This is a genomic window from Erythrobacter sp. SN021 (genome assembly GCF_021864455.1).
In genome coordinates, this window is record NZ_JAKKUW010000006.1 from 1 (window position 1) to 57,671 (window position 57,671).

Annotated in this window: 52 protein-coding genes and 1 pseudogene (1 of these 53 running past the window's edge); 35 read left to right on the forward strand and 18 right to left on the reverse strand. The window is 62.9% G+C overall.

Annotated elements, in window-relative coordinates; translation table 11 throughout:
• Both L5849_RS12840 and L5849_RS12845 read left to right on the forward strand, forming a co-directional pair.
• A pseudogene (locus tag L5849_RS12840) lies at positions 1–149 on the forward strand (electron transfer flavoprotein subunit alpha/FixB family protein); the annotation flags it as partial.
• 42 nt (positions 150–191) lie between these two features.
• The gene (locus L5849_RS12845; protein WP_236925910.1) at positions 192–902 is read left to right on the forward strand and encodes an enoyl-CoA hydratase-related protein; all 711 of its coding nucleotides are present in this window, start codon (positions 192–194) and stop codon (positions 900–902) included.
• Positions 903–973: 71 nt separating this feature from the next.
• Here the strand turns inward: L5849_RS12845 and L5849_RS12850 are convergent, their stop codons facing one another.
• From L5849_RS12850 to L5849_RS12860, 3 genes are all read right to left on the reverse strand, one after another.
• Positions 974–2,656 carry a BCCT family transporter gene (locus tag L5849_RS12850; protein ID WP_236925911.1) on the reverse strand — a complete coding sequence of 561 codons (1,683 nt, stop codon included), beginning with the start codon at positions 2,654–2,656 and terminating at the stop codon, positions 974–976.
• Between the two features lie 193 nt (positions 2,657–2,849).
• Positions 2,850–3,113: a hypothetical protein gene (locus L5849_RS12855; RefSeq protein WP_115416021.1), complete on the reverse strand. Its 264-nt coding sequence runs from the start codon at positions 3,111–3,113 to the stop codon at positions 2,850–2,852.
• A 51-nt stretch (positions 3,114–3,164) separates the two neighbouring features.
• Positions 3,165–3,785, reverse strand: coding sequence for a TetR/AcrR family transcriptional regulator (locus L5849_RS12860; protein ID WP_370459229.1), 621 nt, complete (start codon positions 3,783–3,785; stop codon positions 3,165–3,167).
• A gap of 131 nt (positions 3,786–3,916) precedes the next feature.
• Between L5849_RS12860 and L5849_RS12865 the strand changes: the two genes are divergently transcribed.
• The gene (locus L5849_RS12865) at positions 3,917–6,247 is read left to right on the forward strand and encodes a TonB-dependent receptor (protein WP_236925912.1); all 2,331 of its coding nucleotides are present in this window, start codon (positions 3,917–3,919) and stop codon (positions 6,245–6,247) included.
• 55 nt (positions 6,248–6,302) lie between these two features.
• Here the strand turns inward: L5849_RS12865 and L5849_RS12870 are convergent, their stop codons facing one another.
• Positions 6,303–7,604: a sulfotransferase gene (locus L5849_RS12870; protein WP_236925913.1), complete on the reverse strand. Its 1,302-nt coding sequence runs from the start codon at positions 7,602–7,604 to the stop codon at positions 6,303–6,305.
• A 131-nt stretch (positions 7,605–7,735) separates the two neighbouring features.
• Between L5849_RS12870 and serS the strand changes: the two genes are divergently transcribed.
• The 3 genes from serS to L5849_RS12885 are packed head-to-tail and all read left to right on the forward strand — an operon-like array spanning position 7,736 to position 10,960.
• Positions 7,736–9,016, forward strand: coding sequence for a serine--tRNA ligase (gene serS / locus L5849_RS12875; protein ID WP_236925914.1), 1,281 nt, complete (start codon positions 7,736–7,738; stop codon positions 9,014–9,016).
• On the forward strand, positions 9,016–9,780 hold the full coding sequence (surE, locus tag L5849_RS12880; RefSeq protein WP_236925915.1) for a 5'/3'-nucleotidase SurE: 765 nt from the start codon (positions 9,016–9,018) through the stop codon (positions 9,778–9,780). The genes serS and surE overlap by 1 nt, the downstream gene beginning before the upstream one ends.
• 52 nt (positions 9,781–9,832) lie before the next feature.
• A complete protein-coding gene (locus tag L5849_RS12885; RefSeq protein ID WP_115416017.1) occupies positions 9,833–10,960 on the forward strand; it encodes a TrkA family potassium uptake protein in 1,128 nt (375 codons plus the stop codon).
• Here L5849_RS12885 and L5849_RS12890 read toward each other — a convergent pair.
• Complete coding sequence (locus tag L5849_RS12890) at positions 10,957–11,355, reverse strand: DUF1761 domain-containing protein (RefSeq protein ID WP_115416016.1); 399 nt, start codon at positions 11,353–11,355, stop codon at positions 10,957–10,959. The genes L5849_RS12885 and L5849_RS12890 overlap by 4 nt on opposite strands.
• Positions 11,356–11,432: 77 nt before the next feature.
• Between L5849_RS12890 and rimO the strand changes: the two genes are divergently transcribed.
• The 8 genes from rimO to L5849_RS12930 all read left to right on the forward strand — a co-directional run bounded on the left by rimO (position 11,433) and on the right by L5849_RS12930 (position 22,096).
• Positions 11,433–12,806: a 30S ribosomal protein S12 methylthiotransferase RimO gene (gene rimO, locus L5849_RS12895; protein WP_236925916.1), complete on the forward strand. Its 1,374-nt coding sequence runs from the start codon at positions 11,433–11,435 to the stop codon at positions 12,804–12,806.
• 242 nt (positions 12,807–13,048) lie between these two features.
• A complete protein-coding gene (locus L5849_RS12900) occupies positions 13,049–15,415 on the forward strand; it encodes an EAL domain-containing protein (RefSeq protein ID WP_236925917.1) in 2,367 nt (788 codons plus the stop codon).
• Positions 15,416–15,640: 225 nt separating this feature from the next.
• Positions 15,641–16,438: a transglutaminase family protein gene (locus L5849_RS12905; RefSeq protein ID WP_236925918.1), complete on the forward strand. Its 798-nt coding sequence runs from the start codon at positions 15,641–15,643 to the stop codon at positions 16,436–16,438.
• Between the two features lie 85 nt (positions 16,439–16,523).
• On the forward strand, positions 16,524–17,966 hold the full coding sequence (gene zwf / locus L5849_RS12910; protein ID WP_236925919.1) for a glucose-6-phosphate dehydrogenase: 1,443 nt from the start codon (positions 16,524–16,526) through the stop codon (positions 17,964–17,966).
• Positions 17,956–19,773, forward strand: a complete 1,818-nt coding sequence (gene edd / locus L5849_RS12915) for a phosphogluconate dehydratase (RefSeq protein ID WP_236925920.1) — start codon at positions 17,956–17,958, stop codon at positions 19,771–19,773. Before zwf ends, edd begins: the two co-directional genes overlap by 11 nt.
• Positions 19,774–19,775: 2 nt before the next feature.
• Entirely contained in the window at positions 19,776–20,747 is a 972-nt protein-coding gene (gene glk / locus L5849_RS12920; protein WP_236925921.1) for a glucokinase, read from the forward strand.
• The gene (gene eda, locus L5849_RS12925) at positions 20,744–21,355 is read left to right on the forward strand and encodes a bifunctional 4-hydroxy-2-oxoglutarate aldolase/2-dehydro-3-deoxy-phosphogluconate aldolase (RefSeq protein WP_236925923.1); all 612 of its coding nucleotides are present in this window, start codon (positions 20,744–20,746) and stop codon (positions 21,353–21,355) included. Before glk ends, eda begins: the two co-directional genes overlap by 4 nt.
• An 84-nt stretch (positions 21,356–21,439) precedes the next feature.
• On the forward strand, positions 21,440–22,096 hold the full coding sequence (locus L5849_RS12930; RefSeq protein WP_236925924.1) for a L,D-transpeptidase family protein: 657 nt from the start codon (positions 21,440–21,442) through the stop codon (positions 22,094–22,096).
• A 6-nt stretch (positions 22,097–22,102) separates the two neighbouring features.
• Here the strand turns inward: L5849_RS12930 and tilS are convergent, their stop codons facing one another.
• The 5 genes from tilS to L5849_RS12955 form a co-directional block, all read right to left on the reverse strand.
• On the reverse strand, positions 22,103–23,053 hold the full coding sequence (tilS, locus tag L5849_RS12935) for a tRNA lysidine(34) synthetase TilS (protein WP_368735741.1): 951 nt from the start codon (positions 23,051–23,053) through the stop codon (positions 22,103–22,105).
• On the reverse strand, positions 23,043–23,948 hold the full coding sequence (locus tag L5849_RS12940; RefSeq protein ID WP_236925926.1) for a hypothetical protein: 906 nt from the start codon (positions 23,946–23,948) through the stop codon (positions 23,043–23,045). Before L5849_RS12940 ends, tilS begins: the two co-directional genes overlap by 11 nt.
• 107 nt (positions 23,949–24,055) lie before the next feature.
• The gene (locus L5849_RS12945; protein ID WP_236925927.1) at positions 24,056–24,886 is read right to left on the reverse strand and encodes a RodZ domain-containing protein; all 831 of its coding nucleotides are present in this window, start codon (positions 24,884–24,886) and stop codon (positions 24,056–24,058) included.
• A gap of 141 nt (positions 24,887–25,027) precedes the next feature.
• Positions 25,028–27,298, reverse strand: a complete 2,271-nt coding sequence (gene ptsP, locus L5849_RS12950; protein WP_236925928.1) for a phosphoenolpyruvate--protein phosphotransferase — start codon at positions 27,296–27,298, stop codon at positions 25,028–25,030.
• A gap of 71 nt (positions 27,299–27,369) precedes the next feature.
• Positions 27,370–27,525, reverse strand: a complete 156-nt coding sequence (locus L5849_RS12955; protein ID WP_115416003.1) for a YdcH family protein — start codon at positions 27,523–27,525, stop codon at positions 27,370–27,372.
• 165 nt (positions 27,526–27,690) lie between these two features.
• On the opposite strand from L5849_RS12955, the gene L5849_RS12960 reads away from it, so the two are divergent.
• Positions 27,691–27,900: a YdcH family protein gene (locus tag L5849_RS12960; RefSeq protein WP_115416002.1), complete on the forward strand. Its 210-nt coding sequence runs from the start codon at positions 27,691–27,693 to the stop codon at positions 27,898–27,900.
• Positions 27,901–27,992: 92 nt separating this feature from the next.
• Positions 27,993–28,451 (forward strand): DUF1465 family protein, encoded by a 459-nt coding sequence (locus L5849_RS12965; RefSeq protein WP_115416001.1) that lies wholly within the window; start codon positions 27,993–27,995, stop codon positions 28,449–28,451.
• Here the strand turns inward: L5849_RS12965 and L5849_RS12970 are convergent, their stop codons facing one another.
• Entirely contained in the window at positions 28,452–29,915 is a 1,464-nt protein-coding gene (locus tag L5849_RS12970) for a glycerol kinase (RefSeq protein ID WP_236925929.1), read from the reverse strand. It abuts the gene before it with no gap.
• A 119-nt stretch (positions 29,916–30,034) separates the two neighbouring features.
• On the opposite strand from L5849_RS12970, the gene L5849_RS12975 reads away from it, so the two are divergent.
• The 6 genes from L5849_RS12975 (at position 30,035) to L5849_RS13000 (ending at position 37,242) form a co-directional block, all read left to right on the forward strand.
• On the forward strand, positions 30,035–30,907 hold the full coding sequence (locus tag L5849_RS12975) for an MBL fold metallo-hydrolase (protein WP_115417798.1): 873 nt from the start codon (positions 30,035–30,037) through the stop codon (positions 30,905–30,907).
• On the forward strand, positions 30,892–31,578 hold the full coding sequence (locus L5849_RS12980) for a DUF4230 domain-containing protein (protein WP_236925930.1): 687 nt from the start codon (positions 30,892–30,894) through the stop codon (positions 31,576–31,578). Before L5849_RS12975 ends, L5849_RS12980 begins: the two co-directional genes overlap by 16 nt.
• A 79-nt stretch (positions 31,579–31,657) precedes the next feature.
• Entirely contained in the window at positions 31,658–32,434 is a 777-nt protein-coding gene (locus L5849_RS12985; RefSeq protein ID WP_236925931.1) for a hypothetical protein, read from the forward strand.
• 88 nt (positions 32,435–32,522) lie between these two features.
• Positions 32,523–33,509: a quinolinate synthase NadA gene (nadA, locus tag L5849_RS12990; protein ID WP_115415997.1), complete on the forward strand. Its 987-nt coding sequence runs from the start codon at positions 32,523–32,525 to the stop codon at positions 33,507–33,509.
• 224 nt (positions 33,510–33,733) lie between these two features.
• Positions 33,734–35,866, forward strand: coding sequence for a prolyl oligopeptidase family protein (locus L5849_RS12995; protein ID WP_236925933.1), 2,133 nt, complete (start codon positions 33,734–33,736; stop codon positions 35,864–35,866).
• A 59-nt stretch (positions 35,867–35,925) separates the two neighbouring features.
• On the forward strand, positions 35,926–37,242 hold the full coding sequence (locus tag L5849_RS13000; protein ID WP_115415994.1) for a DUF2254 domain-containing protein: 1,317 nt from the start codon (positions 35,926–35,928) through the stop codon (positions 37,240–37,242).
• Positions 37,243–37,246: 4 nt separating this feature from the next.
• Here the strand turns inward: L5849_RS13000 and L5849_RS13005 are convergent, their stop codons facing one another.
• Positions 37,247–38,155, reverse strand: a complete 909-nt coding sequence (locus tag L5849_RS13005; RefSeq protein WP_115415993.1) for a DMT family transporter — start codon at positions 38,153–38,155, stop codon at positions 37,247–37,249.
• 55 nt (positions 38,156–38,210) lie between these two features.
• Between L5849_RS13005 and L5849_RS13010 the strand changes: the two genes are divergently transcribed.
• Positions 38,211–39,323 carry an alkene reductase gene (locus tag L5849_RS13010; RefSeq protein ID WP_236925934.1) on the forward strand — a complete coding sequence of 371 codons (1,113 nt, stop codon included), beginning with the start codon at positions 38,211–38,213 and terminating at the stop codon, positions 39,321–39,323.
• A gap of 31 nt (positions 39,324–39,354) precedes the next feature.
• Positions 39,355–40,230, forward strand: coding sequence for a CoA ester lyase (locus tag L5849_RS13015; protein WP_236925936.1), 876 nt, complete (start codon positions 39,355–39,357; stop codon positions 40,228–40,230).
• Here the strand turns inward: L5849_RS13015 and L5849_RS13020 are convergent.
• Both L5849_RS13020 and lipB read right to left on the reverse strand, forming a co-directional pair.
• Complete coding sequence (locus L5849_RS13020; protein ID WP_236925937.1) at positions 40,227–40,490, reverse strand: hypothetical protein; 264 nt, start codon at positions 40,488–40,490, stop codon at positions 40,227–40,229. The genes L5849_RS13015 and L5849_RS13020 overlap by 4 nt on opposite strands.
• Complete coding sequence (gene lipB / locus L5849_RS13025) at positions 40,487–41,158, reverse strand: lipoyl(octanoyl) transferase LipB (RefSeq protein ID WP_236925938.1); 672 nt, start codon at positions 41,156–41,158, stop codon at positions 40,487–40,489. The genes L5849_RS13020 and lipB overlap by 4 nt, the downstream gene beginning before the upstream one ends.
• 59 nt (positions 41,159–41,217) lie before the next feature.
• Here lipB and L5849_RS13030 point away from each other — a divergent pair, with 59 nt between their 5' ends.
• On the forward strand, positions 41,218–42,042 hold the full coding sequence (locus tag L5849_RS13030) for a glycerophosphoryl diester phosphodiesterase membrane domain-containing protein (protein ID WP_115415988.1): 825 nt from the start codon (positions 41,218–41,220) through the stop codon (positions 42,040–42,042).
• Here L5849_RS13030 and L5849_RS13035 read toward each other — a convergent pair.
• Positions 42,039–42,647, reverse strand: a complete 609-nt coding sequence (locus tag L5849_RS13035; RefSeq protein WP_370459233.1) for a class I SAM-dependent methyltransferase — start codon at positions 42,645–42,647, stop codon at positions 42,039–42,041. The two genes, L5849_RS13030 and L5849_RS13035, sit on opposite strands and share 4 nt — an antisense overlap.
• Positions 42,648–42,768: 121 nt before the next feature.
• On the opposite strand from L5849_RS13035, the gene L5849_RS13040 reads away from it, so the two are divergent.
• Positions 42,769–44,118 carry an MFS transporter gene (locus L5849_RS13040; RefSeq protein ID WP_115415986.1) on the forward strand — a complete coding sequence of 450 codons (1,350 nt, stop codon included), beginning with the start codon at positions 42,769–42,771 and terminating at the stop codon, positions 44,116–44,118.
• Positions 44,119–44,122: 4 nt separating this feature from the next.
• Here L5849_RS13040 and arsC read toward each other — a convergent pair whose 3' ends face one another.
• Positions 44,123–44,467, reverse strand: coding sequence for an arsenate reductase (glutaredoxin) (gene arsC, locus L5849_RS13045; RefSeq protein WP_236925939.1), 345 nt, complete (start codon positions 44,465–44,467; stop codon positions 44,123–44,125).
• A gap of 162 nt (positions 44,468–44,629) precedes the next feature.
• On the opposite strand from arsC, the gene L5849_RS13050 reads away from it, so the two are divergent.
• Positions 44,630–46,747: a TonB-dependent siderophore receptor gene (locus tag L5849_RS13050; protein ID WP_236925940.1), complete on the forward strand. Its 2,118-nt coding sequence runs from the start codon at positions 44,630–44,632 to the stop codon at positions 46,745–46,747.
• Between the two features lie 203 nt (positions 46,748–46,950).
• Here L5849_RS13050 and L5849_RS13055 read toward each other — a convergent pair whose 3' ends face one another.
• Both L5849_RS13055 and L5849_RS13060 read right to left on the reverse strand, forming a co-directional pair.
• Positions 46,951–47,502, reverse strand: a complete 552-nt coding sequence (locus L5849_RS13055; protein ID WP_236925941.1) for a (2Fe-2S)-binding protein — start codon at positions 47,500–47,502, stop codon at positions 46,951–46,953.
• 25 nt (positions 47,503–47,527) lie between these two features.
• Positions 47,528–48,295 carry a class II aldolase/adducin family protein gene (locus L5849_RS13060; RefSeq protein WP_115415982.1) on the reverse strand — a complete coding sequence of 256 codons (768 nt, stop codon included), beginning with the start codon at positions 48,293–48,295 and terminating at the stop codon, positions 47,528–47,530.
• 131 nt (positions 48,296–48,426) lie between these two features.
• Between L5849_RS13060 and L5849_RS13065 the strand changes: the two genes are divergently transcribed.
• The 8 genes from L5849_RS13065 to L5849_RS16010 all read left to right on the forward strand — a co-directional run.
• On the forward strand, positions 48,427–49,770 hold the full coding sequence (locus L5849_RS13065) for an MATE family efflux transporter (protein WP_306664140.1): 1,344 nt from the start codon (positions 48,427–48,429) through the stop codon (positions 49,768–49,770).
• A gap of 63 nt (positions 49,771–49,833) precedes the next feature.
• Positions 49,834–52,242 (forward strand): chemotaxis protein CheA, encoded by a 2,409-nt coding sequence (locus L5849_RS13070; protein ID WP_236925943.1) that lies wholly within the window; start codon positions 49,834–49,836, stop codon positions 52,240–52,242.
• Positions 52,239–52,673, forward strand: a complete 435-nt coding sequence (locus L5849_RS13075; RefSeq protein WP_236925944.1) for a chemotaxis protein CheW — start codon at positions 52,239–52,241, stop codon at positions 52,671–52,673. The genes L5849_RS13070 and L5849_RS13075 overlap by 4 nt, the downstream gene beginning before the upstream one ends.
• A 56-nt stretch (positions 52,674–52,729) precedes the next feature.
• Positions 52,730–53,095, forward strand: a complete 366-nt coding sequence (locus L5849_RS13080) for a response regulator (protein WP_115415978.1) — start codon at positions 52,730–52,732, stop codon at positions 53,093–53,095.
• An 11-nt stretch (positions 53,096–53,106) separates the two neighbouring features.
• A complete protein-coding gene (gene cheB, locus L5849_RS13085) occupies positions 53,107–54,204 on the forward strand; it encodes a chemotaxis-specific protein-glutamate methyltransferase CheB (RefSeq protein ID WP_236925945.1) in 1,098 nt (365 codons plus the stop codon).
• On the forward strand, positions 54,195–55,058 hold the full coding sequence (locus tag L5849_RS13090; protein ID WP_236925946.1) for a protein-glutamate O-methyltransferase CheR: 864 nt from the start codon (positions 54,195–54,197) through the stop codon (positions 55,056–55,058). The genes cheB and L5849_RS13090 overlap by 10 nt, the downstream gene beginning before the upstream one ends.
• Before the next feature lie 105 nt (positions 55,059–55,163).
• On the forward strand, positions 55,164–56,702 hold the full coding sequence (locus L5849_RS13095) for a bifunctional diguanylate cyclase/phosphodiesterase (RefSeq protein WP_234041562.1): 1,539 nt from the start codon (positions 55,164–55,166) through the stop codon (positions 56,700–56,702).
• On the forward strand, positions 56,699–57,671 hold the 5' portion of the coding sequence (locus tag L5849_RS16010) for a methyl-accepting chemotaxis protein (RefSeq protein ID WP_305040844.1). 830 nt of this gene lie beyond the right edge of the window; the window shows 973 of its 1,803 coding nt (coding positions 1–973); the start codon lies at positions 56,699–56,701; the stop codon falls past the right edge of the window. Before L5849_RS13095 ends, L5849_RS16010 begins: the two co-directional genes overlap by 4 nt.

The following is a 57,671-nucleotide window of genomic DNA, read 5'->3' on the forward strand; positions in this document are numbered from 1 at the left end:
GCGCGATCCAGCACCTGGCGGGCATGAAGGATTCCAAGACCATCATCGCCATCAACAAGGACGAAGACGCCCCCATCTTCCAGGTCGCCGATATCGGCCTCGTCGGAGACCTCTTCAAAATCGTGCCAGAGCTCACCGAAAAGCTCTGATTGCATTGTGACGCATGTCGATGCCGATCGAGGAGAAGCGCCTTGCACGCCCCCCTGCTGAAATCCGAGCCCGCCGACGGGGTGATGCTACTCACCCTCAACCGGCCAGACGCCCGCAACGCGCTTAACTCGCCCCTCGCCGAGAACCTTCTCGAAGCACTCGCCGAACTTCGCGCCGATTCACACTGGCGAGCCTGTGTTCTCACCGGATCGGGCAGTTCCTTTTGCGCAGGGCTCGATCTGAAGGAATTCAGCGATCCGAGCCGGTCGAGAGCGCACATCGCCGATTCCATTTGCGCGGTAAGCGAGTCTGGCAAACCTGTCATCGCGGCCGTGAATGGCCCGGCCATCACCGGCGGCCTGGAACTGGCGCTACGCTGCGATTTCATCCTTGCTGGCGAAAGCGCGGTCTTTGCGGATACGCACGCCATGCTCGGGGCCTTTTCAGGGACCGGGCTGGCGAGCCTGCTGAGCGAGGCGGTGGGCACGCGATGGGCCAGTCAAGCAATGCTCACCGGCGAGAAGATCGACGCGCCGACTGCATTGAGGATTGGTCTGGTCAACGAGATCGTCGACGATCGGGCGCTGCCGGAGAGAGCCTGCCAGGTCGCCACAAGGGTCGCCGCGGCACCGCGGTCCGTTTCCGATGTCGCGCGAAGAACGCTCAAAGTGGCGGCCAGCCACACCCTGGCAGGCAAACTCCACGCCGAACATCAGATAATCCAGGCCTACAAGAGTGCCAAGGAAGGCTGAACCGCACTCCCGAATGCACAGGCGCAGAAGCGAAGGCAAAAGTCACTGCGCGATGGCAAGCACGAAAGGCGTTACTTTCCAGCCATCAGATCGGCACATCCCTGGGCAGTAGTGGGTACGCCGTGCCGTTTGCGCCTCAGATCGAAGACGACCGCCTTGAGGATCGAAACCGCCATTATGGCGACTACGAAGCTGAACGGCAGGGCTCCGATAATCATGGTGATCCGGATTGCATCGATCCCGCCGAGGATCAGCATGCTCCCGACGACGAATGCCAGTGCCGCGCCCCAGAAGAAAATATGGTGACGCTGTTCGCCTTCGCTGTCTCCGGCACCGTTGATGGTGTTGACAATCAGGATCGCGCTGTCCGTCGATGTGATCAGATAGGTCATCAGCAGGACGACAACGAGGCCCGAGACCAGCGTGGCGACCGCCGGATCGAGCAGAACAGCCAGCGTGGCATAAAGCTGGTCGGAAATGCCGGTGTCGACGATCGCGCCCTGGGCAGTTCCGCTCAGTTCGAGATCGATGGCTGTGCCGCCGACGATCGTCATCCACACAAAACACATGAGCGAGGGCACGAGAATCACGCCCAGGACATATTCGCGGATCGTTCGTCCGCGCGAAATCCGGGCGATGAACATGCCCACGAAAGGCGCAAAGGCGATCCACCATGCCCAATAGAACACGGACCAGTCGAGTTGCCATTGCACCAGCGCGTCGCCCATCGCGCCTCCGCCTTCGAACAGAGTAAGCGAATTCGGGATCAGCGTGCGCAGATAATCCCATAGACCCGTGCCCAAAAGACGCAGGCCGAACAGACCGGACCCGACAATCATGAACAGGGCGAGAAGTGCGAAAGACAGGGCCATATTGAGATTGGACAACCATTTGATCCCGCGGCCGACGCCGGAAAGCGCACTCAGCGTGGAGGCGCCGACTAGGACGACAAGAGCCAGGATCACAGCCATTGCCGAGGAGGACCCGTCACGATCGAGCAGCCAGTCTCCCATACCCAGCCGGGCGAGGCCCGCGATGAATTGTTCGACGCCAAGGCCCATGGTCACCGCGACCCCGAGGATCGTCGCCACGACCGCCACGATATCGACCAGATGGCCCCACCGCCCCGAAAGGTGCAGCCCGAACAACGGTGCAAGCGCCGATCGGATGGTAAGCGGCAAATCGCGCCGGTACGCCACATACCCAATCGCCAGCCCTACCAGCGCATATGTCCCCCAGGCAGCGAAGCCCCAGTGCAGGAACGTGTAGATATAGGCCGGTCGCACGGCTTCGACCGACCGCGCTTCGATCGCACCGCGAATGATTTCGGGATTGTTCGAGAAATGCGCCAGTGGCTCGCCGGTCGAATAGGTCAACATCCCGATACCGATGCCTGCGCCGAACAGCATGGCGAACCAGGAAAACCGGCCGAACTCGGGCTTCTCTCCGGGATTGCCGATCCGCAACTCGCCCGATTGCGGGATGATCGCCAGGGTGAGGCAGGCGAACATTAGGAAGGCGACTAGATAAACGTACCACCACGAAAACGAGGAAATGATGGTGGAATTGGCGGCGGTCAGGGTCTCGCTCGCGCTGACCGGGAAGAAAATCGCCCACATGATGAGCAGCGACACAATCACCTTCGATGGAATCGTCACTTCGCGACTGAAACCGTCGTAAAATCCACGTGATGCTGTCTTGATGGGCAGGTCGACCAATGGAGGCTCGATTGTGGTATCGGTCTCTCCGGTCATGCTGTCTCCTGCCCTGACGCCCTTGGAGAGGCGCGAAGTTTCTGATGTTTGAAGTTTCTGATGTTTCTGGGAAAGGTCGTTAGGCACGACCATAGAAAGCCTGCCGAAAGATGCAAATGCGCGCCATGTGTAAACCAAAAGGGCCGCCCTTGGATGCGGCCCCTGGGATTGTACTGGCGGTTGAGTTTGGTCGTCAGGCGGCCCGAGCCCTGCCGTTGCCATTTTCCGCGCGAGATGTTGGCTCGCCGGATGAACGGTTCTTTTCCTGCTGTCTCTTGTCGAGCACCGTTTTCGCGACATAGCCGCCCACACCGAGAGCGATCATAGCGGGAAGGCTCATGCGCCGCAGAACGGTAGTTGCGACGACGCCCAAGGCGGCTCCGCTCGCGCCTCCGATGCCACTTGTCTGCCTGGCGATTCGATCGCCCACGAATGCTCCGATGACCTTGCCTATCATGTCGATGCTCCTTCACAAGACCAACGGTAGCGTGAGCACGCGGTTCCGCGATCACTCGGCCGATCCGCCAATCCCGTTGGCTAGCATGGCATTGGCCCGGCGCGCGATTTCCTGGAAATCGGGATCGCCTTCGCGCGCCCAGATCACATAGCGCAGACCGAGAAAGACGTTCATTCCCATCAGTGCCCAGGCTTCGGGAGTGCCGAGACCCGGTAGGAATTCCTCGCTCTCCGCGCCTTTTTTCAAGCGCTCTTCGATCCGCGCGCCGATGGTCTCGTAATGCGCGCGATAGCTTTCGGGATCGACGAATTCCGCCTCGTCGATGATCCGGTATATTTCCTTATGCTCGGAAGCGAATTCGAGGAATGCGCGCAGGGCGACACGTTCCACTTCCAGCGCGCCCATCGACGGATCGAGCGCTTCGCGCGCCGCCTTGCCGACACCGGCGCTCATATCGGAGACGAGAGCGCGAAAGATCGCATCCTTGCTGTCGAAATAGGTATAGAACGTGCCCAGCGCGACACCGGCGCTACGCGTGATGCCGCTGATGGACGCCTCGTGAAAACCCCGCTCGGCAAACTCGGTTGCCGCTGCATCCAGTAGCTTGCGCAAGGTCCGCCGCCCGCGCTCCGTGCGCGGCGTCTTGTCGTTCAATTCGCCCGCCATTGTCATGCGCCGATCCCCCAACCCGAATGCCCCCTACCTATCAAACGGCACCCCTCGCGCAAGAACAAACTTGAAAGTTGGTTCAGGTTTCAGTATCGCTACCAGCAAGAGATAAAGATCGGGAGGGAGAATCCGAAATGCGTTCGACCAGAATTCTAGCCGCAAGCCTGCTCTGCAGCGCAGCCACGACAGCACTCATTGCCGCGCCCGTGCAGGCGCAATCGGCTGAAGACGCGATCTCGGAAGCTGCCCCTGCCGCCGACGAAGATGTCATCATCGTCACCGCCCGACGCCGAGAAGAAAGACTGCTGGACGTGCCCGTGGCCGTGAGTGCCATCAGCGGCGAGCAGCTTTCGCAGCGGGGTGCTCTCGACATTACCGATGTCGGGCAGACCGTGCCCAATGTCACGCTCGAGGCCAGTCGCGCGACCAATTCCACCCTGTCCGCCTTCATCCGCGGGATCGGCCAGCAGGACCCGGTTTCCGGCTTCGAGCAGGGCGTCGGCATCTATCTCGACGATGTCTATCTCAACCGCCCGCAGGCGGCGGTGCTCGATATCTACGACGTCGAGCGGATCGAGGTCCTGCGCGGCCCGCAGGGTACGCTCTACGGCCGCAATACGATCGGCGGCGCGGTCAAATATGTCACCCGGCGCCTGCCGCAGGACACCGCGCTGAAAGTGCGCGCGACCTATGGCACTTACGATCAGGCGGAAGGCGTCATCACCGCCTCGACCCCGCTTGGCGACTTGGCCCGTATCGGCGGGTCGATCGCGCGGCTTTCGCGCGGCGGTTTCGGCGACAATCTCACCACCGGCCTTGAAAACTACAACAAGGATATCTGGGCCGGCCGCGCGAGCCTCGAGCTTGGCGGCTATGGCGAGCCGGTCTTTATCCGCGTGCAGGGCGATTACACCAAAGACAAGAGCAATCCGCGCGGTGGCCACCGGCTGATCCCGGGGCTCGTTTCGGGCGCGCCGGTTCTCGACAATGTCTTCGACACGCGCGGGGCGCTCAACGATCCGGAACAGGAAGTCGAATCCTACGGCCTGTCGCTGCATGCGGAGGTCGAACTGAGCGATGCGCTGACCTTCCGTTCGATCTCGGCATGGAGGAAGGACGACAGCTTCACCCCGATCGATTTCGACGCGCTTCCGGCGGTCGACCTCGATGTGCCCGGCGCCTATTTCAACGAGCAGCTCAGCCAGGAATTCCAGCTCGTCTGGGACGATGGCGGGCCGTTCAGCGGGTTGCTCGGCTTCTATTATCTCGACGCCAAGGCCGACACGCTGTTCGACGTGCGCCTTTTCACCACCTTCGCAGGGTTTACCGCCTTCACCCAGGCCAATGTGGATACCGAAACCTATGCCATCTTCGGCGATTTCACCTACGATCTGAACGAGCAATTCAGCCTGTCGGTCGGCGGGCGCTACACCTGGGATGAACGCAGCGCCGAAATCCTCCGCCAGAACTATCTGGGCGGCGGTTCACCGGTCTTCGGCGGTGCCGGCGTTCCTTTCGGCGGGCCGAGCACCGACTTCGAAGGTAGCCGCGAGTTCAAGAAATTCACGCCCCGGGCCTCGATAAGCTTCAAGCCCACGCCCGATCACAATATTTATGCAAGCTATTCAAAAGGCTTCAAGGGCGGCGGTTTCGATCCACGCGGGGTCGGCCTCAATGCGCCCACCACGACGCAGGGAGGCCCGACCGACCAAGAGGTCGCCGACTTCCTGAGTTTCGCGCCCGAGGAAGTCGACAGCTACGAGATCGGTTACAAGGGCAATATCGGTATCCTGAACATCGCCGCAGCGGCCTTCTATGCCGACTACACCGACGTTCAGATTCCGGGCTCGGTCGCGTGTCAGGTCGGGGGCGTGACGACCTTCTGCGGCGTCGTCTCCAATGCGGGCAAGGCCACCTTCAAGGGCCTCGAACTAGAGGCCAATGCGCGCTTCCCCGGCGGGTTCGGCCTTGCCGGATCGCTCGGCTATATCGACGCGCAATATGACGAATACATCACCAATATCGGCAATACGCCGACCGATGTGGCGGAATCCCGCGTGGTTCAGAACACGCCCGAGCTAACCGGCAGCATCACCGCCAGCTATGATACGCCGGTGGGCGCAGGCGATCTCTATCTCGCAACGACGCTGTCCTACCGCAGCAAGACGAGCCAGTTCGAGATTCCGAACCCCTTCCTCGACCAGGACGGCTTTGCGCTGCTCGATGCGAGCGTGGTCTATACGGCCCCCGGCAATCGCTGGAGCGTGGGGCTCTACGGCAAGAACCTGCTCGACAAGGAGTACAAGACCAGCGGCTATACCTTTGTGAGGACCGATCCAAGGACGGGCGCGATCCAGAATGGTGCGAACGGATACCCCATTCCGACCCTCGGCCCCGAAGGCACGTTGACGGCCTTCTACGGCAACCCGAGGCAGGTCTTCGCTTCGGTAACCTTCACCTACTGATCCATCCGGATCGCAAGAGGGGTCGGACGCCTGGCTTCCGGCCCCTTTTTCGTGCCTATTTGGCTACCCGCCTAGGCATGGGCGCCGCCCGTCCTTCCACCGGGATGCCGTATGTCTCGGTATAGTCGGCGAAGCGTTCGTTCACCTCGCCTTCGCTGAGGCCGAATTCTTCCAGGCTGTAGCGGTGCGGGTTGCGCTTCAGATTGGCCGAACGGTCGAGATAGCGCTGCATTCCCGGCACCGCCGGTCCCATGTCGAGGCCGAGGAAACGATAGACCCGCTCCATCGTTTCGCGCCAGTCCCGCTCCATATCCTCATATTGCACATCGATCATGCGGTCGCGCGGGATGGCATCGCGCGCCGATCGCATCTTCGCGATCATCTGCTCGGTCTTGTCGAGCCACTGCCGCCCGGTTTCCTCAGGCGATACGCGATCGGTGTAGATCGTCGTCTGGTTCCACGCGAGCGAGGCGGCGCTGCCGACCACCTGCCGTGGATCGCGGTGGGTAAAAATCAGCCGCGCGTCGGGAAACACTTCGAGCAGCGCGGGCAGATCGAGCATGTGCTGCGGGGTTTTGAGGATCCAAGGCCGCAGCGAGCTTTCCTGCTGCGACCAGCCGATCAGCCGCAGCAGATTGGCCATGTGGCGATAGGCAGGCACGGCGGATTCGCTCGCACACCACTCGGAATATCCCGGCACATGCCACTGCGCTTCCCATTTCATCCCGTACATCGAGGCGGCAACCAGGCCGAGCTCCTCCTCGGGCTCGAACGGCCCGGTCGGGTGGATCGACAGCGTGCGCGGATTGGCCAGCCGCGCCACCTTGAGGATGCGGCTCGCAAGCTTGGGCCGGAAATCTTCCGCCTCGCCCGCCAGCACTGCCTCGAATTCGGGGCGCGGCACGGGGCTGATCGTCTCGAAGCTGCGCAAATGGGCAAAGCGTTTATCGCTCGCCAGCAGCCGGTGCAGCCGGGTCGTTCCCGACCGCATCGGACCGACGATCACCACGGGGTTCTTCAGCGGCCGGGCGAGGATTTCGGGATGCCGGGCAAACCACATCTGGGTGTAGAGCCGGTCGCGCAGCACATGATGGAACATCTTCATGGCGGAGAAATCGCCCGCCGCATTGAGCTGTGCCTCGTGCCGAACACTGTCGAGCAGCACGTCGAACGGGCGTTCGAACCACCGATCACCGAAATCGTCGAGGCCGGTCGCGTCAACCGCTTGTTCCAGCAAGACGTTCCTGTCGAGCCGCGCCGGATCGATCAATCCCAGCCTGCGCCCAACCCGGATCACGCCATCCGCGATATCGATGAAGCGGGTTCGGCGTGGCGGCTGGATCGGCTGGTCGTTCAAGCTGGATGGCCTTTTCAAGCTCTTGGAATTGCCCCTGAACGAGTGGGGACTAGAACGGTGCCCCGGAAAGGACAAGGGCGGGGCCGCGAAGTGTCTGGCCAAGGCCAATACGAAAAGGCATAGGCCCGGCCATGCACGATATCGCCTTTATTCGAGCCAACCCGTCCGACTTCGATACCGCCCTTGCCCGCCGCGGGGCGGAGCCGGTGGCCGACCGCATCGTCGCGCTCGACGCCAAGAAGCGCGAGGCGGCAACCCGGGTCCAGCAGGCGCAGAGTCGCCGCAACGAGGCCTCCAAGGCAATCGGCCAGGCAATGGGCCAGGGCGATAAGGACAAAGCCGAAGCGCTGAAGGCCGAAGTGGCCGAGATCAAGGCGAACATGCCCGAATGGGAAGAGGCCGAGCGCGCTGCGGGAACCGAGCTGCACGATCTGCTCGCCACCCTGCCCAACCTGCCCGCAGACGACGTGCCGCAAGGGGCGGACGAGACCGACAATGTCGAGCAGCACCAGTGGGGCACGAAGCGCGAATTCGATTTCGAGCCCAAGGAACATGCCGATATCGGCCCCGCGCTCGGCATGGATTTCGAAACCGGCACCAAGCTGTCGGGCGCGCGCTTTACCTTCCTGCGCGGCGACATCGCCCGCCTCCATCGCGCGCTCGCGCAGTTCATGCTCGACAAGCAAACGCGCGAGAACGGCTATACCGAATGCAACCCGCCCGTGCTGGTGGGCGACGATGCCATGTACGGCACCGACAAGCTGCCCAAGTTTGCGGAGGACAGCTTTCACACCACCGACGATCGCTGGCTGGTTCCGACCTCGGAAGTCCCCCTCACCTATTCGGTCGCGGGCGACATCCTGCCCGATCTGGCCGAGCCGATCCGCCTGACCGCGCACACACTCTGTTTTCGTTCCGAAGCCGGTTCCGCCGGGCGCGATACGCGAGGGTTCATCCGCCAGCACCAGTTCGAAAAGGTCGAGCTGGTCAGCGTCTGCCGCCCCGAAGACAGCGAGGCCGAGCACGAGCGCATGACCAAATGCGCCGAAGGCGTGCTCGAGGCGCTGAACCTGCCCTATCGCCGCATGCTGCTGTGCACCGGCGACATGGGCTTCGGCGCGCGCAAAACCTACGATCTCGAAGTATGGCTGCCCGGCCAGGGTGCCTGGCGCGAGATTTCGTCTTGCTCGAACACGGGCGATTTTCAGGCGCGCCGCATGAATGCGCGCTATCGCCCCGAAGGCGAGAAGAAGACCGCCTTCGTCCATACCCTCAATGGTTCGGGCCTCGCCGTCGGCCGCACGCTGGTCGCGGTGATGGAAAACTACCAGCAGGCCGATGGCAGCGTCACCGTGCCGCAATGCCTTGCGCCCTATATGGGCGGCGTAACCAGACTGGAGCCGATATCCTGATGCGTATCCTGCTCACCAATGACGATGGCATCCACGCACCGGGCCTCGAAGTGCTCGAAGCGATTGCGCGCCAGTTTTCGGACGATATCTGGATCTGCGCGCCCGACGAGGAACAATCGGGCATGGGCCATGCGCTCACCCTCACCCGCCCGGTGCGGCTGCGCAAGCACGGCGAGCGCCGGTTCTCGGTCACCGGAACGCCGACCGATGCGGTCACGATGGGTCTGCGCAAGGTGATCGAGGCACAGCCCGATGTCATCCTGTCGGGCGTCAATCGCGGCGCGAACCTGGCCGACGACATCACCTATTCGGGCACCGTTTCGGCGGCCATCGAAGGTGCGCTGGCCGGTGTGCGCTCGATCGCGCTGAGTCAGGTCTATGCGAAAGAGGGCATGGGCGAAAACGGCCCTTTCGGCCCGGCGACGGAATGGGGCGCGAAAGTGCTGGCGCCGCTGCTCGACACGCCGCTACCCAAGCGCACGCTGGTCAATGTGAACTTTCCGCCTGTGCCTCCGTCCGAAGTGAAAGGCATCCGCGCGGTGCGCCAGGGCTTTCACGATTACTCGCGCGGGACGGTAGTCGAAGGCCGCGATCCACGCGGATTCCAGTATTACTGGTTCGGCCTCGAAGCGATCGAGCACACGCTCGACCATGGCACCGATCTCGAAGCAATCGACGAGGGGTATATTTCGGTGACCCCGCTTCAACTCGACCTCACCCACCACTCTTCGCTCGGCGCGCTGGCCGAGCGCTTCGAAGGGTGATCCCGCGCTATCCTATTGACCCTGCGTGCTTCCGCGCGCACCAAGGCTCGCGATGAGCAGCGACAAGCAGGTCGACAGGATCGCCCCTACCAATCCGCCCCGCAGCTATCGCGGGCCGCGGTTCCAGCCGCTCAGGCGCGCGGTCAAGCTCCCGGTCTGGGGCGATCTCGGTATCCGGCTCGGTCTGGCGCTGTTCCTGATTTTCATCGTCATCATGGTCCACTGGTGGGACCGCGAAGGATTGGTCGACAATCTCGACGGCGAGGTCAGCTTCCTCGACGTCATCTATTTCACGATGATATCGATTACTACCACAGGCTTTGGCGATATCGCCCCGATTTCGGACCGTGCGCGACTCGTCGAAGCGGTCATTGTGACTCCGATCCGCTTTGCCGTCTTCTTCATCTTCGTCGGCACGGCGTATAATTTCATCATCAAGCGCAGCTGGGAGAAATGGCGCATGGCCCGCATCCAAGAACAGCTCTCCGATCACATCGTCGTGCTTGGCTATGGCATATCCGGCTCCGAAGCGGTCAGCGAACTGATCGAGCGCGGCACGGACCCATCCTGTATCGTCGTAATCGATCCCAGCGAAGACAGGCTCTCAGAAGCCGAAGCGCTGGGCTGCAATGTCATGGCCGCCGATGCCACGCGCGACCAGACGCTCAAGGCAGTGCGGATTGCCGAGGCTCAGAACGTCCTCGTATCGGCCGGACGCGACGATACCACGATACTGATAACCCTGACTGTGCGCGCGCTCGCCCCCAATGTTCCGATCAGTGCCGTCGTGCGCGCCGATGACAACGAATCGCTCGCGCGCCAGGCGGGCGCCGACAATGTCATCAATCCCGTGCGCTTTACCGGCCTGCTGCTCGCCGGCAGCGCCAAAGGGGAACATATCGCCGAATATCTCGCTGACCTCGCCAGTGTCACCGGCCGAGTCCAACTGGTCGAGCGTGAGATCACCGAGGAAGAATGTGGCAGCGCTATCGGCGAGCTGCGAACCGGGGGCCGGGGCTTGCGGGTCTATCGCGACGGCAGAGCGCTCGGTTTCTGGGAAGACGAATGCCAGCGCTTGCAGCCAGGCGACGTGGTGGTCGAAATCGTGCCCACGACCAATGGCGAAACCAAGGGCGACGGGCACGCTCGCGAGGACCGCAAAAGGAGGCTTGAGGATTAACGGAAATACAGGAAGACACCGCCCATCGCCGCCATACCCACGATGAAGTGACCGGCATCGATAAGGAAATGGGCCAGCGTCTTTCGTAGGTAGAGGTAGTTGATCCCGATGGCCGGGGTCATGATCGTGGCGCCAAATCCGATTGCCATCATCATCACCGCCCGGTCGCTGGCGCCGGTACGGACGATCAGATGCCACAACGTCATCGCAATCACGACTTCTGCAAGGAATGTCAGGCCGAAGATCAGCGCCATATTTCCGCCCTGAAGCTGCTCGTCGCTAATGCCCGCCGCCTTTTGCCACGCCTTGCTGAACAGCACTCCGTACCAGATGGCCCCCACCAGAAAGAATGCCAGCGCGCCAAGCAGCACAGGCAACCAGTTGATCTCACCCATTTCTCCGTCTCCTTCGAACACCCGATGCGCTCTAAGCTAGCGCAAAGCCGCCCACGGGTGTAGAGGCGCGCGCAATCATGAGCACGACCACTACCCCGATCCCCGACCAGAAGAAGGTCGGTATGGTTTCCCTCGGCTGTCCCAAGGCGCTGGTCGATTCCGAGCGCATCCTCACCCGCCTACGCGCCGACGGCTATGCGATGAGCCCGGATTATGCCGGTGCCGACGTGGTGCTGGTGAATACCTGCGGCTTTCTCGATTCCGCCAAGGAAGAAAGCCTGCAGGCCATTGGCGAGGCGATTGCCGAGAATGGCCGCGTCATCGTGACCGGCTGCATGGGCGAGGAAGCCGACGCCATTCGCGCGGCGCATCCCAGTGTTCTGGCGGTGACGGGCGCGCATCAATACGAAGCCGTGGTCGAGGCAGTACACGAACACGCCCCGCCCAGCCAAGGCCCCTTCATCGACCTGATCCCCCAGCCCGATGTCAAACTGACGCCCCGCCACTACAGCTATCTGAAGATCTCCGAAGGCTGCAATCATTCCTGCGCCTTCTGCATCATCCCGGACCTGCGTGGGAAGCTCGCCAGCCGCCGGATCGATGCTGTTCTGCGCGAAGCGGAAAAGCTGGTCGCGGCAGGCACGAAGGAACTGCTGGTCATCAGCCAGGACACCAGTGCCTATGGCGTCGATACGCGGCACGAGAGCCGTATGTGGAAAGGCCGCGAAGTGCGCGCGCACATGACCGATCTCGCGCGCGAGCTGGGCCAGCTCGACATAGGCGGCGGCGCCCCGCCATGGGTGAGGCTGCATTATGTCTACCCCTATCCCCATGTCGACGCGGTAATTCCGTTGATGGCGGAGGGGCTGCTTACGCCCTATCTCGATATCCCGTTTCAGCATGCGAGCCCCAAGGTGCTGCGCGCGATGAAACGTCCGGCAAACGAGGCCAAGGTTCTCGAACGCCTCAAGTCGTGGCGCGAGACCTGTCCCGAAATCGCCATCCGTTCGAGCTTCGTGGTCGGCTTCCCCGGCGAAACCGAAGGGGATTTCCAGTACCTGCTCGATTGGCTCGAGGAAGCCCAGCTCGACCGTGTCGGTGCCTTCCGCTTCGAGCCCGTCGAAGGCGCACGGGCCAACAGCCTCCCCGACCCTGTGCCGGAAGACATCAAGGAAGACCGCTACGCCCGGATCATGGAAGTCACCGAACGGATCAGCGCGGCGAAGCTCGCGGCCAAAGTGGGGGCCACAATTCCGGTCATCATCGACGAAGTCGGCGAACCGGATGAAGATGGCGACATCGGCGCAACCGGGCGCAGCCAGGCAGACGCGCCGGAGATCGACGGGGCGGTTTACCTGCGCAATGTGCCGAACTCCCTCGCGGCGGGCGATATCGTAACTGTCTCAATAGAGGACAGTGACGCGCACGACTTGTATGGAGCGGTACACTGATACGGCCACATCCGGGCTGTTAACCCCGCCGGGTTACCTTTCCCCCGTGCGCTTATCCAATTCAATCGGAACGGGAAATCGTCCCCGGATGATCCGCAAATCCAGCCGCGGTTCGAATTTCGTTCAGGCAAGTTCCTAAACCCGCATTAACCTTCGCAACCCCCGAAACTCTTGGGGCAGGGGGTTGCAGCGAGAGGACCATCAAGCCTTTCTTAAACTTAAGAGCGCCATAAGGGCGTTCGATGGGTGAAACACGCATCTTGAAGGCGGCAGAGGCAATCGTCGGTGGCGGACGCGCGCTGCTCAGCAGGCGCCTGTTCGAACGCCTACGACACCTGTTTTGGGCGGGGTTGATTACGCTTGCCACATACGCCGTTCTTCTGTTCGAACCGGTCGATCAGTTCCTCTGGCTGATCCAATCGCGCATCGCCGACCGGCATCCATCCGGTGACGTCGTGTTTGTCGGCTCCGACGAAGCGCTCAACGATCCCACCGCGCCGGAGCGGCGATATAAAGTGGCCGCAGCGCTCGACGAGCTCGATCGGCTCGGCGTCGGCAAGGTCTTCCTCGATGTCACGTTCGAAACGTCCGACAATCCGGCTGCCGACGCGCGGCTTGCCCGCGCAATTGCCGATCTCGGTCCCCGCATCACATTGGTCGATCAAATTGTTGCTGGGACAGGGAGCGAGAGAATACTCCGAAAAACGTCACCCGATATCGCAAGTCCGGCCGGGCGTGTCGTATCGGATCAGACTGATCGGAACTTCTTCGGTTTCGCATGGGAGATCCACTATGGGTACGAAGTAAATGGCTCTTTAGTCCGGTCGCTTGGCGCAGCAATTGGCGGAGTTAGCGAGCCCAGCAGAAAGAAATTCTCCGTAGACTATGGCTTTGCCAGTCAAGAAATCCCTTTTCTTCCGTTAACTGCTCTAAACAGTGGCAACCCAAGAGCAACACGGCCACCGGTCGATATTACCGGTAAGGCAGTAGTTTTTGGTCATACAAACATTGTTCCAGGGACACAGCAACCAATTCCGGGCCGCGTGAATGCGCCAGCGAGCGTTATTGATATTTATGCTGGCGAAACACTTAAGGCAGGCAACACGCGGTACCTTCGGGCCACTACGATACTGTCAATATTCGCCTTACTCTTAATCGCAGCACTTCTTGCTTGTCGAACACGCAAGCGTAGGTGGGTGGCATATGCGGCCATTTTTCTCACGATCCCGGCCCTCTTCGTTGCCTCATCCAAACTCGGAACCCGGCTTGATCTATCCTACGCCCTGGGTTTTCTTGGGTTTTATGCGGCTTTCCGCTGGCGCGCACGGTGGAAGCGCCGTGTCGAGATGGTGAACAGCGAAACCGGCCTGCCAAAACTTCGCGCTCTCGAAAGCCGACTCATACGTGACAAAACCGGAAGCGGCCATGTCGTCATCGCCAAAATCCAGAACTACGAACGTGTTCTCAAGACCTTACGCTCGGACGATAAAGGGAGCTATGTCCTCAAACTTGTCGACCGATTGCGCGCGGCCGATCCCAATCTGGCCATCTATAGCGATGGGCACCATCTGGGCTGGCATGTAGCAAGCGACGACACCAATGCGGTAACCGATCACCTCGAGGGCTTGCGCGCCATTTTCGCCGCACCCGTTCAGGTCGGCGGGTTCTCGGTGGATGTGGGGATCACGTTCGGCGTTGCGGCGATCGATGATGATCCGACCGTTCGGTTAGCGGCCGCCATCGCCGCCGCCGAAGAGACCTCGGAAGCCCACAATCCTATCGCAGTTGCCGAAACGGGGTCGCAAAGCGACCTGTTGTGGGACATCTCCCTGCGGGCACGGATCGACGAGGCGATGGAGGCCGGCGAGATCTATTGCGTCTATCAACCCAAGATCGACCTCGCATCCAAGTCGATTGCCGGTGTGGAAGCCCTCGTCAGATGGCACGATCCCGCACGCGGCTTCATTTCGCCCCAGCACTTCATCCAGCAGTGCGAAAAAGCGGGACGGATGGAGCATTTGACCCGCTATGTTCTGCAAAGCGCCTGTTCGGCCGGACAATTGCTCCATTTTCGCGGGCGCGTAATCTCCATGGCAGTCAATATCTCGGCCACCCTTCTCGGCGATATGCGGATCGCCGGTATCGTCCGCAACGTTCTGCAGGCAACGCGTTTCGATCCCTCGTATCTGACCCTGGAAATCACCGAAACAGCACGCATTTCCGACCATACCGTCGCGGCGAGTATTCTCGAGGAACTCAGATCCCTCGGCGTCAAGATTTCGATGGATGATTTCGGCGTCGGCGCCGCCAGCTTCGAAGCCTTCTACGAACTGCCCTTCGACGAGCTGAAAATCGACAGGCTCTTCGTTGCCAATATGGCGAAGGACCCCAAGGCAAGGGCCATCGTATCGAGCATAGCCGCAATGGGCCGCGAGGCGCGAATCACCGTGGTGGCGGAGGGTCTGGAAAACCCGCAAGACATCGTTCTTTTTGAGGAAGCGGGCTGCCAGCAGGTCCAGGGTTTCGCATTTTCGCGCCCCTTATCTCTATCTGATCTTCTGGAATATCAAGACTTTACTCTAAACAGGCCAGCCGCAAACATGGTTTAAACTTTACAAACGCTTATGGTTAATGACATATAACTCCTGAAGTAACAGGAGGTACGACCATGTGGAGCATCTGGAAGTGGCTGTTCAGCGAAGACTGAGCGTTACCGCCACATAGAATTCGAAGGGCCCCGTTTCGGGGCCCTTTTTCGTTTTCGCGGGGGTTCCCGGGCGCCGCTCACGGCATAAGGACGAAACCTCCCCGCCTCTCCCTCGTTGACCGGCCATATGCCGATCTCCATCGAAACCCGCTTCGCCTTCCACCTCGCTGCACCGACGGATATCCTGTTGCAGTTCGAAGCTGCTGCAATCCCCGAGCAGACTATCCTTTCGAGCGATACCGATCTGGACCCGGACGAGCGGTGCGCGCGTGTTTCGGCGCAGCACGACATCGGCGAACGGATCTGGATCAGGGCGCAAGGCGAGTGCACCGTCGCCTATCGCGCACGTGTCGATATCGAACGACAGGTTTCCAATCTGGAAGAGCTGTCTGCCCTGCCCGCCCACCACCTGCCAGGCGAAGCGGTGGAATATCTCTTCGACAGTCGGTACTGCCCGGCGGACGACTTCCAGTCTTTCGTCGATGCACAGTTCGGCGATACCGCGGGCGGCGCGCGCATCGCTCGGATGAGGGACTGGATCGGCGAAAATTTCACCTATGTTCCCGGCGTATCGGATTCCGGGACCGGCGCCGCCCAGAGCTTCATTGCGCGGCAGGGTATCTGCCGCGATTATGCCCATGTCCTGATTGCCCTCGCGCGCGCCAGTGCGATTCCCGCACGCTACGTCGCCTGTTACGCCCCCGGGGTTGATCCGCCCGACTTTCACGCGGTTGCCGAAGTCTTCCTTGCCGACCCGGCGACACCCGCCGGGGGGACATGGCAACTGGTCGATCCGACCGGGATGGCCGATCCTTCCCAGACCGTGAAGATCGGCGTTGGACGCGATGCCGCGGATGTGAGCTTTCTCACAAGCTTCGGGCCAAGCGACTTCCGCACGAGTTCGGTTTCGGTTTCGCAAGAATAGGAATGCAGCCGACTGGTGTGCTCGCTCTCGCACTGATACCCGAACTCACGAGGAGCAATGACACGATGATCGCGTGGGCCACTGCATGAATATTACCGCGGACCGCCTCTTGCTGTTCGGAGCCACCGGCGATCTGGCGCAACGCATGCTGTTACCTTCCCTGTGCGCGCTGGACGCCGATGGGTTGCTGGAACCCGACCTCAGGGTGGTCGGAACTGCACGTTCGGAAATGACCACTGCGGCCTATCGCGATTTCGCACGTGCGGCGCTGGAAAAGTACCTTCCGGAAAACCGGCGCGGTGGTATCGCGCAATTTCTCGATCGGCTGAGCTATGTGCCCGTCGATGCGACCACGCTCGGGGGGTATGAGGCGCTGGCCGAGGAGGTGGGTGAATACGCCAAGGGTCTGGCGATCTTCCTGTCGACCGCACCCAGCCTGTTCGAGCCGACAATCGACGGTCTCGTCCATGCCGGGCTGACCGAGGGAAACGTCCGGATCGGGCTGGAAAAGCCGCTCGGCACCGATCTCGCCTCGAGCGAGGAAATCAATGACGCTGTAGCGAGAGCCTTCTCGGAAAACCGGATATTCCGGATCGATCATTATCTCGGCAAGGAAACGGTGCAGAATCTCCTGGCGCTGCGTTTCGCGAACCTGCTGTTCGAGCCGGTCTGGAACGCGACCTATATCGATCACGTCCAGATCACGGTTGCCGAGACGGTGGGCCTGGAATCGCGCATTGGCTATTACGACGACAGCGGGGCGCTGCGCGACATGGTCCAGAACCACATGTTGCAACTGCTTGCGCTGGTCGCGATGGAACCGCCCACCAGCTTCGATTCCACTGCGGTGCGCGACGAGAAGGTCAAGGTGCTGCGCGCTTTGCGCCCCGTTGCTAAGGAAGAGACAGTGACCGGCCAGTACCGTGCCGGGGCCGTGAACGGCGAGGCGGTTCCCGGCTATGACGAGGAACTGGGCAAGGACAGCGAGACCGAGACCTTCGTGGCGCTCAAGGCCCATGTCGACAACTGGCGCTGGAAGGGCGTGCCTTTCTACATGCGCACGGGCAAACGCCTGCCGGAGCGAGTGACCGAAATCGTGGTCCAGTTCCGCTGCATTCCGCATTCGATCTTTGCCGATCGCGGCGCGACTACCCGGCCCAACCGTCTGGTCATCGGGATCCAGCCCGAGGAAAACGTCCAGCTATCGATGATGGCAAAGGTGCCTGGCTTGGACCGCGAGGGCATTCGCCTGCGCCAGATTCCGCTCGACATCGCCATGCCGGACGCCTTTTCCGGTACCGTGCGGCGCATCGCCTACGAACGGCTGTTACTCGATCTGATCGAAGGCGATCAGACGCTGTTCGTCCGCCGCGACGAGGTGGAGGCACAGTGGGAATGGATCGATGCCATTCGCACCCTGTGGGAGGAGGAAGGCATCACGCCCAAATCCTATGGTGCAGGCAGCTGGGGGCCGAGCGCGGCGATTGCTCTGGCCGAACGCGACGGGGTGAGCTGGCATGACGAATAAACCGCTGAACGACACGATCCATCGGGTGACCCGGCGGGTAATCGAAAACTCGCGGCAAAGCCGCGCGAATTATCTCGACCTGATGGACCGCGAAGGAGACCGACAGGTCAATCGCGGTACGCTCTCTTGCTCGAATCTGGCCCATGCCTTTGCCGGGGCGGAGGAAGACCAGGCCGCAATCATGGCCGCCAAGGGGCCGAACCTTGGTGTGGTGACGGCCTATAACGACATGCTCTCGGCCCATCAGCCCTATCACCGTTATCCCGAGCTGATGAAGATCTGGGCGCGTGAGGTCGGGGCGACCGTCCAGGTAGCCGGCGGGACACCGGCAATGTGCGATGGTGTCACACAGGGCGAAGCAGGCATGGAGCTTTCGCTTTTCAGCCGCGACACGATCGCGCTTTCGACCGTCATCGCGCTGAGCCATTCCATGTATGACGGTGTCGCGCTTCTGGGCATTTGCGACAAGATCGTGCCCGGCCTGCTCATGGGCGCGCTGCGCTTCGGGCATTTGCCGGCGATCTTCGTGCCCTCCGGCCCCATGGGCACCGGTATCTCCAACAGGGAAAAGCAGCGTACCCGCCAGCTCTATGCCGAAGGCAAGGTCGGACGCGAGGAATTGCTCGCCAGCGAGATGGGCAGCTATCACTCGCCCGGCACCTGCACCTTCTACGGCACAGCCAATTCCAACCAGATGATGATGGAGATGATGGGCCTCCACGTTCCCGGTGCGGCCTTCATCCATCCGGGGGCCAAGCTCCGGCAGGAATTGAGCCGCGCGGCCACGCACCGTCTGGCCGCCATCGGCAAGCGGGGCGAGGATTTCCGCCCGCTTTCGCGTGTCGTCGACGAGAAAGCGATCGTGAACGCCGCCATCGGCCTTCTCGCCACGGGCGGATCGACCAATCATGCGATCCACATCCCCGCTATGGCACGGGCGGCAGGCATCGCGTTCGACTGGACCGATCTGTCGGAACTCTCGAGCGCGGTCCCGCTGGTCGCGCGGGTATATCCCAACGGGTCGGGGGATGTGAATCATTTCCACGAAGCGGGCGGCATGGGCTACGTCATCGGCACGCTGCTCGAAGAAGGCCTTGCCCACGCGGATATCCAGACCATCTGGGAAGGCGGGCTCGAGGCCTACAGCCGCGAACCGGGCATGGATGGCGATGCGCTCGCCTGGCGCGATCCCGGGCCATCGGGCGACACCACAATGCTGCGGCCTGCCTCCGATCCGTTCCAGCCCGATGGCGGCATGCGCCTCGTCGAAGGCAATTTGGGCCGCGCCTGCTTCAAATCCTCAGCGGTCGAGCGCGAGCGCTGGACCATCGAGGCGCCGTGCCGCGTGTTCGAGACCCAGCGCGATGTGAACGAGGCTTTCACCAAGGGCGAACTCGACCGCGACGTCGTGGTCGTCGTCCGTTTCCAAGGCCCGCGCGCCAATGGCATGCCCGAACTCCACAAACTGACCCCCGCGCTCGGCGTGCTGCAGGACCGCGGCTATAAGGTAGCCTTGGTAACCGATGGGCGCATGTCGGGCGCGTCCGGCAAGGTGCCCGCCGCGATCCACTGTACCCCGGAAGCATTGGGCGGCGGCCCGCTGTCCCGATTGCGGGATGGCGACCCTATACGTGTGTGCGCCGCCACCGGCGAGCTTTCGACGACGGCCGATCTCGGCAATCGTGAGGCCGCCCCCCAGCCCGAGACCGAAATGGGCATGGGGCGCGAGTTCTTCGCAATGTTCCGCCAGCATGCCGATGGCGCGGAACAGGGGGCCTCATCGATGTTGGCGATGGCGGGGCTGTGAACATGGAGATCGTCACCGTCGATATCGGCGGCACCCATGCACGTTTCGCGATTGCTACCGTGGCTCGCGATGGCACCATCATACTCGATGAACCCGACACATTGCACACCGAAGACCATGCGAGTTTTCAGACCGCATGGGAGAGTTTCCGTGAACGGAACGGGGGCACCCTTCCGCCCCGCGTTGCGATGGCCATAGCTGGCCGGGTCAACGATGATGTCATCCGTTTTACCAACAATCCATGGATCATCCGCCCAGCCCTGTTGAAGGAGAAGCTGGGCGTCGAACAATACTGCATTGTCAACGATTTCGAGGCGGTGGCCCATGCCGTAGCACGCGTCGGCGAAGACCAGTTCATCCATCTGACCGGCCCCGACAAACCTCTTGCCCCCACCGGTCGCCTCAGCGTGATTGGCCCCGGTACCGGCCTCGGGGTTGCGCACCTCTATCGCGAAACGGACGGGGCTTACCGCGTATCCGCCACCGAAGGCGGTCATATCGACTTTGCCCCGCTCGACCAGATCGACGACGCGATCCTTGCGCGCCTGCGCAAGCGCCACACGCGCGTCTCGGTGGAGCGGGTCGTGGCAGGCCCGGCCATATCGGACATTTATCAGACGCTTGCCGCGATGGAGGGCAAGCCGGTCGCCGAGGAAGACGATGTTGCCATCTGGACGCGCGGACAGGATGGCAGCGACAGTCTTGCCGCAGCAGCGGTAGATCGCTTCTGCATGTCGCTCGGCAGCGTCGCGGGCGACATCGCGCTTGCCCAGGGTGGCTTCGGCGGCGTCGTGATTGCCGGGGGGCTGGGTTACAGGATCCGGGAAACGCTGCTCAGATCGGGCTTTGCCGAGAGGTTCAAAGCCAAGGGGCGTTTCCGGGAACTGATGGCCTCGATCCCCGTCAAACTTATCACCCACCCGCAACCGGGCCTGTTCGGTGCCGCGGCGGCCTTCGTAAGAGAGCATAAATGACCATCGCCGATATCATGCAGACCGCCCCGGTAATTCCGGTCATCGTGGTGGACGAGGTGGAGCATGCCCGGCCGCTGGCCCGCGCTTTGGTGGCGGGCGGTCTGCCGGTGCTCGAAGTCACGCTGCGTACCCCGGTCGCCCTCGACGCCATCCGCGTTATGAGCGAGGTCGACGGCGCGATAGTCGGCGCCGGAACAGTGACCAATCAGCATGAGCTTGCCGAGGCAATCGATGCGGGAAGCCAGTTCATCGTCTCACCGGGCCTTACCGAACCGCTTGGCAAGGCGGCCATTCGCGCAGGCATTCCGTTCCTGCCTGGCATCGCGAATGCAGGCGACATCATGCGCGGGCTCGACCTTGGGCTGACCCATTTCAAGTTTTTTCCGGCAATGGCTGCTGGCGGCCTGCCCGCCTTGAAAGCCCTTGCCGCGCCCTTTAGCCAGTGCCGCTTCTGCCCGACCGGCGGCATCTCCCTCGCCGATGCGGGCGAGTGGCTGGCTCTCGATCCGGTGCTGTGTGTCGGGGGTAGCTGGGTCGCTCCTCGCGGGCCGGTGAACGAAAAAAACGTCGAAGCGCTGGCGCGGGAAGCTGCCGCTTTGGCCGGTTAGCTCCCGTCGTCCGGACAGTGCCGGTTCGAGACGGTTTCCAAGGTGAAACTGGAAAATTCACCATTGCAGGCGCATATTGGCCGCATGGACGTGATTCTGAAATGGATTGGTGGCGGAACCGTGGCAGCGGCGCTGGTGCTTGCAGGCATCGCCATCGGTGGCCGTGCAACGGCGGAAAACGACATGTCCGAGCCCGCCATCGAAGCGCCGACGCCCGTGTCGCAACCGGTTTTCGCCCACGGTGCGATCGCGGCTAAGGCAGCAGCCGATGCCAAGCGGCTTTATACGGTTCGCCGCGTCCTGCCGATCGACGGGCCGATAAAATATGGCGAATGGCATTGGGACGATGAGAACGTTCCGGACGGCCCGCTACTGGTCACGGTCGATCTGCAGGCCCGTGTGATTTCGATATTCCGGGGCGGATACGAAATCGGCGCCGCAGCCGTCATGCTGGGTACCGATCAACACCCAACCCCCACCGGAGTCTTTCCGATCCTGTGGAAACAGAGGCATAATGTTTCGGAGAAATACGGCAATGCGCCAATGCCCTGGAGCATGTTCCTGACCAATGACGGGATTGCGATCCATGGGGGGAGCGAAGTGGAAAACGGGTATGCCAGCCATGGTTGTATCGGCGTTCCCGACGATATTGCGAAGCGTCTGTTCGCCATCGCCAAAGAGGGCGACCGTGTCGTGATCACCGACGGCAAGCGGATGGGTATGGGCGATAGCATCATCTGATCGCGCTCAACCCGACCGGCGCGGCGGCTCGGGCGAGCAGGCGTACACATCCTGCTGTTTCTCGATCAATATACCGGCAATATTGCCGCGTCTGTCGAGCGTTTTGAGGAAGCCGGCGACTTCCCCACGCGACACGGTCTGCCCGAAGCCCGAAATGGCGCGTGCCACGAGGCGCGACGACACATCGATCGAATCCGCGATCGGTACGGCAATATGTCCGTCGGTCACTGTGACTTCGCTATCCCACAACTGATCCGCAATCGATGCGAGCGCGCGCTCGGTCTCTTCGAGATGGGCAGCGGAGCGTGCGAGGGCGAGCGGGTCGATCCAGTCCGCCTTTTCGAGTTCGCGCCTTATTCTCACACGCTCGAAGCTCTCGTCGCGGTTGCTGGGATCGTCGGCGAAAGGGGTGCCCGTCCCGCGCAGGATGGCGCGCAGCTCCTCCCTGCGGAACTGCAAAAGGGGGCGGATCACGGGAACGGGACATCCCTCGATCATCGTCGACGAACGAATTCCGGCCAGACCAGCCAGCCCGCTGCCTCTGTTGAGCCGCATCAGCAGCGTTTCGGCTTGGTCGTCGGCATGATGAGCGGTGGCGATGGCCGCCAGTTGCCGGTCGCGAGCCCACTGACCAAGAGCGGCATAGCGGGCCGAACGCGCGCGGTCCTGCAGGTTCCCCTCGGCCACTGTTACCTTGAGGATATGGCACGCGATGCCCCGCTCCTCGCATGTGCGCGCCACGAGCGCGCATTCCTCACCGGCTTCGGGCCGCAGGCCGTGATCGACCGTTGCAACCTCGATCATACGGTCGAAAAAAGCATGGGCGAGAACCAGCAGCGCCATGCTATCCGCCCCGCCCGATACCGCCAGCCCGAGCTGGCCATCGGGCCTATGCGCGCGAAAACCGGCTTCGAACCGCGCGAGAACAGCTTGGTCTAACTGCTCCTCAATCGCAATTCACCTTGGCACGGCTGGCCTCATACTGACCTTGCAGGCGGCCCGCAGCGAGCGCCGGATAGGTCTCGGAGAATTCGGCCAGGGCAATGCAGGCCCGGCGAGTATCGTCCAGCGCAATCATCGCCTCGGCAAGATAGAGCAGGCTGTCGCCCGCCCGCGCCCCGGTTTTGTCTTCCTGATAATTCTTGAGGAACCAGGGGGCGGCTTCCTTTGCCTTGCCATCGTCCAGATAGGCTCGGCCCAGAAGGTTGCGTCCGTACGTCGTGCGCCAGTGTCCGGGGTTCTGCTCGACGAACAGCGTAAGCTGCTGCTGCGCCTCGGGATAGAAGCCCGCATTCCAGAGACGATAACCATAGGAATATTCATCGTCCGCCGGATCGTCGGTCTGGGGCTTGGCGATCGACTGGACTGCGGCAAGGCGCTCGTCGCTCGGGCCGGAAATCTCCGCCGCCAGCGAGCGCGAGGCGCCGGGTACTTCCTCGCCCCCACCCGTACTGACCGCGACCGGTTCCGGATTGCCGACACCGCCGCCTTCCAGCGCATCGATCCGCTCGGTAAGCAATCGGATCGTATTCGCATTCTCCTCGTTCTGCGCGGTCTGGCGCTGAAGCTGCGTCTCGAGCGCATCGAGCCGTGCGAGGATATCGGTCACCGCCGTGGTCGAGGAACCCGACACGGTCGACCGCACCGAGGGCTGCGCGCTGATCTCGGGTTCGAAGAAGCGCCCGTCCCCGCCAGGAAAAACCTTGCGCTGCAAGGCTCGCACTTCGGCTTCGAGGCGCCGCAGGCGCGCCTCGTCATTGCCATCTTGCGGTAGCGCCGGCGTCGAGGCGGCGAGCAAGGCAAACCCCGCTCCGAGAAAGGACAGGTTGCGGGCGAAGGATCCGAACGTCATCGGGGGAGGCTCCTCGTGGGATATCCGTATGTTGCGAGAGTGCCCTAGCCTCGCGAATCTGTCGAGGCCATGAAGCAGGCTTATCCCCTTCCGGGGGGACGGTGCGATCAGCCGCCGCTACTGCTCTCGGTTTCGCGAGCGGCTCGATCATCGGTTCGCGCCAGCAGCGCTTCCGCCGTTACCGGCACATCCCTGATAATCTCGTCATCTTCCGAGAGCTTGGGAACGGGGCGTCCGCCGATCGTTATCGCCAGGGCATAGGGACGGCCGGTCCAGACCTGCGGCCCTTCGGCGTCCGGGGGCACCGTGAAACTGTCGCCCTCCGCCATCTGCGCTTCGTAGAGGCGTTCACCATTGGCATCGTAGAATTTGACCCATGTGCCGTCCATCTCGCTAGTAAACACCACCGGTCCGGACGCGGCAGGGGCTTCGGGGCGCTGCGAAGCCTCACCCCCGTCTTGCTGGTCGAGGGCTACCTGTTCCTGCGGCTGGCTCAGCGGAGCAGGCCCCATCCCCGGGGCGAAATAGCTGTTATAGAAGGCGTATATCCCGCCCAATAAAAGCACTGCGGCGAACAGCGCGAACCATGCAAGACCACGCCCCGGCACACGCGCAGGATCCCCGGGTTCGAACTTGGCGGGGCCGACGCCGTTCTCGTCGCCTTCCGCCAATTCCTCGCGGACCTGTTCGACGATCTCTCGCTCGTCGAGCCCGACCAGACGCGCATAGGTGCGCGAAAATCCAACCGCATAGGTGCGCGCCGGCAGATCGGCCAGCGACCCATTCTCGATCGTCAGCAGATGCCGCTGGGGAATACGGGTTTCCGCCGCCACCTGGGCGATATCCAGCCCCGCCGCTTCGCGTGCGCGCCTCAGTCTTGCGCCAACCCGATCGGGTTCTTCCCGCTGGTCCTGCTCGTGATTGTCTTCCTCGCTCATGCGATCCCCGAATAATGCGATCCCGCGGTTCCCCCGCCTCTGGTCTTGACAGCGGACAAGCGACACGGCCGACCTTCTGTCAAGATCGCAGTATAACACATTAAACGCGTACCGACGAAGAGAGGCGGTTTCGCGACGAAATCAATCGAGATCGATATCGTGTTGGGCCGCCCAGCGCTGAAGCTCCGCGCGCATATCGCCCGGCGGCGTAGCCAGCCAACGAGTCATCTGCTGCGTCAGTTCGTTGAGATCCACCTTGCGGACCAGTTCCTTGATCGGACCCACTGCCGCCGGCGTGATCGAAAGACGCCGGTAGCCGATGCCGAGAAGCGCCAGCGCCTCGAGCCTGCGCCCGCCCATTTCGCCGCATACGCCCAGCCTGACATTCTGCCCCACAAGCGACTGCGCGACCCGCGCCAGGAAGCGCAAAATAGCAGGGCTCAACCAATCATACCGTTCGGCCAGCTTGGGGTTGGCCCGATCGGCGGCAAAGAGGAATTGCGTGAGGTCGTTGGTGCCGACCGAAATGAACGAGAGCTTGGGAGCGAGAATGTCGAGGGCATCGGCCAGCGCCGGTACTTCGAGCATGCATCCATATTCGATCGTTTCGGGCACCAGCTTGCGCCGCTCGCGCAGGAACCGGAGCTGGTCTTCGAACACCTGCTTTCCGGCATCGAATTCCCACGGTTCGCTCACCATCGGGAACATGACCGAAAGCGAACGGCCCCCGGCCGCTTCCAGCAATGCGCGCGCCTGCGCCTTCAGCAGGCCTTCCCGCTCTAACGACAGGCGCAAGGCGCGCCAGCCCATGGCCGGGTTCTCGTCGCGCTCGCCCACCGCGCTATCGAGATAGGGAACTGCCTTGTCCCCGCCGATATCGACGGTGCGGAATACCACCGGCTTGTCCCCTGCGGCGTCGAGCACATCACGGTAAAGCCGCAACTGACGGTCGCGCTGCGGAAGCGTGGAAGAGACGAGGAATTGGAACTCGGTTCGAAATAGCCCCACGCCATCCGCGCCGCTCATCGCCAGCGCGCTCATATCGTCGCGCAGGCCTGCATTCATCATTACCGTGATGCGGGTGCCGTCGCGCGTGAAAGGTTCGACATCGCGCAATTCGGCATAGGTCGCCTGCTTCTCGCGCGTTTTTGCGAAACGCGTTGCAAAGGCGTCGACCACCTGCTGCGTCGGGCGCAGCGTGACAGTGCCCTCGACTGCATCGAGAATGACCTCGTCGCCTTCCGCGACGCGGGTGCGGATGCCGGATACCCGCCCCAGTACCGGCACGCCCATCGCGCGGGCGACGATGACGACATGGGCGGTGAGCGAGCCCTCTTCGAGAACCACGCCCTTGAGCCGCCGCCGGTCGTATTCGAGCAGTTCGGCCGGGCCGAGATTGCGGGCGAACAGGATCGTGTCGCGCCTCAGGCCCTGCGTTGCCGCAGTGCCCAACTGGCCGGATACGATCCGGAGCAGGCGGTTGGACAGATCCTCCAGATCGTGCATCCGGTCGGCCAGCAGCGGGTCGTCGATCTCGCGCATCCGCATACGGGTGCGCTGCTGCACGCGTTCGATCGCCGCCTCGGCGGTCAACCCGCTATCGATCGCCTCGTTGATCCGGCGGCTCCACCCTTCGTCATAGGCGAACATCTTGTAGGTTTCGAGCACTTCGACATGCTCGCCACCCTTACCGAATTCCGGTTCCTTGCCGAGCGCGTCGATCTGGTCGCGCATCTTGTCGAAAGCGCGATAGACGCGTTGCCGTTCGGCCTCGATATCCTCCGCCACGACCTGGTCGATCTCGATGCGCGGCTGGTGGAATACCGCCCGCCCGGCCGCGAGGCCCTTCACCAAGGTCAATCCCTGTAGCACATCGTTTTCGATATGCGCGATTTCGAGATCGATCTGCCCTTCCTCGTCGACAAGTTCCTTGTGCGCGATAAGTTCGGACAGCACCATGGCAGTGGTCTGCAGCGCCTCGATCTCCACATCCTCGTATCGGCGCGGCTCGACATGCTGGACGCACAACACGCCGACTGCCCGTTCGCGGTAGACGATCGGCACACCGGCGAAGGAATGGAATTTTTCCTCGCCGGTCTCCGGGCGATAGGCGAAGTCCGGGTGCGCCTTGGCCTCGGCCAGATTGAGCGTTTCGATATTCTGCGCGATCGTGCCTGCCAGACCCTCGCCGATCGCCAGCCGAGTTACGTGAACCGCTTCGGGATTGAGGCCCTGCGTGGCGTAAAGCTCCAGCGCGCCCTCGCGCAGCAGGTAGATCGAGCAAACTTCGCTCGTCAGGCTCTCGGCAATGATCTCTACCACCCGGTCGAGCTTGTGCTGGGCATGGGTGCGCCCGGCCATGACCTCGTGCAGGCGGGTGAGTATCTGGCGTGCTGAAGATGCGGCTGACATAGCCGCTGCCTATACCAAATTCGTTGGCAGGCGGAAGCGGGACGCGTAGTCCCGCCCCCTGATAGCCAAGTTTAGCAGGAAGCGAGTTCTTCCTTGATAAGGAGCTTTTGCTTCTTGATCTGCTGGATCATCGCGATGTCGGGCGCCGGTCGGGTTTGCTCTTCGTGCAGGCGGGCCTCGAGACCGGCGTGCTTGGCTTTGAGCGCATCGACATGGGATGATTGCATCGGATTGTCTCCTTGACGGTTGTGCGACCTCAGGAGCGACTCGTGCGCAGGTGCGGCACGGGCCGCAGAACAAGTATCAAACCACAGGATTGATAATTTACAAAGAGCCTTGTTGAAGGCATGCGACGAAACGGTCGAACGAGGCGATTTTCCGGAAAGGCCGGCGTGAACGAACAGGAACTGCGCAAAAGGCTGGCATCGCTGCGCAGCGAGCACCGCGATCTCGACGTGGCAATCGCGGCGCTGGCGGATGCCGGTGCGCAAAGCGGTTTCGTCGACCAGTTGCAGATGGCCCGGCTGAAGAAGCGTAAGCTTGCGCTCAAGGACCGGATAGCAGCCATCGAGGATGTTCTGCTGCCGGATATCATCGCGTGAAATCGGCCTCTTGAGGCCTGGCGCGTATCAGCGCGGCACAAGTGTGGTTAATTCGCTGGCGGCAAGCGAGGCGGAGGCGTAATTGCCTTTTCATGCCAGCTCGCGACATCAACGAAGAAATCATCGAGGATCTCTATTCGGAAGCCCTCGTGCTCGCGGACGATGCGCGCGCGGCCTTCGATTTGCGGTTTCGGGACGATGTGTCCCATGTCGGAGACCTCACGCGGGTAGCGCTTTCGATCGAGGGGCTGCGCACGACCACACGATTGATGCATATCCTCGCCTGGCTGCTCAACCAGCGCGCCTACCGCGCCGGGGAGCTTTCCGAACGGCAGCTCGAGCGATGTGGAACCTTGCCAGTGGAACGCGAGCCGGACCCTGACAATCTCGCGCGGCTGGAGCCCGAGACCCGTTCTTTGATCGAGGAGAGCGAAAGGCTGCACGCGAGGGTCGCCCGCCTCGATCGGGACTGGCGCCGCGAAAGGCAGGGGGGCGATATGCCGGTCGCATCGCTCCAGGACCGGATCGCGCAGGCCTTCGCCCCAGCCTGATCACACCGCCGCCAGCGCCTTTGCATATCGCGCAAGACGGGCTTCGCGCACCTCGATCCCCATGTCGGGCTCGAACACGCTTGCCTTCCCGCGCATCGCTCGCGCCGCGGATTCGAGAGTGTCGTGCATACCGCAGCCGACCGCGGCAAGGATAGCCGCGCCGAGCGCGGTCGTTTCGATGAAATCGGGTCGTTCGACCGGCAGATCGAGAATATCGGCCAGATCCTGCGCCATCCAGTCATTCGCGCTCATCCCCCCATCGATCCTCAGACGCGACCAGGGCGCGCCATCGGCATCGAAAGCGCTGGCAAGATCGTGGGTCTGGTGCGCCATCGCCTCCAGCGCAGCGCGGGCGATTTGCGCGCGCCCGCTGGCGAAGCTGAGGCCCGAAATCACGCCGCGCGCATCGGGCAGCCAGTGCGGTGCGCCAAGCCCGGCCAGCGCAGGCACGATCACCACTTCGCCGCTATCTTCGATCGAGCGGGCCAGCTCCTCGGTCTCCGCGGCATTGCCTATCAGCCCGAGCTGGTCGCGAAGATACTGCACGAGGCTGCCCGCGACGAAACACGCGCCTTCAATGGCATAGGTCCGCGTGCCGTTCTCCTGGTAAAGCACGGTGCCGAGCAGGCGATGGTCCGAATGCGGGATATCCCGCCCCTTATTGGTCAGCACGAACGCGCCGGTGCCATAGGTCGCCTTGGTCTCGCCGAACGCAAGGCATCCCTGGCCGATCGTCGCCGACTGCTGATCGCCCGCAAGGCCGCAGATCGGGATCGCCGCGCCGAGCAGGTCGGCGTCGCATTCGGCCAGCCGTCCATGCGTATCGACCACTTCGGGCAGCGTGGCACGCGGTACGCCGAACAGTTCGCACATATCCTCGTCGAACTGCGCCCCGTCGAGCGCCAGCAGCAGCGTGCGGCTGGCATTGCTCGCATCGCTCAGATGCGCGCCGCCCGACAGTTTGAACACCAGCCAGCTTTCGACCGTGCCGAAAGCCAGCGTTCCCTGTGCTGCGGCAGCGCGCACGCCTTCGTCATGGTCGAGCAGCCAGCGCATCTTGGTGCCCGAGAAATAGGGATCGAGCAGCAGGCCGGTCCGCTTCTGAACCTCGGCTTCGTGACCGTATTCCTTCATGCCCGCGCAGAATTCCGCTGTCCGCCGATCCTGCCATACTATCGCGCGCGTCAGCGGCTCGCCGCTGGTTCGGTCCCACGCGACCACGGTTTCGCGCTGATTGGTGATACCGATCGCGGCGATGCGTCCGGCATCCCCGCCCACGACCTCGCGCGCGCAGGCGAGCGTCTTGTCCCAGATCTCGGCCGCGTCGTGTTCGACCCAGCCGGGCTTCGGATAATGCTGCGTAAGGTCCTTCTGCGCGACCGCTTCCACCGTTCCATCGGGTGCGAAAGTCATCGCCCGGGTGGAAGTGGTACCGGCATCGAGGACGAGTATGTGTTCTCCCATGCGGCTCTTCTGCCGCTCGGCTCGATCCGATGCAACGCCCTGCTGAAAGCAGAACTCGACCGGCCCGGGCACAATCTGTCTCGACTTCGCGCGATCCGAACCTCTAGAGTTGTATGGCAATGGCTGGAATTCCTCCCAAACCGTGGCCGACCGGCAAGGCGATGCAGCTCGAACCGCTGGTCCGCCGCGTGCTCGCTCCCAATCCGTCGCCCTATACCTTCACCGGAACGCAGACTTATATCGTCGGGCTCGGTGATGGCTGCGCGGTGATCGATCCCGGACCGGACGAGAAAGAGCATCTGCTCGCGCTCGATGCGGCGATCGGCGAGGAACATGTCTGTGCGATCATGTGCACGCATACGCATCGCGACCACTCGCCGGCCGCGAAGACGCTGGCGGCCAGGACCGGCGCGGCCATCGTCGGCTGCGCGCCGCTGGTGATCGACAGCAACCTGCCGCGTTCCGATGAGGCTTTCGACCCGACCTATGAGCCCGACCGGGTGATGGAGGACGGCGAACGAATGACCGGCCCCGGCTGGACGCTGACCGCCGTGGCGACGCCCGGTCATGTCTCCAACCATCTGTGCTTCGCCCTGGAGGAGAGCGGCGCGCTGTTTACCGGCGATCATGTGATGGGCTGGTCGACCAGCGTGGTGATCCCGCCCGATGGCGACATGGGCGATTATATGAAGAGCCTCGACAAGCTCTATGCGCGCGAGGATCGGGTTTTCTATCCCGCGCATGGCGAAGCGGTCGAAAAACCGCGCCAACTGGTGCGCGGCATGATCGGCCACCGCCGCCAGCGCGAGAACCAGATCGTGCGCCATCTTGCCGAAGGACCGCATGAGGCGGCCGATTTCGTGCCCAAAATGTACAAGGGGCTCGACCCCAAACTGCACAAGGCAGCCGAGATGTCGGTCACCGCGCATCTGATCGATCTGGAACAGCGCGGCCTCGTCGCCCGTTCGGGCGATGTATGGCAGACGATCTGAAGACCGAGACACCCGAAATCCAACCCGAGGTTCGGCGCGAGCAGCCGCTCGCTCGCATCCAGGCGGTGCCGTGGCTGATCGTGATCGTGCTGCTGGCCGCTGTCGCCTGGCTCGGCTGGCGGGCCTTCTTCTATCAGGAAGAGGGCGATCCGGTGGGCAGCGCGATGCTGGCCTTCGAAAAACAGAATTCGCTGACTGTCTTTTCGTCCCGCTTCGAAGTCGTCGCGGAAAGCGTCGACCGGCGCGGCGTACTCAATCTCGACCTGCTGGAAAGCCGTCAGGCGGCGATCATCCCGGCGACGGTCGAATACCGCCTCGACCTGTCCAGCATGGACCGCGACCGTTTCGCCTGGGACGAGGAGCGCGAGGAACTGACCGTGATCCTGCCGCCGCTGCGGATTTCGCGCCCCAATCTCGACGAAGCCGCGCAGAAGACCTTTACCGAGGGCACCTATGTCAGCCGCGATGCGAGCGCGGATCTGGCGCGCAACAATTCGCAGCAGGCCGAGCGCAAGGCCGCCGAATTCGCCAAGAACCCGCAGGTTCTCGCGCTTGCCCGGCAAGCGGCAAAGGATGCGGTGCGGCAGAACCTCGCCATCCCGATGCAGGTCGCGGGCTATGGCGACGTGTCGGTCGAGGTGCGCTTCGACGGGGAGCCCGCGCCCGAGTGATTTGACCTTGTCCCGGCGCCGCTATAGGCCTTGGCCAAAAGACAGATCGGTCGCTTGGCTTTGAGGGGGGCTTGGGACCATGGCCATCGCAACCGCGCCGCGTGAAACGATCGTTCACGGCGATACGCGCTTTTTCACGATCATGGCCTTCGTCATGTCGTTCATCATCGTCGCCGGATTTTCGGTCAATCTGGCCATGGGCCGGTCGAGCTTCGACGTGCCCGCTGTCTACCACGTCCACGCTCTCGTCTTCATGGGCTGGATCGGCCTTTATCTCGCGCAGCATGTGACGGCGTCGCAGCGCAATTGGACGCTCCACGCCGCGCTCGGCAAATTCGCCTATCTCTGGGTTCCGGCCATGGTGATCGCGGGCGGCGCGATCATGATCGTGGTCGCGCGCCGCACGGGCGGCCCGTTCTTTTTCGACGTGAACGAATTCCTCATCAGCAACCTGGCCCTGCTGCTGTGCTTCGGCGGCCTTGCGCTATGGGCACTGCGGCGCCAGCGCTACAATGGCTGGCATCGCCGCCTCATGCTGTGTTCGATGGCGGTGCTGACGGGACCCGGCCTTGGCCGTCTGCTTCCCATGCCGCTGATGATCCCCAATGCCTGGACCATAACGACGGCCGCCACGATGGTCTTTCCGATCATCGGGATGATCGCGGACAGGCGCGGGCACGGCGGCATCCACCCGGCCTATCGCTGGGGACTGGGCATTTACGCCGCGACCTTCATCGTTTCGATGCTGCTTGCCTATTCCCCGATGGGCTACGCTTTCACCGAATGGGTCATCGCCGATAGCGCCGGAGCAGAGCGTCCGATGGAGGCCTTCCTCCCGCCGGGCTTCGCCATGTGACGGGATGCAAAGACGCTTGCCCGGAACGCACTCGCCATCGCGTCCGTTGCAGCTATAAGCGCCTCACACGCATCCAACGGGATATTCAATGACTGCCGAAACCAGCCTGCCGACCGGCACCGATCTGCTCGCGGAAATCGATCGCCTCCGCAAGGAGAGGAACGCGATCATCCTCGCGCATTACTACCAGACCGCCGACATTCAGGACATCGCCGATTTCGTCGGCGACAGCCTCGAACTGTCCCGCAAGGCGGCCGAAACCGATGCCGATGTGATCGTGTTCTGCGGCGTGAAGTTCATGGCCGATACGGCCAAGATCCTGTCTCCGGAAAAGATCGTCGTCCTGCCCGACATGGATGCCGGCTGCAGCCTCGAAGACAGTTGCCCGCCGGAAAAATTCAAGGCCTTCCGCGAGGCGCATCCCGACCATATCGCGCTGACCTACATCAATTGCTCGACCGAGGTTAAGGCGCTGAGCGATGTGATCGTCACCAGCTCCAGCGCGGAGACGATCATCAGCCAGATTCCCGAGGACCAGAAGATCATCTTCGGCCCGGATCGGCATCTGGGCGGCTATATGAGCCGCAAGTTCAATCGCGAAATGCTGCTGTGGCCGGGCGTGTGCATCGTCCACGAAGCCTTCAGCGAGACGGAGCTGCTCAAGCTCAAGGCGCAGCACCCCGATGCGCCGGTTGCCGCGCACCCCGAATGCCCGCCGACGATTATCGACCACGCCGACTATGTCGGGTCGACCAGCGGCATCCTGCAATTCGCCAAGACCTTCGAAGGCGACACGCTGATCGTGGCGACCGAGCCGCACATTATCCACCAGATGGAAAAGGCGCTGCCCGAAAAGACCTTCATCGGCGCGCCCGGCGCGGACGGCAACTGTAGCTGCAACATCTGCCCCTATATGGCGCTCAACACGATGGAGAAGATGTACGCCTGCCTGCGCGATCTGGAACCGCGCATCGAGATCGAGGAAGGCCTGCGCCTGAAAGCCAAGCAAAGCCTCGACCGCATGCTGGAAATGGCCAGCGGCACGATCGGCAAGGGCGATCTGGGGCGGGTTTGACGAGGTCTGACCGTTCTGGATTGCTTCGCCTGCGGCTCACAACGACGAAATGGGATGGGGTGACCAAAGCGAACTGACTCGGCTTTGGACCAATCTCCTCCGCTCGTCATTGCGAGGAGCGCAGCGACGCGGCAATCCAGTCCGGCGGCCGCGCCTTAGGCACGGGTTTCCGGACGTGCACTCCGCACTTGCCCCTCTCCCGCCGCACACATACACCACCCGGCATGACACAGACCACGCCCGTCGCACGCTTCGCGCTCGCCGCAGCGCTTGCATTCACCGCCGCCCCCCTCGCCGCGCAGGAAACGGATGCGGACGACCCGTATATCTGGCTCGAGGAAATCCAGGGCGAGCGGGCGCTGGCCAAGGTCGATCAGTGGAACGCCGATACCGAAGCCGTGCTGACGGCGCAGCCCGAATATCCGCTCGCCAAGGCTTGGGCGAAGCAAATCCTCGACGACACGCGCCAGATTGCGATGCCGGATGCGATCATGGGCGATCGGGTTACAAATCTGTGGCGCGATGCGGACAATCCGCGCGGGCTGTGGCGGATCGCCAGCCTCGATAGCTATATGGCCGGTGCGCCCGAATGGCGCGTGCTGATCGATGTCGATCGGTTGGGGGAAGAGGAAGGCGAAAGCTGGATCTGGCACGGTGCCGACTGCCTCGCGCCGGAATACACCCGCTGCCTGGTCTCGCTCAGCCCGGGCGGAACCGATGCCGATGTGGTGCGCGAATTCGATATCGGCACCGGCGCTTTCGTCGAGAGCGGCTTTACCCTGCCCGAGGCCAAGTCGAACGTCGCCTGGTTCGATCGCGACACGCTGTTCGTCGGCACCGACGAGGGCGCAGGCTCGCTGACCGATTCCGGCTATCCGCGCCTCGTGAAACTGTGGCAGCGCGGCACCGAATTCGCCGAGGCACGCCAAATCGCCGAAGGCGAACAGACCGACATCAGCATGAACGGCTTTTCGATCCTCGACGGTGACACCCGTTGGCGCTTCGTGCGCCGGGGGCCGAGCTTCTGGACCAGCCAGTACAGCCTCGCGCGCGAGGATGGCACACTCATACCGCTGCCCTTGCCCGAAGACGCCGAATTCGAAGCGGTCCTCGGCGGCCAGGTGATCGCCAAGCTCAATTCCGCTTTCGAAACCCCGCGCGGTGTCGCACAGCCCGGCACCCTGCTCGCATGGTCGCTGGAAGACGTGTTGCGCGGTTCCGGTCCCGATCCCGTCGTCGTTTTCCGCCCGAGCGAGACACAGGCCATCGAAGAAGTCGCCGCATCCGAAAACAAGCTCTGGGTGAAGGTGCTCGACGATGTCTCGGGCAAGCTGATCGCGCTGACCCCGGGAGCCGAGGGCTGGGCCGCGCGCGCCATGGACCTTCCGGCCAACAGCACGCTCCAGATCGCCGAAACCAGCGGCGAGGGCGACACTGCCTTCGTCACAGTCGAAAACATGCTCACCCCGCCGACGCTCTATGCCGTTCCGAGCGAGGGCCAGCCGGTCGCCATCGCCAGCGAACCGGCCCAGTTCGATGCGGACAAATTCACCTTCGAGCAGAAATTCGCGACTTCGAAGGATGGCACGAAGATCCCCTATTACCTCGTCCGGCCCAAGGGCGCCGAAGGCCCGCTGCCCACGCTGATCCACGCCTATGGCGGTTTCCGCGCGGCGCAGACGCCCAAATATCTGACCGCAGAGCCCTATCGCAGCGGCCCGCTGGGCCTGTTCTGGGTCGAAAGCGGCAATGCCTATGTCCTCGCCAATATCCGTGGCGGCGGCGAATACGGTCCGCGCTGGCACGAGGATGCGCTGCGCGACAAACGCCAGAACAGCTTCGACGATTTCCACGCCGTGGCCGACGATCTCGTCGCCAATCGTCTCGCATCGCCGGGTCGCATTGCGGCAAGCGGCCGGTCGAATGGCGGCGTACTGGTGGGCGCGGTCGCCAACCAGCGGCCCGACCTTTACGGCGCGATCATTTCGGGCAGCCCGTTGATCGACATGAAGCGCTATAACAAGCTGCTCGCGGGCGCATCGTGGATGGCCGAATACGGCAACCCGGATGTGCCCGAGGACTGGGCCTTCATGCGCGCCTGGTCGCCCTATCAGAACATGCGCGACGGCCCCGATGTCCCCGCCGCCTTCTATTACCTCTCGACGCTCGACGACCGGGTGCATCCGGGCCACGCGCGCAAGGCGGCGGCCAAGCACGAGGCCTATGGCCAGACCTTCTACTACCACGAATATCGCGAAGGCGGGCATTCGGTCGGCTCGGACCACGAGGAGGACGCCAAGCGCGCCGCCCTGCTACTCGCCTATCTCAACCGCGAGATCGGCAGCGGAGCGGAGTGAGGCACCCAATTGCGATTCGCGCGTTCATCCCCTGACCGCAACTGGCAAGGGATGCCCGCTTGACCGCCGACATACGTTTTTTCTGGGCACGGCTTAACGCGAATTACTGGTTCTATCCGGCGCTGTTCTCGCTCGTCGCGGCGGCGCTGGCTTTTGCCATGGTGGCGGTCGATCGGGCCGGTTTCGCAGAGTTTCTGAACGACGTGGACTGGATCGTGCCCGCCCGCCCGCAAGGCGCGGCCAACATGCTCACCGTCATGGCGGGCAGCATGATCGGTGTCGCCTCCACCGTGTTTTCGATCACCATTGCCGCGGTCGCCTATGCCAGCGGCAATTACGGGCCGCGCCTGCTGACCAACTTCATGGAGGATCGCGGCAACCAGCTCAGCCTCGCGACCTTCATCGGTAGCTTTGTGTACGCCATCATCGTGCTGCGCGCCGTTCGGGCGGAGGACGAGACCGCGGCGACCGGCGCGGATGCAGCGGCCACCGCCCTGCCCGGCTTTACCCCGCAGCTTTCCCTCCTCGTGGCCTATATTCTCATGGGCCTGTGCGTGGCCGTGCTGGTCTTCTTTCTCAACCATATCCCCTCGAGCATTCGCATAAACAAGGTCCTCAAGGGCATCGGCGAACGCCTGCTGGAGGCAATCCGCGATACCTATCCGGTCGAGGATAAATTCAGCGACGCGGTCGAGCCTGCTGGAGGCGAGCCGATCACCGCCTGGGGAACGGGTTATGTCCAGTTGATCGATTTCGAGGAACTGGCGAAGATCGCCCGCGACTGCGGCTGCACCTTTTCGCTTCGCGTGCGCACGGGCGATTTCGTGCACCGCGATGTGCCGTTCATGGACATAAAGGGCTGCGAGCCCGAATGTATCGAGGACCGCGTGCGCGATTGCTTCACACTCGGTTCGACACGCACGCCCGAACAAGATCCACAGTTTCTTATCGACGAACTGGTCGAGATCGGTCTGCGCGCCTTGTCGCCCGGCATCAACGACCCCTTCACGGCGATCACCGCGCTCCATTGGCTGGGCGCCGCGACGGCGGAAATCGGCCGACGCGATTTGCGCAAGGATATTTGCGGCGAAGATAGGGATGATTGCCCCGTCATTCCCGTCCCGGACGATTTCGATCACTATGTGAAGCGCGGTTTCGGGGCGATCCGCAGCGCCGTGGCCAGTTCGCCCATCGCTGCGGAAGTGATGCTCGACACGCTCGCCAATACGGCAGTGCCAATCAAGGACGAACGGCGACAGAGCCTGCTCAAGCGCGAAGCGGAAAAGCTGGCTGAACAAGCGCGACTCATTCTTGTCGGCCCGGACCTCGAACGGTTCGATGACCACATTGTCCAGTTCAACAGGACCTTCTGGTAACCTTCTAGCGGACCCGGCCCACCTTGCCGGGCGCCCGCGCCAGGACGAGCGCGGCGCCGACCAGCGCCATGCCGAGAATATCGAGCGGCACAAGCATCTCGCCGAAGGCAAGCCACCCGACCAGCGCAGCAACGGCAGGCTGCGTCAGCAACGCCATTCCGATGATGAGCGGCGGGAAATGGCGCAGCGAGAACACCAACAGCCCTTGTCCCACGATCTGGCTACTAACCGCGAGGGTGAGGAGCGGTGTCCAACCGGCCTCGCCGGGAAAAATCGGCTCCCCCGCCAGCAGCGCCATGCCGAGGAGCAGGGGCGATGCCACCAGGCTGACCAGCAACAGGACACTCCAGGGGCCGAGCACGGCCCGTGCGCGCTGGGCCGGCAACAGGTAAAAGGCATAGAAAATCCCAGCGGCTAGGCAAAACAGGTCTCCGACGAAGGTCGCTGCGGAAATCTCCAGGCTGCGACCAAGCAGAATCGCCGCCCCGATCAGCGCCGCCAGCACCCCGGCGCCTTCCTGCCCCGTGGGCGCCCTGCGCGCCGCGATCAGGCCCCAGATCATCAGGATAACCCCGCCGGAATTGCCGAACAGCGTCGCATTCGCCAATCGGGTCCGCTCGATACCGACATGCCAGCTCGCAAGATCGAAGGCGAAAAAGGCGCCAGCCGCCATGCACAACAAGGCCAGCCTGCGGTCCAGCGGGCCGGGCGATCGCGCGCGCCATGCCAGGATCGCAAGGATCGGAACGGGCAACAGCAGGCGCCAGAACGCCGCCGAAACCGGCCCCGTATCCGATAGTCGTACCAGCCACGGCCCCAGCGCAAGCGCGATGTTTCCAGCGATCAGCGCGGCAAAGTGCCATGCACTTGTCTGAAAGCCATTCTTGTCCGGTGCGGTGGTTGCGCTGCTCATGAGCCGCCCTTAGCTCAAGGGCCAAGTCGCGCCAGCAAAAAGGATTTGTCCCCGCATGCACGATAGCCTGTTCCAGCCGCTCACCATGGGCGCTCTCGAAGCCAGAAACCGCGTTTTCATGGCGCCGCTCACCCGTGGCCGCTCGACCCAGCCCGGTTCGGTCCCGAACGAAATGATGGCGACCTATTATCGCCAGCGGGCGAGCGCCGGACTGATCATTTCGGAAGCTACCGGGATCAGCGTGGAAGGGCTCGGCTGGCCCGCGGCGCCCGGCATCTGGAGCGAAGAACAGGTCGAGGGCTGGAAACTGGTGACCGACGCGGTGCACGAGGAAGGGGGACTGATCGTCCTCCAACTGTGGCATATGGGCCGCCTCGTCCACCCGCTGTTCCTCGGCGGCAATCCGCCGGTTTCGGCCAGCGCGACAACCGCACCGGGTCATGCGCACACGTTCGAAGGCCGCAAGGATTACGAACAGGCGCGCGAGGCGACGACCGAGGACATCAATCGGATCGTCGAAGACTACCGCCACGCTGCCGAAAACGCCAAAAAGGCAGGCTTCGACGGCGTTCAACTACACGGGGCGAATGGCTATCTGGTGGACCAGTTCCTGCGCGACAGCACCAATCTGCGCACCGACGAATATGGCGGCAGCCCGGAAAACCGCACCCGCTTCCTGCGCGAAGTGCTCACCGCGCTCGTCGATGTCTGGGGTGCGGACCGCGTCGGCGTTCGCCTGTCACCCAATGGCGAAACGCAAGGGTGCGACGACAGCGATCCCGCGGCAACCTTCGGCGCCGCAGCCAGGGTGATCGAGGATCTCGGCATCGCCTTTCTCGAGCTGCGCGAGCCGGGACCGGACGGGACTTTCGGGGCCACCGAGGTTCCCAAGCAGAGCCCGCTCATCCGCCAGATTTATTCGGGACCGCTCATCCTCAACAGCGATTATTCGCCAGAGGATGCCGTCGCCGACATCGATGCGGGCCGTGCCGACGCGATCAGTTGGGGCAGGGATTTCATTTCAAATCCCGACCTGCCGGAACGCTTCCGCCTCGGCGCAGCGATAGCGCCTAATGAAAACGTGCCGCATAGCTGGTATGGACGCGGTCCCGAAGGGTATGTCGATTACCCTGTGCTAATTGCGCAAGAGCAAGCTGCCGCCGAGTGATTCGCCGTGCGGCGATCATTTGGAGGCGATCATGCGTTCGTGGATCCTGGTCCCGACGGATAAGAGCGAGGCGCTCGGGTCGATAGCCGGATCGGGGGCCGATGCGATCGTTCTGGATCTCGCTCGCTCCGGCGCGCCGACGCGCAAGGCACGAGCCAGGATCGAGGCGGCCAACTGGCTACGCTCGCACCGCGAACAGGTCCTGGCCACGCGCAGATTTCAGCGCTGGGCCAGGATCGGCGGCATAGACACCGCCGACTGGCGCGCGGATCTCGACGCCGCGATGGAGGGATCGCCGCATGGAATCGTGCTGAGCCGGTGCCGCGGCGCGGACGATATCCGTCAACTGGCTTCGGTCTTGTACGAAATCGAAGATCGCAGCGGTCTTGCGGCGAATATCACCCGCATCATGCCCGAACTCGGATCGACCCCCGCCAGCGCCCTGGCGATCGGGCGACTTGCAGATGAACTGCACCCCCGGGTTTCCGCACTGACCTGGGACGCCGTCGGGCTGGCCCACTCTTTCGGCGCACGCCGCCTGCGCGGTCCGGCGGGTCGGTGGAGCGATGGGTTCGCCCATGTCCGCGCGCAGATCCTGTTGGTCGCCCATGCTCGCGGGATCGGCGCGATCGAACATCCCTTTCGCGACACACGCGATGACGAGGTCTGCACCCGTATCGCCGAGGCGGCGCGGGCGGATGGCTTCACGGGCATGTTCGCTATCCATCCCTCGCAGCTTCCCGGAATCAACGCAGCCTTCGCCCCGCTCGAAAGCGAGATGTCCGAAGCGCTCAAGATCGTCTCGGCATTCTCGACCAATCCCGGCGCGACCATGCTTACGGTAGGCGACCGGCGCGTGGATCGCAGCGACCTGGAACGCGCGAGGCGACTATTGGGCGAGGATTAGGTTTCCGGTTCGGCGGCGTCCCCTTCACTGGGGTCGACGGCGGGCTCGGGCCCGGACGTGTCCTGCACCGCGCGCACGGGTGGCGACTGCGAGCGCAGCCGGTCCAGCGGGATCATATCGTCGCGGATCGTGCCGCCGACCACCTCGCCCTTGGCATCGCGATCCGCCTCCTGTCCCGTTTCCTCCACCGGGGTCTCGTTGCCGCAGGCGGTTAGCACTGCGAGCCCGCATGCGAGCAGGACGACAGGTGGTGATCTCATGGCAGGCAGCTCTCCTTTCCGGCGAGAGTTCCGAGGAAATCGCCAAGACGCGCATGCAATGCCTCATCGAAAGCCGACGGCGCAAGGTCGATTCCGAGCCTTGCCAGGCTGGTGACGCCGAATTCCTCGATACCGCAGGGAACTATTCCGGTGAAGTGAGACAGATCGGGCGCAAGGTTCACCGAAAATCCGTGCATCGTTACCCAGCGCCTTACCCGCACGCCGATAGCGCCGATCTTTGCTTCGCGCCCGTCGATGTCGCGGGTCCAGATGCCGATCCGCCCTTCGCTGCGCCAGCTCTCCACCCCGATATCGGCCAGCGTGGCGATGACCCAGCCTTCGAGCGAATGGACGAAACAGCGCACATCGCGGCCCCGGTCTTTCAGGTCCAGCATGATATAGCCGACGCGCTGGCCCGGCCCGTGATAGGTGTAGCGACCGCCGCGCCCGGCTTCGACCACTTCGAAGCGCGGGTCGAGCAGTTCCGCCCCGTCGGCGCTGGTTCCGGCGGTATAGACCGGCGGGTGTTCGAGCAGCCAGACCATCTCGCGCGCCTCGCCCTCGGCAATCGCCCGGTTGCGAGCGGTCATGTGTTCGAGCGCTTCGCGATAGCCGATCGGCCTCGCTTCGGCATGCCATTCGATATTTTCGGGTAAATTGGACGACATGCGCGATTGCGTGGCGACTGGGGAAGCGCTTATCAAGGGGCAAACGGGAGAACCGCTGCATGAAATTCGATCTCGACACCGCCTGGAAAGACACCACGGGGCTGCTGTCCCGCAATCGGGGTCTGCTGGCCGTCATTGCCGGCGTGTTCTTTTTCCTGCCCTATGCCGCGCTGGCGATCGCCTTGCCCGAAATGGGCGATCTCGAGGCTGCCCAGGCGAGCGGCAACCTGGACGCGATGATGGGCGCGATCAACGATCTCTATGCCAGTTATTGGTGGGTCTATCTTATTCTCGCAATCGTTCAGGGCATCGGATTGCTGGCGATGCTGGCGCTGGTGCGCCGACGCGCGAATCCCACTGTGGGCCAGGCATTGTCGACCGGAGTGAAATCGGTCCCGACCTACATAGCGGCGCAACTGCTTCAAACCGCTCTGTTCGCCATTGTCGCGGGGCTTCTCATCGGGGTCGGCGCAGTCACCGGATTGCCGGCGCTGGCGGTGCTGGGCGGCGTGATCGCCTTCGTGGTCGTGTGCTACATCGTGACCAAGCTTTCGCTGGCGGCACCGGTGATCGCGATCGATGGCGAACTCAATCCCATCAGGGCGCTGCAACGGTCCTGGGCGCTGACCCGCGGTAACAGCATCCGGCTGTTTTTCTTCTATCTGCTGCTGCTCGCCGCCTTCGTGGTCCTCTCGATCGTGATCTCGCTGGTCCTGGGGCTGGCCTTCGCGATCGCGGGAGAACAGGCCGCGCTGCTGGGCGAGGCCGTGATTTCAGGCCTGCTCAATGCGATCATGATCGTGGTTATCGTGTGCGTCCTGGCGGCCGTTCACACCCAGCTCGGCCGGCTGTCCGATAATCCGGATGCCACGACCGAGGACTAGTCTTCGCGGTCTTTCCAGCCCCAGAAGAGTTGGCACGGCAACACGTTCCAGAATTCGAAACCGCTATCGATGCGCTTGAAATGCCGGGCCATGAACTCACGCGCCTTGGCCGAAAACTGGTAGACCAGAAAGGCGCCGCCCGGCCGGATAACGTCGTAGGTCGATTTCGCGATCGCCGGCCCGACGCCATCGGGCAGGGTCGAGAAAGGCAGGCCGGAAAGAACGTAGTCCGCCCCGTCGTGACCATGCGCCTCGACGATGTCGACCACATCGGCAGCCGAACCGTGCACGGCGTGGAAACGACTGTCCGTAAAGTGCTTCTTGAGATAGTCGATATAGAGCGGATTGGTGTCGATCACGATCAGCGTGCCGTCGCGCCGCAAACGATCGAGGACCGGCTGGCAGAAGGTCCCGACCCCCGGGCCGTATTCGACGAACACCTCGCACCGCTCCCAATCGACCGGCGCCAGCATTTTGCGGATGGTGAAGCGCGAGGATGGGATGATCGAGCCGACCATGCGCGGCTCTTCGACAAACCCGCGGAAGAACACACCCCATTGGCCGAAAAGCCGCGCCGCGCGCTTGCGCCAGCTCGTGCGCTCGATAACGCCAAAGCCCTGATGTCCGGTCAAAATCGCAAACCCTGTGACAATTTCGTTGGTGTGGCCGTCTGGCAGGCTCGCTGCGCCATTGCAAGCTGACCGGCGCCGCCCTACCGCCCTCACAATGGCAGACTTCGACCCCGCCAGTTCTGATACGGCGCCTCCGGCAGCCGGACAGCGCGCCATTCCGCGTGGGCGCATGGCACTGCTGTTCACGGTCATGTTGACCACCGCGGCGGGCAATACCGCAATGCAGTCGGTCATGCCCTCCATCGGAACCTCGCTGGGCGTCGACGATGTCTGGATCAGCCTGGCCTATAGCTGGTCGGCATTGTTGTGGGTGATCTGCGCCCCGATCTGGGCGCAGCGGTCGGACCGGCGTGGACGCAAGGCGATGATGGCGCTGGGGATGCTCGGCTTCATCGCCAGCTTCCTGCTGTGCGGCATCATGCTGTGGATGGGGCTTGTCGGGATTCTTCCGGCCTTCTGGGCCTTGCTGCTGTTCGCGGCGGCCCGCAGCCTCTATGGCGGGTTCGGCAGCGCCGCACCGCCCGCAGTCCAGGCCTATGTCGCCAGCCGCACGCCCCGGTCGGAACGCACGCAGGCGCTTTCGCTGGTCGCGTCCAGCTTCGGCCTGGGGACGGTAATCGGCCCCGCGCTCGCTCCGCTTATGGTGCTTCCCTTCTTTGGGCTTGCCGGCCCGTTCCTGATCTTCGCGCTGATCGGCCTGGTCACGCTGATTGCCCTGCGCTTGCGACTGCCCGACGACGTGCCCCGGTTTCCGGCCCGTGGCAGTGCCTATGACGCGCCCTATTCAGGCAGCCCGACCGCCGAGGTTTCGAAAGAGGAGCAGGAAGAGAGCCAGAACGCTCCGGCGAGATTGCGCTGGTTCGAGCCGCGCCTGCGCCCGTGGGTCGTCTCGGGCCTGATCGGCGGGCATGCCCAGGCGATGATCCTCGGGATCGCAGGCTTCCTCGTGCTCGACCGGTTGGGACTGCGCGGCGATCCGGCTGCCGGCGCAGGGCCGGTCGGTCTTGTCCTCATGGCCGGTGCCATCGCCACCCTGCTTGCCCAATGGGGGCTCATCCCGCGGCTTAAGCTGGGGCCGCGCGCCGCATCGTTATGGGGGATCGCCATTGCGGCGCTCGGTACGGTAGTGCTGGGCCTGGGACAGAACCTGCACACGATCGCGCTCGGCTATTCGATCGCCTCGCTCGGCTTCGGCCTGTTTCGGCCGGGCAATACTTCGGGCACATCGCTCGCGGTCTCGCGGGCCGAACAGGGCCAGGCCGGGGGCGTCACTGCCTCGGTCGCCGGGGCGAGTTTCATCTACGCCCCGGCGCTCGGCGTCTGGCTCTACAACTATTCCGACTGGCTGGGCTTCGGCCTGATCGTCGCCTTGTGCCTGGTCGTTTTCGCCTATGGCTCGCGAGCGCTGCAGGCCGACAGCACGCTGACGCTCGACCGGCGCTGAGGGGCTAGAGGATTTCGAGCACGCGGTCCTGCGGACGGCACAGGCGCGCGCCCTTGTCGGTTTCCACCAGCGGGCGTTCGATCAGCATCGGTTCGGCCGCCATGGCCGCCAGCACGGTCGCGTCATCGGCAGCGGGAAGGCCGCGCTCCTCGGCGTCGGTTCCGCGCAGGCGCAAGCCCTGCTGCGGAGCGATGCCCGCATCCTTGTAGAGCTGCGCGAGCTTTTCGGCGCTGGGCGGGTCCTTGAGATACTCGACGACCTCGACCTCAACCTTCGAAAGGTTCTCGAGAATGGCGAGCGTCTTGCGCGAGGTGCCGCATTTGGGATTGTGCCAGATGGTCGCTTTCATGGGTCGAATCTCCTTGGTTCGCGCCGTCGCCTAAGCGAGTGTTGCGATCAGTGAAAGCGACCCTTGCGATTTTTTCACGCAGATGACGCTTGCAAATGCGAATAGCTATCAATAGCAGGCGCGCATCGTTTGATAACCACTCGCAGAATTAGAAAGTTTTCCATGAGGGATCGTTTTTCGCGCGCCGCGCTCTTCGCCGGTGCCGCTTTCGTCTTTGCCGCCACCCCCGCCCTCGCCGAGGACGGAGGTCAGCCCGAACGCGACTATCTGCCGACCGACATTATCGTTACCGGCGATCGCGGTACGGGATATGACAATGACGATGGCTCGACCGCGACCAAGACGCCGACCCCGCTGATCGACGTCCCGCAGGGTGTCAGCTTCATCACCGAGGATCAACTGGAAGACCAGGCGATCCATCAGCTCAACGATGCGCTGCGCTACGTCCCCGGGATCAGTATGAGAACCGGCGAGGGACACCGTGACGAAGTGATTATCCGCGGACAGACAAGCACCGCCGATTTCTACATCGACGGTCTGCGCGACGATGCGCAATATTATCGGTCGCTCTACAACATCGAACGGGTCGAAGTGCTCAAGGGCGCCAATGCGCTGATCTTCGGCCGCGGCGCTGGCGGCGGAGCCGTCAATCGCGTGGCCAAGCGCGCCAAGCTGTCGGGCCAGGCCATCTCCGGCGAGGCGTCGGTCGACAGCTTCGGCGCCTTCGCCCTGCTGGCGGATGTCAACCAGCCGCTGTCCGATGGCGTCGCATTGCGCGTGAACGGCACCTACGAGGAATTCGACAGCCACCGCGATTTCTACGAAGGCCGCTTCTTCGGTATCTCGCCGACCCTGACCGCTCAGTTGGGGCCGCAAACCACGCTGATTGCCAGCTATACCTATGACGATGACAAGCGCGTCACCGATCGCGGCATACCATCGGTCGGCGGCACCGGGCCACTGCGCGGTTTCGATAAAACCTTCTTCGGCGATCCCGAATTCAACGAGGCGGAAGCGCAGGTTCATATCGGCCGCGTTCGCCTGGAACACGATTTCGGCAGTGGCCTGACCGCCAATGCCACCATTCAGTATGCCGATTACGACAAGGTCTATGCCAATATCCTCCCGACCGGCGTCGATACGGTAGAAAACACCGTCTTCCTCAGCGGCTATCGCGACTTCACCGATCGCGAAAACTGGATCGGCCAGGGCAATCTGGTCTGGCAGACGGGTGGCGATACGATTGAATCCACGCTGCTGCTCGGCTTCGAAGCCAGCCGCCAGGATACGATCAACAGCCGCGATGGGGTGATCTTTACGCGGGCAGCCGTCCCGGGCGGGCTCGATCCGAATGAAACCCCCCTGGCCGAAACGATCTTCGTGCCGCCCTACACGCTCGATCTGGGAACACGCTCGCGCGATTCTCAGCTCGAGACCCTCAGTGTCTACGTTCAGGAACAGCTCCAGATCGGCGAGCACATCGAACTGGTCGGCGGCCTGCGCTGGGACCGCTTCGACCTTCAGACTCTCGACGTAAAGGGTGGCGTTGCGGGTGACCGGGTCGATGAAAAGGTCAGCCCGCGTCTGGGCCTGATCGTCAAGCCGAATCCCGATCTTTCGATCTACGCGTCCTATGCCGAGAGCTTCCTGCCCCAGGCGGGCGACCAGTTCCTCGTGCTGAGCCCGACCTCGGCGCAGTTCGAGCCTGAGAAGTTCACCAATTACGAGCTCGGCCTCAAATGGGCGCCGCTCGACAAGGTGCTGGTGACGGCGGCCCTTTTCCGTCTCGAGCGGAGCAAGACACCCTTCACCGACGGGCTGGGGAACACCACGCTGACCGGTGAAAGCCGCGTCGACGGGTTCGAAATCGGCGCAGTGGGCGAAATCACCGACTTCTGGCAGGCCAATGTCGGATACACCTATCTCGATGGCGAACTGCGGACCGCCAGCAGCTTCGGACCCGCCGGTCAGCGCCTTCGGCAGACCCCGAAACACCAGATCGCTGCCTGGAACCGCTTCGACGTGACCGAGGCGCTCGGCTTCGGCTTCGGCGTAATTCACCAGGCGGACCAGTACGCCAGCTTCTCGAACACGGTCGAACTGCCCAGCTACTGGCGTATCGATGCGGCGGCCTATTACACCGTAAGCGATCGCTTCAGCGTGCAGCTCAACATCGAAAACCTGTTCGACGAGACCTACTATCCGAGCGCCTATGGCGACAGGAACGTCCAGCCCGCCGAACCCTTCAGCGCGCGGATCGGGGTCCGGCTCGAAATCTGACGAGAGTCCCCGCCTTCGCGGGAGATAACAGGCTTTCCTACACGAGCGGCGGGTACCTATGGTGCCCGCCGTTTCCTGTCGTGCCGTGCTGCCCCCGGGGGGGCTTGGCGCCATATGTCACCCGCCCGCATCCCAGAATTACTCTTTTGTTTCAGAGTGATCGGGCCGCACAACCCGGGTGACAGGGTGTCGCCTTCGTCGCTCTAGTCCGACTGGTCCGCGGGTGCGCTGATCGCGGGGACTTCCCGCGCGGCGTCCCCGGCATTGATACCGGGTGCTGGAGCGGCACTGATCGTCTCGCTGCGCTGGGCCACGCGGCCCGCGCGCTGGATGGCGCGGACCAGTCTCGGATATACACCGCAGCGGCAAAGATTGGGTATCCCGGCCTTGATTTCCGCCTCGGTCGGTGCTGCCGTCTTGGCCAGAAGAGCACTCGCCGCCATGACGATCCCCGGCGTGCAATAGCCGCATTGGATCGCCTGTTCCGCCACCATCGCTTGCTGGACCGGATGCGAGCGGTCGCGGCTCAGCCCTTCGATCGTGGTGATGAACCGCCCTTCGGCCTCGGCAATGGTGATGAGGCAGGATCTCAGCGCTTCACCGTCCACATGGACCATGCAGGCGCCGCAATCGCCCTCGCCGCACCCGAATTTCGTACCGGTCAGATTGGCGGCATCGCGCAGCGCCCACAGCAGCGGCGTATCCGGGTCCATCAGGAAGCGCATCGGCTTCCCGTTGACAGTCATGCTGGTCATGCGGCGGGCGCCCCGACGCTAGGCGTCAGTATTTCCAGCTATCGTCGATCTTCGACACGCGGCGCTTCCACGCTTCGAAATCGAATACGCCCGCCCCGCCCTGCGATTGCATGACGGACAGGTCGCGCTGGTGAACGTCGACAACCTCCTGCGAGACGACATTGGCTGCCCCTTGGCTGAGCGTCGCGATCTGGATTTCGCAGGCGCGCTGCAACGCCCACATCTTCACGAACATGCCGGGGATCGTCTTATCCATCACCACCGGGCCGTGATTGCGCAGCATCAGGATCGAATGATCGCCCAGATTCTCGACCAGCCGCTCGCCTTCTTCCGGGCGCACCGTGACGCCTTCGAAATCGTGATAGCCGATCTGGTTCTGGAAATTGCAGGCGTAGAAATTGGTCGGAACCAGCCCGTCCTTGTGACTGCATACCGCCATGGTGGCAGTGGTGTGCACATGACAGATCGCATTGGCGCGGGTGCCCAGATGCTTGTGGAAGTAGGCATGCTGGGTGAAGCCGGCCTTGTTGACCATATATTGCGACGGGCCGACATTATTGCCCTCCACATCGATCTTGACCAGGTTCGACGCCGTCACTTCGTCATAGAGCAGCCCGAAAGGGTTGATGAGGAAGGTATCGTCCTCGCCCGGCACGGCAACCGAGATGTGGTTGTAAATGCTTTCGCCCCAGCCGAGATGTTCGAAGATGCGATAGCATGCCGCCAGGTCCTGCCGCGCCTGCCATTCGGCATCGCTGCATTCGAAATCGCGGGTCTTCATCTGCGTGGCCATGGCGTCGTCTCTCCGTAAGGGGTTTTGTTTCGAGACCTGTATCGCATGAGGATGCGGCGGTCCGCAAGCGGGCAGGACTCGGCGCTAGGCAAGCTCGCCGCCGCCCGCTACCGCCCCACACGATGAGCGAGATGGCAAAACTGACCCGCGGCAGCATTCGCGGCCACCTCGTAAGCCAGACCATGCCAATGATATTCGGCGTCGCGGCGATCATGTCGGTCGGCCTGATCGACGCCTATTTCATCGGCCAGCTTGGGGCGAAAGAGCTGGCGGCGGTCAGCTTCATCTTCCCCATCACCATCGCGCTTTCCAGCCTGGGTGTCGGCGTCATGGTCGGGATCAATTCGGTCATCGCCCGCGCGCTGGGCGAAGGCGATTCGGCGCGGGCCGAAAGGCGGGCGAATTTCGGCGCAGTGTTCGCGCTGGCGACCGGCGTGGTCCTCGGCGTGGTTCTCTACATCCTGCTCGACCCGCTGTTCCGCCTGATGCAGGCATCGGAAGACCTGCTCCCGCTGATCGGGCAATATATGCGGCCCTATGCATTGGGGCTCCCGGTCATGCTGTTGCAGATGGGGCTGAACGGCGTGCTGCGCGGACAGGGCGAGGCACGCAAGACCAGCTATGTCTCGATCACTTACTCGCTCGCGAACTGGGTGCTCGACCCGATCCTGATCACCGGGGCCTTCGGCTTCGCGGGGTTCGGCGTGGCGGGCGCCGCCTATGCGACGATTGCGGGGTTCTTCATCGCCATTCTCGTCGCCCTATGGCTGATCAAGGGCGCGCAGTTGCAGATCCACCCGGCGGCGATCCGCGATTGCGACGTCGGCGCATCGAGCAAGGCGATCCTGTCGGTGGCAGGGCCGGCCGCCTTCTCCAATGCGATCAACCCGATCGGTCTTTCGGTGCTGACTGCGCTGCTCGCGAGCCAGGGCGAATCCGCCGTCGCTGGCTTCGGCGCTGCGGGGCGGTTGCAGAGTTTCGCGGTCGTCCCCCTGCTCGCGCTGTCCGGCTCGATCGGGGCGATCGTGGGCCAGAACTGGGGCGCCCGCCGCGCCGACCGATCGCGCCGGGCGATGTGGTGGTCGGGCCTGTTCTGCATCGCCTACGGCCTCGGCATAGCGGTATTGCTCTATGCCACGGGCGGCTGGTTCGCCGGGTTCTTCACCGAAGACCCCGCCGTCATCGAACAGTTCACGCGCTATCTGGAAATTTCGGTGTGGGGCTATGTCGGGTTCGGCCTGCTGATCGTGGCCAATGGCGCGCTCAACGCCGTCGATCGCGCCGGTTTCGCTCTGGCCCAGAGCGCCGCGCGCGTGTTCCTTGTCATGTTGCCTTTCGGCTGGGTTCTCAGGACCGAATGGGGCTCCGATGCGATCTATGCCGCCGAACTGGTGGCCAATCTTGCGGGCGGCCTCCTTGCGGCCCTCATAGTCTGGAGAGTGCTGCGTTCCGGCCCCGACGATGGGCGCCGATAGTCAAACCAAACGTTAACCATCCTCGTCCATAGCCTTTCCCGATCGTACGAGGGGCCTTGTATCATGGATGACCTGCTGGCGGATTTCGTCGCGGAAACCCGGGAAATGCTGGAAGCGAGCGGCGGCGAAATCGTCGCCTGGGAAGCCGATCCCTCGGACAGGGCGCGGCTCGATACCATTTTCCGCTTCGTCCATACGGTGAAGGGCAATTGCGGCTTCTTCGACTTTCCGCATCTGGAAAAGCTCAGCCATGCCGCCGAAGACGCACTGGCCGATTGCCGCGCCGGCCGCCGCGAAGCCGACAGCACGCTCGTTTCCGCAGTGCTCGCCATCATCGATCGCATCAGCGAAATGATCGATTCCATCGAAGCGGGCGAAGACCATCCCGAAGGCGGCGACGATGCGCTGATCGCCGCGCTGAACCCGCATGACGACACGCCTGGCATGTCCCCGGCCGAGCCACACAAACCGTCAGAAACCACACAGGTCACAGCCACATCGCCTGCTGAGGGCAAGGCGGATGCTGGCCCCAAACCCGCGCGCGCTGCGAGCGTCCAGCGCACCATTCGCCTGCCGACCGAACTGCTCGACGAGGTGATGAAAGGCGTGTCGGACATGGTTCTGGCTCGCAACGACCTCGCCCGCCGATTGCGCGACGCCGGAGATCACCCGGAGATCGACGGCCCGTTCGATCGGCTGAGCACGATCCTCGCCGAAGTTCGCAGTTCCATCACGCGCATGCGCATGCAGCGGCTCGAACATCTCTTCAGCTCCCTGCCCCGCCTGGTGCGCGATCTTTCGACGGAACTCGGCAAACAGGTGATGGTCGATTTCGAAGGCGGCGAAGTGGAACTGGATCGCGAGATGATCGAAATGGTCCGCGATCCCCTGACCCACATCATTCGCAATGCGATCGACCATGGCCTGGAAGGGCCGGGCGAGCGTATTAAATCCGGCAAGCACGAGATCGGCCTGCTCAAATTCGCCGCTCGCCAGTCGGGCAACCAAATCACTTTGGTCATCAGCGACGACGGGCGCGGTATCGATGCCGATCGCCTGGCAGCAAAGGCCGTGGCGGCCGGGATATACAGCCAGGCGGAAATCGACGAGATGTCGGAAAGGCGCAAATACCACCTCATCTTCGAACCGGGCCTTTCCACTGCGGAAAAAGTCAGTTCCGTATCGGGGCGCGGCGTGGGCATGGATGTGGTGCGCGCCAATATCGAACATGTCGGCGGCTCGATCGACGTCACGACCAAACCGGGCGAAGGCACCAGCTTTCATCTCAAGCTGCCGCTGACCCTGAGCATCATCGCCGCGCTGACCGTGGGCAGCGGCGGCCAGCGCTATGCCATTCCGCGAAGCTATGTCGAAGAGATCGTCTTCGGATCCAGCGACCATGTCGATTTCGCCGAGGCCGGAGATCGCCGCCTCGTCACCTTCAGGGGCAAACGCGTGCCCTGCCTCGCCTTGGGCGAAATTCTCGGAAGCGAGGACCCCGGCAGCGTCGATTGGGCAAGCATGACGCTCGTTCTCGTCCGCATGGCCTCGAACGATGTCTTCGCCCTCGCGGTCGACCGGGTTTACGATCACGAAGATGTCGTGGTGAAACCGATCGCACCCGCGATCATGGAAACCGGCCTCTATGCCGGCACGACCCTGCTGGACGATGGTCGGCCCATGATGCTTCTGGACCTCCCCAGCATTGCGCAAAAGCACCGGCTGGTCGACGAGATGCGCAGCATGGCCCGAACACTGCCCGAGGAGGAACAGACCGAGCAACGCAAGGCCCGGCCAGTGATGCTTTTCACCGGCCTCGACGGACGCCGCCGCGCTGTTCGTCTCGAATTGGTCCGCAGGATCGACACCATTTCCCGCGAGGCGATCGATATCGAGGGATCGCGCAAACAGGCGGTGATCGACGGCGCCATCTTCTCGCTTGTCGGGCTGGAGTATGGCGAGCTGCCAGAAGGCCGATGCCGTCTCTTGCGCCTGTCCGATGGCGAACACGAAGTGGTCTATGCCGTAAGCGAAGTGCTCGACGCTGCCGATATGGATGGCGAAATCGTTCCTTCCAGTGCCGATCCCGCTGTCGAGGGCGTTACGCTGATCGGCGGTGAACCCGTGCCGGTCATCGACGGCCATGGTTTGTTCGCGGCCCAGGGCACCGCTCGCAAGACGGGTCGGACGGCGTCCTGCCGCCTGCCAGCGAGCAGCGACTGGGCGCGCACCATTCTGGAACCGCTGGTCGAGGCGGCCGGCTATCGCGTGTCGACCGAACCGGAAGAGGAGACCGACGTCGCAATCGAACTGGTCGATGACGATCCGCGGCCTGCATCCCCCGCCCGTCATATCATTCGCCTGCGCCCGGAGCCCGAGCCGGCCGAGAACGACGATGAGAGCATTTATCGATACGACCGAGAGGCGCTGCTGAGCGCTTTGAAACGAGCCAGAGTAGAGAAAACGGCATGAACGATCTTCTTCTGATGTGCCTGATCGCGGGCCGTCGCGCGGCGATCCCCGCGGCCCTTGTCCAGTCGGTGATCGAGATCGATCAAATCACGCCTATTCCCGGAGCGCCCGATTTCATTCTCGGCCTGACCGCCATGCGCAGCCAGGCGCTCACCGTGATAGACTGCCAGATTGCGCTGGGATTTGGCGGGCAGGAGCAGGATTCCGACCGCCGAGCGGCAGTCGTCCAGGTCGGTGGGCATTCCTACGCCCTGCTGGTCGAAGAAGCATATGATGTCGGCGAAGCCCGTAGCGACCCGATTGAGGTACCAGGGGGTTTCGGTCGCGGATGGCAGATGGCCGCAAGGGGGATGGTCGAAACCGATTGCGGCCCCACTCTGCTGATCGATGTCGATGCGCTCGTGGCCGGCCCCGTGGCCCGGGCAGCTTAAGCGAATAGTTACCTACCGGCGCTAGCAACCAGCCGAACAATGCAGAGGTCATAGAAATGAAATCCTGCCTAATCGTCGATGATTCGCGCGTCATCCGGAAGGTTTCGAGGCACATTCTCGAAACTCTCGGCTTCACTGTCGAAGAGGCCGAAAACGGCCAGGAAGGCCTCGATAAATGCGATGACGGCATGCCTGATGTGGTCCTTCTGGACTGGAACATGCCCGTCATGACCGGCATCGAATTCATCACCCAGTTGCGCCAGCGCGAGGGCGGGGACAAGCCCAAGGTGGTGTTCTGCACTACGGAAAACGATGTCGCCCACATTCGCGAGGCAATCAGCGCGGGGGCCGACGAATACGTCATGAAGCCCTTCGATCACGAAACCCTGCAGATCAAGCTCCAGCTTGTCGGAATGGCCTGAGGAGGCTCGAAATGGGCGCACTCTTCAATTCCGCAGACCTGACATCGGATACACAGGACAAGTCCTGCGCCGATCCGGTAAATGTCATGATCGTCGACGATTCGCTCACCGTCCGCACGGTCTTTTCGCGCATGATCGCCCGGGAAAGCGACATGCGCATCGTTGCAACCGCAAGCACTGCGGAAAGCGGACTCGCCGAACTCGCTTCGGTCAGACCGGACGTGATGCTGCTGGATCTGGAAATGCCGGGAATGGGCGGATTGGAAGCGCTGCCCAAGATTCTCGAAGCGGCGCCCGACACGCAGGTCCTGGTGATTTCCTCGCTCACCGCCGATGGCGCGGAAGCAACTGTGAGCGCCCTGTCGCTGGGCGCTGCGGATACCATGCTCAAACCCCGCCCCGGCGGCTTCGATGATGAATACAAATCCGCTCTGCTCGACAAGATCCGGGCGCTTAAGGGTGTTTCGGAACCCGGCCCGTCCGATATGGTCCGGGCATCCGGCACCAGGAAGAGGGCGGGAAAGCCACCCAAGGTCGTGGCCATCGGCGCTTCGACGGGCGGCATCCACGCGCTGAACCTGTTCCTGCGCCAGATACCGGCCAATTTCGATTTGCCGATCCTGATCACCCAGCATCTGCCCTCCAGTTTCATCCCGGTCTTCGCGCAGCAAATGAAACTGGCGGCAGGCCGCGACGCGATCCTTTCGGATGAAGGGATCGAGATCGAGCGGGGCAAAATCTATATCGCGCCGGGCCACGGCCATCTGGTTGCTCGCAAATCGACGGGCTGTCGCGTGCTGGGACTGGCCTACCATCCGGTCAAAAGCGGGTGCATGCCATCGGTCGATCCGATGTTCGAGACCCTGGCCGAAGCGTACGACGGACATGTCGCGGCGGTACTCTTGTCCGGCATGGGGCGCGACGGAACCGACGGCGCGCAATCCATCGCATCGGCCGGCGGAACGATTTTCGCGCAGAGCGCCGAAACCTGCGCAGTCTGGGGCATGCCCCGTGCCGTTACCGAATTGGGCCTAGCCAGCGCCGTCCTGCCCCCCGCCGACCTTGCCGACAAATTGCTGTCTGGCGCGGGAGCCGACGCATGGCGGTAGACGACGCCGCGCATCGGATTATCGGCGATTTACTTGCGCAGCATACGGGACAGCAACTGACGGAAGGCCGCCGCTGGCGCGTGTCGAGCGCCCTTGCCGGCCTTTTCCGCGAGTTCGGCATAGAGAATGTAGACCAGCTCGCATGCATGCTCGAGCGCCCCGGCGAACGCCATCTCGCTACGCGAGTGGTCGAGGCATTGCTCAACAACGAAACCTATTTCTTCCGCGATCAAGCGTATTTCTCGGTGTTGGCCAATCAGGTCCTGCCCGATCTCGCTAGCAAGCGGGACGGGAAGAAGCGGCTGACGATCTGGTCGGCGGGCTGTTCGACCGGGCAGGAAGCGTTGAGCCTCGCGATGATATTCGCCGAACAGCCCGGCCGGTGGAAAGACTGGAAGATCGAGATTCTCGGCACCGATGTTTCCGGCAAGGCGATCGATCATGCCCGCAGCGGGTGCTACACCCAATTCGAAATCCAGCGCGGAATCAGCGTCTCGCAAATGCTGAATTTCTTCGTCGAGGACAGCGGCCATTGGCAGGCGATCGACAGCATCCGGTCCATGACCCGGTTCCAGCAACACAACATCCTCAATGCTCCGCCACCGCCGGGCCGTTTCGATCTGGTCATGTGCCGGAACGTGCTGCTCTATTTCGATCCCGAAACGCGCGCCGCCGCATTCGACAGGCTGGCCAGCGGTATCGCCCCCGATGGATGGCTGATGCTCGGCGCGGGCGAAACCGTGGTGGGACAGACTGAGAAATTCAAACCGGCGGAATTCGGATCCTCGCTTTACAGCCCGGTTCTGGAAGACCGGGTGAATTTCCTGCCGCGCCTGCGCGCAGCCGCCACCTAGCCCGCAAGGACGACGACCGGACAAGGTAAACCGCCGGTTTACGCTTCTTTAGCGAATGCAATTTACTCCGTCGCCAAGGGTCGCAAGAGGGACGCGTCGGGAAGGATGACTGCCAGCACGGACATCTCACATGCGAGCGACGGTACGCGGGCCATCATATTTGGCCCCATGGCGGCGCTCGGCGGGAGTTTTCTCCTGACATGGTCCGTGGCCTTGGCCAATCGCTTTCTCGGCTTCGCGACTTCGTCCTCGATCCTCGTTTTCGGCGCCGTGGCTTTCAGCATCGCAGCCGCGATTTCGGCATTTATCGGGATCCGCTACATCCGCCGCGTCGAACAGCTTTCTCGCAGCGACAGCCTGACACTTCTGCCCAATCGCCGTGCGCTGCATTCCGACATCCAACATGAATACAGACAGGGCCACGAAGTCGCCCTCGCCATGATCGATCTCGACGGTTTCAAGCTGATAAACGACCACTATGGTCACTTCGTCGGCGATGCGGCGATCCGCGAATGCGCCGAAATCTTCAAGCAGGTCAGCGATGGCGAAGCCCGGGTCTACCGTCTTGGCGGCGACGAATACGCGATGATGATCGGCGGCCCGGTTGCAGGCACGCTCCTCGAGGGAGTGTGTCGGCGCATTATCGAACGCCTTGCCAAACCCGTCCAGGTGGAGGACCGCAGGCTTACCCTAGGGGCGAGCATGGGCCTTGCCCGCCATAGCCCCCGCGAAGAGGTCGCATCGTCCGAACTGCTCCGGCGCGCCGATATCGCAATGTATGCTTCCAAACGCGGCGGCAAGATGCGCTGCACATGGTTCAGCTCGAGTTTCGACAAGAGCCGCGAACAGCTCAGAGAGATGAACGACGAGCTTCGCGAAGCGCTGGCAAGGAACGAGTTTCGCCTCAACTACCAACCGCTCGTCGACAGCCATTCACGCCGGATCGTGGCAGTGGAATGCCTGTTGCGATGGGAACGCCCCGACGGGAAACATGTCGGCCCGAACATCTTCATTCCGGTGGCCGAGGAAAGCGGGCTGATCAACTCGATCGGCCTTTGGGTTTTGCGCAAGGCATGTTGCGATGCACTCGCATGGGACGATATTACGCTCTCGGTCAATATTTCGGCCGCCCAATTGCGTAATCCGGAATTCCCGATCCAGCTCGGGCACATCCTCGAAGAAACCGGCTTCGACCCCGAACGCCTCGAGCTGGAGATCACCGAAACCTGCCTCGTACTCGAACCCGTGGTCGCGGAACGCAGTCTGGCGGTGGTCCGCCGCTTCGGCGTGAAAATCTCGCTCGACGATTTCGGTACCGGCTATGCCTCGATCGGCTTCCTGCGGCAGTTCCGCTTCGAGAAGCTGAAGCTCGATCGCAGCCTGGTGGTTCAGGCGAGCGAGGACGAAGGCAGCCGGGCAATGATGCTTTCCAGCATCACCGTCGCGCGCGCCATGAAGATGGCTGTAACCGCGGAAGGTGTCGAAACCGAAGAGCAGGCGGCGATGGTCCGTGCGGCGGGATGCGATCAAATCCAGGGCTGGCTCTATTTCAAGGCCATGCCGGCGGAAGACATCGCCCAGCATCTCGGCAAGCCGGCCGGACTTCCGAACCTCTCCAGAAACAGGAATGAAAAAGTCGCATGAGCGCGCTCCAGGACATGGTCAACGGCATGGTCGCCGAACACGAGATATCTCCCGAAGATCGCCCGAGCGAAACCCTGTCGCGCGCACCGTCCGTTCGGGCGCATGCCAGCGATGGAGGGATTGACGCACAGGGTAGCGCCCGATGGCCGTCGCGTCTTTCGGTCGGCGGAAAGCTGCGGGCCATTTCGATAGGCAATGCCGCAGTGGTGTTGGTCTGCCTGATCGCCACGCTTCTGGGCGGATATTTCGCGCTCGGTGCGCGGGCCGAGCGAATGGAAATCTCGGCCGCTGCCCGTCTGGCCGAACGGATGGTGGCGGATACCAATGAAGGCCTCCTCTTCGTACAGCGTTATGCCGTTTCGGGCGATCGCAATGATCTCATCTCGGCGCAGGACGCCCTTACCGAAACCGATCGCGATCTCAGCCGATTGACACATCACGTGACCGAAGCCGCGCCGATCGTCCTGCCACAGATCGAGCAGCTCAACGGGATGCTGGCCTCGATGCGAACCCGGGTCGAGGCAGCGCAGCAATCGCGCGGCTCACAAGCGCAATGGCAGGAATTCGCCGACAGCGTCTATTTCGAAGGCCAGGACTTCGCGGACCGGGCCGTGAAGACCCGCGAGGACATCGAAGCAATCGGAAAGGTATCCGATGCGCGTTCGCAAACCATGATCATGTGGCTGTTCGTTGCTTTTTTCGTCGTCGCCGCGACCGGAATCGCCATTGTCTGGATGAGCGCGCGCTTCCTCGGCCGCGACGTATCGCAGACCCTTGGCCGGATGACCGATGTCGCAACGCGCCTCGCCGATGGGGAAAAGGACATCCATATCCCGGCCACCCATCGTCGCGACGAAATCGGCGACCTCGCCCGTGCGCTGGAGGTATTCCTTCAGGCAGCAAGACAGATCGAGAGCATGGCGCAGGAGCGTGAAGCCCTGCGCAAGGAACGCAGGCAGGAAATGGCGC

Excerpts from the sequence above, each read along its gene's own strand:
- L5849_RS13015 (WP_236925936.1), top strand. The coding sequence starts at position 39,355 with ATGCGTTCGTGGATCCTGGTCCCGACGGATAAGAGCGAGGCGCTCGGG.
- cheB (WP_236925945.1), top strand. The coding sequence starts at position 53,107 with ATGGGCGCACTCTTCAATTCCGCAGACCTGACATCGGATACACAGGAC.
- L5849_RS13075 (WP_236925944.1), top strand. The coding sequence starts at position 52,239 with ATGAACGATCTTCTTCTGATGTGCCTGATCGCGGGCCGTCGCGCGGCG.
- L5849_RS13080 (WP_115415978.1), top strand. The coding sequence starts at position 52,730 with ATGAAATCCTGCCTAATCGTCGATGATTCGCGCGTCATCCGGAAGGTT.
- L5849_RS13050 (WP_236925940.1), top strand. The coding sequence starts at position 44,630 with ATGAGGGATCGTTTTTCGCGCGCCGCGCTCTTCGCCGGTGCCGCTTTC.
- L5849_RS13020 (WP_236925937.1), bottom strand. The coding sequence starts at position 40,490 with ATGAGATCACCACCTGTCGTCCTGCTCGCATGCGGGCTCGCAGTGCTA.
- L5849_RS12995 (WP_236925933.1), top strand. The coding sequence starts at position 33,734 with ATGACACAGACCACGCCCGTCGCACGCTTCGCGCTCGCCGCAGCGCTT.
- L5849_RS12970 (WP_236925929.1), bottom strand. The coding sequence starts at position 29,915 with ATGGGAGAACACATACTCGTCCTCGATGCCGGTACCACTTCCACCCGG.
- glk (WP_236925921.1), top strand. The coding sequence starts at position 19,776 with ATGGAGATCGTCACCGTCGATATCGGCGGCACCCATGCACGTTTCGCG.
- L5849_RS12955 (WP_115416003.1), bottom strand. The coding sequence starts at position 27,525 with ATGCAATCATCCCATGTCGATGCGCTCAAAGCCAAGCACGCCGGTCTC.
- L5849_RS13070 (WP_236925943.1), top strand. The coding sequence starts at position 49,834 with ATGGATGACCTGCTGGCGGATTTCGTCGCGGAAACCCGGGAAATGCTG.
- L5849_RS12850 (WP_236925911.1), bottom strand. The coding sequence starts at position 2,656 with ATGACCGGAGAGACCGATACCACAATCGAGCCTCCATTGGTCGACCTG.
- L5849_RS12945 (WP_236925927.1), bottom strand. The coding sequence starts at position 24,886 with ATGAGCGAGGAAGACAATCACGAGCAGGACCAGCGGGAAGAACCCGAT.
- L5849_RS12980 (WP_236925930.1), top strand. The coding sequence starts at position 30,892 with ATGGCAGACGATCTGAAGACCGAGACACCCGAAATCCAACCCGAGGTT.
- L5849_RS12930 (WP_236925924.1), top strand. The coding sequence starts at position 21,440 with ATGGACGTGATTCTGAAATGGATTGGTGGCGGAACCGTGGCAGCGGCG.
- L5849_RS13065 (WP_306664140.1), top strand. The coding sequence starts at position 48,427 with ATGGCAAAACTGACCCGCGGCAGCATTCGCGGCCACCTCGTAAGCCAG.
- L5849_RS13040 (WP_115415986.1), top strand. The coding sequence starts at position 42,769 with ATGGCAGACTTCGACCCCGCCAGTTCTGATACGGCGCCTCCGGCAGCC.
- L5849_RS12940 (WP_236925926.1), bottom strand. The coding sequence starts at position 23,948 with ATGACGTTCGGATCCTTCGCCCGCAACCTGTCCTTTCTCGGAGCGGGG.
- surE (WP_236925915.1), top strand. The coding sequence starts at position 9,016 with ATGCGTATCCTGCTCACCAATGACGATGGCATCCACGCACCGGGCCTC.
- arsC (WP_236925939.1), bottom strand. The coding sequence starts at position 44,467 with ATGAAAGCGACCATCTGGCACAATCCCAAATGCGGCACCTCGCGCAAG.
- L5849_RS13090 (WP_236925946.1), top strand. The coding sequence starts at position 54,195 with ATGGCGGTAGACGACGCCGCGCATCGGATTATCGGCGATTTACTTGCG.
- L5849_RS12985 (WP_236925931.1), top strand. The coding sequence starts at position 31,658 with ATGGCCATCGCAACCGCGCCGCGTGAAACGATCGTTCACGGCGATACG.
- L5849_RS13030 (WP_115415988.1), top strand. The coding sequence starts at position 41,218 with ATGAAATTCGATCTCGACACCGCCTGGAAAGACACCACGGGGCTGCTG.
- L5849_RS12865 (WP_236925912.1), top strand. The coding sequence starts at position 3,917 with ATGCGTTCGACCAGAATTCTAGCCGCAAGCCTGCTCTGCAGCGCAGCC.
- ptsP (WP_236925928.1), bottom strand. The coding sequence starts at position 27,298 with ATGTCAGCCGCATCTTCAGCACGCCAGATACTCACCCGCCTGCACGAG.
- L5849_RS13095 (WP_234041562.1), top strand. The coding sequence starts at position 55,164 with ATGACTGCCAGCACGGACATCTCACATGCGAGCGACGGTACGCGGGCC.
- edd (WP_236925920.1), top strand. The coding sequence starts at position 17,956 with ATGACGAATAAACCGCTGAACGACACGATCCATCGGGTGACCCGGCGG.
- L5849_RS12900 (WP_236925917.1), top strand. The coding sequence starts at position 13,049 with ATGGGTGAAACACGCATCTTGAAGGCGGCAGAGGCAATCGTCGGTGGC.
- zwf (WP_236925919.1), top strand. The coding sequence starts at position 16,524 with ATGAATATTACCGCGGACCGCCTCTTGCTGTTCGGAGCCACCGGCGAT.
- L5849_RS12890 (WP_115416016.1), bottom strand. The coding sequence starts at position 11,355 with ATGGGTGAGATCAACTGGTTGCCTGTGCTGCTTGGCGCGCTGGCATTC.
- L5849_RS13060 (WP_115415982.1), bottom strand. The coding sequence starts at position 48,295 with ATGGCCACGCAGATGAAGACCCGCGATTTCGAATGCAGCGATGCCGAA.
- nadA (WP_115415997.1), top strand. The coding sequence starts at position 32,523 with ATGACTGCCGAAACCAGCCTGCCGACCGGCACCGATCTGCTCGCGGAA.
- eda (WP_236925923.1), top strand. The coding sequence starts at position 20,744 with ATGACCATCGCCGATATCATGCAGACCGCCCCGGTAATTCCGGTCATC.
- L5849_RS12855 (WP_115416021.1), bottom strand. The coding sequence starts at position 3,113 with ATGATAGGCAAGGTCATCGGAGCATTCGTGGGCGATCGAATCGCCAGG.
- L5849_RS13005 (WP_115415993.1), bottom strand. The coding sequence starts at position 38,155 with ATGAGCAGCGCAACCACCGCACCGGACAAGAATGGCTTTCAGACAAGT.
- L5849_RS12905 (WP_236925918.1), top strand. The coding sequence starts at position 15,641 with ATGCCGATCTCCATCGAAACCCGCTTCGCCTTCCACCTCGCTGCACCG.
- serS (WP_236925914.1), top strand. The coding sequence starts at position 7,736 with ATGCACGATATCGCCTTTATTCGAGCCAACCCGTCCGACTTCGATACC.
- L5849_RS13010 (WP_236925934.1), top strand. The coding sequence starts at position 38,211 with ATGCACGATAGCCTGTTCCAGCCGCTCACCATGGGCGCTCTCGAAGCC.
- L5849_RS12975 (WP_115417798.1), top strand. The coding sequence starts at position 30,035 with ATGGCTGGAATTCCTCCCAAACCGTGGCCGACCGGCAAGGCGATGCAG.
- L5849_RS13055 (WP_236925941.1), bottom strand. The coding sequence starts at position 47,502 with ATGACCAGCATGACTGTCAACGGGAAGCCGATGCGCTTCCTGATGGAC.
- L5849_RS12965 (WP_115416001.1), top strand. The coding sequence starts at position 27,993 with ATGCCAGCTCGCGACATCAACGAAGAAATCATCGAGGATCTCTATTCG.
- lipB (WP_236925938.1), bottom strand. The coding sequence starts at position 41,158 with ATGTCGTCCAATTTACCCGAAAATATCGAATGGCATGCCGAAGCGAGG.
- rimO (WP_236925916.1), top strand. The coding sequence starts at position 11,433 with ATGAGCACGACCACTACCCCGATCCCCGACCAGAAGAAGGTCGGTATG.
- L5849_RS12885 (WP_115416017.1), top strand. The coding sequence starts at position 9,833 with ATGAGCAGCGACAAGCAGGTCGACAGGATCGCCCCTACCAATCCGCCC.
- L5849_RS12860 (WP_370459229.1), bottom strand. The coding sequence starts at position 3,785 with ATGACAATGGCGGGCGAATTGAACGACAAGACGCCGCGCACGGAGCGC.